The organism is Undibacterium sp. TJN25 (assembly GCF_049339885.1).
In the GTDB taxonomy this organism is placed as follows: domain Bacteria; phylum Pseudomonadota; class Gammaproteobacteria; order Burkholderiales; family Burkholderiaceae_D; genus Undibacterium.
In genome coordinates this window covers 1-55,335 of record NZ_JBMPPM010000019.1, presented here as the reverse complement: position 1 = coordinate 55,335, position 55,335 = coordinate 1, and the positions used below count along the sequence as shown (strand labels likewise).

At 58.5% G+C, this 55,335-nt stretch carries 45 protein-coding genes; 20 read left to right on the top strand and 25 right to left on the bottom strand.

The features are described from left to right. Both ACO0LO_RS28050 and mnmE read left to right on the top strand, forming a co-directional pair. On the top strand, positions 1–92 hold a 92-nt coding region (locus tag ACO0LO_RS28050), incomplete at its 5' end, for an IS3 family transposase (protein ID WP_422967035.1). Between the two features lie 155 nt (positions 93–247). Then, on the top strand, positions 248–1,648 hold the full coding sequence (gene mnmE, locus ACO0LO_RS28045) for a tRNA uridine-5-carboxymethylaminomethyl(34) synthesis GTPase MnmE (RefSeq protein ID WP_422969679.1): 1,401 nt from the start codon (positions 248–250) through the stop codon (positions 1,646–1,648). A gap of 77 nt (positions 1,649–1,725) precedes the next feature. Here the strand turns inward: mnmE and ACO0LO_RS28040 are convergent, their stop codons facing one another. The 4 genes from ACO0LO_RS28040 to ACO0LO_RS28025 form a co-directional block, all read right to left on the bottom strand. Further along, positions 1,726–2,826, bottom strand: a complete 1,101-nt coding sequence (locus tag ACO0LO_RS28040) for an alkene reductase (RefSeq protein ID WP_422969677.1) — start codon at positions 2,824–2,826, stop codon at positions 1,726–1,728. Positions 2,827–2,918: 92 nt separating this feature from the next. Further along, positions 2,919–3,566 (bottom strand): glutathione S-transferase family protein, encoded by a 648-nt coding sequence (locus tag ACO0LO_RS28035; RefSeq protein WP_422969675.1) that lies wholly within the window; start codon positions 3,564–3,566, stop codon positions 2,919–2,921. A 94-nt stretch (positions 3,567–3,660) separates the two neighbouring features. Beyond that, entirely contained in the window at positions 3,661–4,407 is a 747-nt protein-coding gene (locus tag ACO0LO_RS28030; protein ID WP_422969674.1) for an SDR family NAD(P)-dependent oxidoreductase, read from the bottom strand. 38 nt (positions 4,408–4,445) lie between these two features. Beyond that, the gene (locus ACO0LO_RS28025) at positions 4,446–5,192 is read right to left on the bottom strand and encodes an SDR family NAD(P)-dependent oxidoreductase (RefSeq protein ID WP_422969672.1); all 747 of its coding nucleotides are present in this window, start codon (positions 5,190–5,192) and stop codon (positions 4,446–4,448) included. A gap of 193 nt (positions 5,193–5,385) precedes the next feature. Here ACO0LO_RS28025 and ACO0LO_RS28020 point away from each other — a divergent pair, with 193 nt between their 5' ends. Continuing rightward, on the top strand, positions 5,386–6,303 hold the full coding sequence (locus ACO0LO_RS28020) for a LysR family transcriptional regulator (protein ID WP_422969670.1): 918 nt from the start codon (positions 5,386–5,388) through the stop codon (positions 6,301–6,303). A gap of 67 nt (positions 6,304–6,370) precedes the next feature. Here ACO0LO_RS28020 and ACO0LO_RS28015 read toward each other — a convergent pair whose 3' ends face one another. Further along, entirely contained in the window at positions 6,371–6,883 is a 513-nt protein-coding gene (locus ACO0LO_RS28015; RefSeq protein WP_422969668.1) for a GNAT family N-acetyltransferase, read from the bottom strand. A 50-nt stretch (positions 6,884–6,933) separates the two neighbouring features. Continuing rightward, positions 6,934–7,755, bottom strand: coding sequence for a DUF4349 domain-containing protein (locus tag ACO0LO_RS28010; protein WP_422969666.1), 822 nt, complete (start codon positions 7,753–7,755; stop codon positions 6,934–6,936). A gap of 225 nt (positions 7,756–7,980) precedes the next feature. On the opposite strand from ACO0LO_RS28010, the gene ACO0LO_RS28005 reads away from it, so the two are divergent. After that, complete coding sequence (locus ACO0LO_RS28005; protein WP_422969664.1) at positions 7,981–8,811, top strand: isocitrate lyase/PEP mutase family protein; 831 nt, start codon at positions 7,981–7,983, stop codon at positions 8,809–8,811. Between the two features lie 34 nt (positions 8,812–8,845). Here ACO0LO_RS28005 and ACO0LO_RS28000 read toward each other — a convergent pair whose 3' ends face one another. From ACO0LO_RS28000 to ACO0LO_RS27980, 5 genes are all read right to left on the bottom strand, one after another. Continuing rightward, the gene (locus ACO0LO_RS28000; RefSeq protein WP_422969662.1) at positions 8,846–9,838 is read right to left on the bottom strand and encodes an FHA domain-containing protein; all 993 of its coding nucleotides are present in this window, start codon (positions 9,836–9,838) and stop codon (positions 8,846–8,848) included. Further along, the gene (locus ACO0LO_RS27995) at positions 9,838–11,160 is read right to left on the bottom strand and encodes a S1 family peptidase (RefSeq protein WP_422969660.1); all 1,323 of its coding nucleotides are present in this window, start codon (positions 11,158–11,160) and stop codon (positions 9,838–9,840) included. The genes ACO0LO_RS28000 and ACO0LO_RS27995 overlap by 1 nt, the downstream gene beginning before the upstream one ends. 182 nt (positions 11,161–11,342) lie before the next feature. After that, positions 11,343–13,514, bottom strand: coding sequence for a M3 family metallopeptidase (locus ACO0LO_RS27990; protein ID WP_422969658.1), 2,172 nt, complete (start codon positions 13,512–13,514; stop codon positions 11,343–11,345). Between the two features lie 287 nt (positions 13,515–13,801). Further along, positions 13,802–14,965, bottom strand: coding sequence for a pyridoxal phosphate-dependent aminotransferase (locus tag ACO0LO_RS27985; RefSeq protein ID WP_422969657.1), 1,164 nt, complete (start codon positions 14,963–14,965; stop codon positions 13,802–13,804). A gap of 7 nt (positions 14,966–14,972) precedes the next feature. After that, entirely contained in the window at positions 14,973–15,101 is a 129-nt protein-coding gene (locus ACO0LO_RS27980; protein WP_422969655.1) for a hypothetical protein, read from the bottom strand. Between the two features lie 447 nt (positions 15,102–15,548). Between ACO0LO_RS27980 and ACO0LO_RS27975 the strand changes: the two genes are divergently transcribed. The 8 genes from ACO0LO_RS27975 (at position 15,549) to ACO0LO_RS27940 (ending at position 25,506) form a co-directional block, all read left to right on the top strand. Beyond that, complete coding sequence (locus ACO0LO_RS27975; protein WP_422969653.1) at positions 15,549–17,069, top strand: AlkA N-terminal domain-containing protein; 1,521 nt, start codon at positions 15,549–15,551, stop codon at positions 17,067–17,069. 16 nt (positions 17,070–17,085) lie between these two features. Further along, positions 17,086–17,571, top strand: a complete 486-nt coding sequence (locus ACO0LO_RS27970; protein ID WP_422969651.1) for a methylated-DNA--[protein]-cysteine S-methyltransferase — start codon at positions 17,086–17,088, stop codon at positions 17,569–17,571. 200 nt (positions 17,572–17,771) lie between these two features. Next, a complete protein-coding gene (locus ACO0LO_RS27965) occupies positions 17,772–18,335 on the top strand; it encodes a phasin family protein (protein ID WP_422969649.1) in 564 nt (187 codons plus the stop codon). Positions 18,336–18,582: 247 nt separating this feature from the next. Then, on the top strand, positions 18,583–19,758 hold the full coding sequence (locus tag ACO0LO_RS27960; protein WP_422969647.1) for an acetyl-CoA C-acetyltransferase: 1,176 nt from the start codon (positions 18,583–18,585) through the stop codon (positions 19,756–19,758). 203 nt (positions 19,759–19,961) lie between these two features. After that, positions 19,962–22,445 (top strand): prolyl oligopeptidase family serine peptidase, encoded by a 2,484-nt coding sequence (locus ACO0LO_RS27955; protein ID WP_422969645.1) that lies wholly within the window; start codon positions 19,962–19,964, stop codon positions 22,443–22,445. A gap of 284 nt (positions 22,446–22,729) precedes the next feature. After that, positions 22,730–23,152: a response regulator gene (locus tag ACO0LO_RS27950; protein ID WP_422969643.1), complete on the top strand. Its 423-nt coding sequence runs from the start codon at positions 22,730–22,732 to the stop codon at positions 23,150–23,152. Positions 23,153–23,287: 135 nt separating this feature from the next. Further along, positions 23,288–24,673 (top strand): sensor histidine kinase, encoded by a 1,386-nt coding sequence (locus tag ACO0LO_RS27945; protein WP_422969641.1) that lies wholly within the window; start codon positions 23,288–23,290, stop codon positions 24,671–24,673. A gap of 74 nt (positions 24,674–24,747) precedes the next feature. After that, positions 24,748–25,506 (top strand): LytR/AlgR family response regulator transcription factor, encoded by a 759-nt coding sequence (locus tag ACO0LO_RS27940; protein WP_422969639.1) that lies wholly within the window; start codon positions 24,748–24,750, stop codon positions 25,504–25,506. Between the two features lie 44 nt (positions 25,507–25,550). On the opposite strand, the gene ACO0LO_RS27935 is transcribed toward ACO0LO_RS27940, so the two are convergent. From ACO0LO_RS27935 to ACO0LO_RS27915, 5 genes are all read right to left on the bottom strand, one after another. Further along, a complete protein-coding gene (locus ACO0LO_RS27935; RefSeq protein WP_422969637.1) occupies positions 25,551–27,977 on the bottom strand; it encodes an EAL domain-containing protein in 2,427 nt (808 codons plus the stop codon). Beyond that, a complete protein-coding gene (locus ACO0LO_RS27930) occupies positions 27,974–29,272 on the bottom strand; it encodes an HD-GYP domain-containing protein (RefSeq protein WP_422969635.1) in 1,299 nt (432 codons plus the stop codon). The genes ACO0LO_RS27935 and ACO0LO_RS27930 overlap by 4 nt, the downstream gene beginning before the upstream one ends. Positions 29,273–29,535: 263 nt before the next feature. Beyond that, positions 29,536–33,279 carry a methionine synthase gene (gene metH / locus ACO0LO_RS27925; RefSeq protein WP_422969633.1) on the bottom strand — a complete coding sequence of 1,248 codons (3,744 nt, stop codon included), beginning with the start codon at positions 33,277–33,279 and terminating at the stop codon, positions 29,536–29,538. A gap of 334 nt (positions 33,280–33,613) precedes the next feature. Then, positions 33,614–34,579 carry a TerC family protein gene (locus ACO0LO_RS27920; RefSeq protein WP_422969631.1) on the bottom strand — a complete coding sequence of 322 codons (966 nt, stop codon included), beginning with the start codon at positions 34,577–34,579 and terminating at the stop codon, positions 33,614–33,616. Between the two features lie 64 nt (positions 34,580–34,643). Then, positions 34,644–35,324: a Bax inhibitor-1/YccA family protein gene (locus tag ACO0LO_RS27915; protein ID WP_422969681.1), complete on the bottom strand. Its 681-nt coding sequence runs from the start codon at positions 35,322–35,324 to the stop codon at positions 34,644–34,646. Positions 35,325–35,533: 209 nt separating this feature from the next. Between ACO0LO_RS27915 and nhaR the strand changes: the two genes are divergently transcribed. Further along, positions 35,534–36,448 carry a transcriptional activator NhaR gene (nhaR, locus tag ACO0LO_RS27910; RefSeq protein ID WP_422969629.1) on the top strand — a complete coding sequence of 305 codons (915 nt, stop codon included), beginning with the start codon at positions 35,534–35,536 and terminating at the stop codon, positions 36,446–36,448. Between the two features lie 16 nt (positions 36,449–36,464). Here the strand turns inward: nhaR and ACO0LO_RS27905 are convergent, their stop codons facing one another. The 6 genes from ACO0LO_RS27905 to ACO0LO_RS27880 all read right to left on the bottom strand — a co-directional run bounded on the left by ACO0LO_RS27905 (position 36,465) and on the right by ACO0LO_RS27880 (position 42,435). Then, positions 36,465–37,298 carry an alpha/beta fold hydrolase gene (locus ACO0LO_RS27905; protein ID WP_422969627.1) on the bottom strand — a complete coding sequence of 278 codons (834 nt, stop codon included), beginning with the start codon at positions 37,296–37,298 and terminating at the stop codon, positions 36,465–36,467. Between the two features lie 330 nt (positions 37,299–37,628). Beyond that, entirely contained in the window at positions 37,629–38,690 is a 1,062-nt protein-coding gene (locus ACO0LO_RS27900) for a branched-chain amino acid ABC transporter permease (protein WP_422969625.1), read from the bottom strand. Further along, positions 38,687–39,679 carry a branched-chain amino acid ABC transporter permease gene (locus tag ACO0LO_RS27895; RefSeq protein WP_422969624.1) on the bottom strand — a complete coding sequence of 331 codons (993 nt, stop codon included), beginning with the start codon at positions 39,677–39,679 and terminating at the stop codon, positions 38,687–38,689. Before ACO0LO_RS27895 ends, ACO0LO_RS27900 begins: the two co-directional genes overlap by 4 nt. After that, on the bottom strand, positions 39,679–40,401 hold the full coding sequence (locus ACO0LO_RS27890) for an ABC transporter ATP-binding protein (protein ID WP_422969622.1): 723 nt from the start codon (positions 40,399–40,401) through the stop codon (positions 39,679–39,681). Before ACO0LO_RS27890 ends, ACO0LO_RS27895 begins: the two co-directional genes overlap by 1 nt. Beyond that, positions 40,398–41,168 carry an ABC transporter ATP-binding protein gene (locus ACO0LO_RS27885; protein WP_422969620.1) on the bottom strand — a complete coding sequence of 257 codons (771 nt, stop codon included), beginning with the start codon at positions 41,166–41,168 and terminating at the stop codon, positions 40,398–40,400. The genes ACO0LO_RS27890 and ACO0LO_RS27885 overlap by 4 nt, the downstream gene beginning before the upstream one ends. Before the next feature lie 76 nt (positions 41,169–41,244). Beyond that, positions 41,245–42,435 carry a substrate-binding domain-containing protein gene (locus ACO0LO_RS27880; protein ID WP_422969618.1) on the bottom strand — a complete coding sequence of 397 codons (1,191 nt, stop codon included), beginning with the start codon at positions 42,433–42,435 and terminating at the stop codon, positions 41,245–41,247. 1 nt (position 42,436) lies between these two features. On the opposite strand from ACO0LO_RS27880, the gene ACO0LO_RS27875 reads away from it, so the two are divergent. Next, positions 42,437–42,637, top strand: a complete 201-nt coding sequence (locus ACO0LO_RS27875) for a hypothetical protein (protein WP_422969616.1) — start codon at positions 42,437–42,439, stop codon at positions 42,635–42,637. A gap of 161 nt (positions 42,638–42,798) precedes the next feature. Here ACO0LO_RS27875 and fmt read toward each other — a convergent pair whose 3' ends face one another. Continuing rightward, a complete protein-coding gene (fmt, locus tag ACO0LO_RS27870; RefSeq protein ID WP_422969614.1) occupies positions 42,799–43,761 on the bottom strand; it encodes a methionyl-tRNA formyltransferase in 963 nt (320 codons plus the stop codon). After that, complete coding sequence (gene def, locus ACO0LO_RS27865) at positions 43,761–44,288, bottom strand: peptide deformylase (RefSeq protein WP_422969612.1); 528 nt, start codon at positions 44,286–44,288, stop codon at positions 43,761–43,763. The genes fmt and def overlap by 1 nt, the downstream gene beginning before the upstream one ends. 270 nt (positions 44,289–44,558) lie before the next feature. Here def and ACO0LO_RS27860 point away from each other — a divergent pair, with 270 nt between their 5' ends. From ACO0LO_RS27860 to ACO0LO_RS27835, 6 genes are all read left to right on the top strand, one after another. Continuing rightward, complete coding sequence (locus ACO0LO_RS27860; protein WP_422969610.1) at positions 44,559–45,668, top strand: LysM peptidoglycan-binding domain-containing protein; 1,110 nt, start codon at positions 44,559–44,561, stop codon at positions 45,666–45,668. Positions 45,669–45,679: 11 nt separating this feature from the next. Continuing rightward, positions 45,680–46,792, top strand: coding sequence for a DNA-processing protein DprA (dprA, locus tag ACO0LO_RS27855; protein WP_422969608.1), 1,113 nt, complete (start codon positions 45,680–45,682; stop codon positions 46,790–46,792). Between the two features lie 234 nt (positions 46,793–47,026). Further along, entirely contained in the window at positions 47,027–47,503 is a 477-nt protein-coding gene (locus ACO0LO_RS27850; RefSeq protein ID WP_422969606.1) for a DUF494 family protein, read from the top strand. Positions 47,504–47,925: 422 nt separating this feature from the next. Next, entirely contained in the window at positions 47,926–50,583 is a 2,658-nt protein-coding gene (locus ACO0LO_RS27845) for a DNA topoisomerase III (protein WP_422969604.1), read from the top strand. A gap of 235 nt (positions 50,584–50,818) precedes the next feature. Further along, positions 50,819–53,434 (top strand): DUF1631 family protein, encoded by a 2,616-nt coding sequence (locus tag ACO0LO_RS27840; RefSeq protein ID WP_422969602.1) that lies wholly within the window; start codon positions 50,819–50,821, stop codon positions 53,432–53,434. A gap of 121 nt (positions 53,435–53,555) precedes the next feature. After that, positions 53,556–54,158 carry a DUF7482 domain-containing protein gene (locus ACO0LO_RS27835; RefSeq protein WP_422969600.1) on the top strand — a complete coding sequence of 201 codons (603 nt, stop codon included), beginning with the start codon at positions 53,556–53,558 and terminating at the stop codon, positions 54,156–54,158. A 21-nt stretch (positions 54,159–54,179) separates the two neighbouring features. Here ACO0LO_RS27835 and ACO0LO_RS27830 read toward each other — a convergent pair whose 3' ends face one another. Beyond that, the gene (locus ACO0LO_RS27830; protein ID WP_422969598.1) at positions 54,180–55,100 is read right to left on the bottom strand and encodes a cation diffusion facilitator family transporter; all 921 of its coding nucleotides are present in this window, start codon (positions 55,098–55,100) and stop codon (positions 54,180–54,182) included. Positions 55,101–55,335 lie beyond the last annotated feature (235 nt).

Here is a 55,335-nt window from a genome sequence, read left to right as displayed (position 1 = left end):
AGTACATTCACTACTACAATCACGACCGCATCAAGGCAAAACTAAAAGGGCTAAGTCCTGTGCAATACAGAACTCAGCCCTTAGCCACCTAGCTATTTAAACCGTCCAACTAATTGGGGTCAGTTCACTCGCATGGGCTTTTTTATTGGCGGCGCGCCTGTTTCCCGGCCGGCGTATGTGTCATTTGCGTCACACCCCTCAAGATATTTACTCACAGCCTGCGCGCAAGCCCAGCTAGAATTTGAACATGACTTACGATTCATCCCCGATTACCGCAATCGCCACTGCGCCTGGCCGCGGCGGCATAGGCGTGGTCCGCATTTCTGGAAAAAACCTCGGCACCGTCGTGCAGGCGCTGTTCGGCAGCCAGCAGTTCAAGCCGCGCCACGCGACCTATATCCCTTTTACGCAGGCAGATGGCAGCGTTATCGACCAGGGCATCGCCATCTATTTCAAGGCCCCGCATTCCTATACCGGCGAAGACGTACTGGAGCTACAGGGCCATGGCGGCCCGGTTGTCATGCAGATGCTGCTGAACCGTTGCCTGGAAGCGGGCAAGGAGTTCGGCCTGCGGCTGGCCGAGCCCGGCGAGTTTACCCAGCGCGCCTTCCTCAACGACAAGCTGGATCTGGCGCAGGCCGAGGCGGTCTCCGACCTGATCGAGGCCTCTACGGAAGCGGCGGCCAAGTCGGCGTCGCAATCGCTGTCCGGTGTGTTTTCCAAAGTGATCCACACCCTGGTTGAAAAGGTCGTGCACCTGCGCATGCTGGTGGAGGCGACGCTGGATTTCCCGGAGGAAGAAATCGATTTCCTGGAAAAATCCGATGCCCGCGGCCAGTTGGCGACGATACAGGCGGCATTGAAGCAAGTCTTCGAACAGGCAGCGCAGGGCGCACTATTGCGCGAAGGGCTGAATGTAGTGCTGGCCGGTCAGCCTAACGTCGGCAAATCCTCGCTGCTGAACGCATTGGCGGGCGACGATATCGCGATTGTGACGCCTATTGCCGGCACCACGCGCGACAAGGTCACCGAGACCATCCACATCGAAGGCATACCGCTCAACATCATCGACACCGCAGGCATACGCCACCACGCCGACGAGCATTTCGAGGCCGGCGGCGAAATCGATGTGGTGGAAGCCATAGGCATAGAGCGCACCTGGGCCGAGGTCGACAAGGCCGATGTCATCCTGCACCTGCTGGATGCCAGCCGCGGCCCCACGCGAGCAGACGAAACCATCATCGGCCGCTTTCCGGACAATGTGCCGGTCATCCGTATCTGGAACAAGATAGACCTGTCAGGCCACCATGCCAGCGTGGACCTGATGGAAGACGCCACCCACGTCTACCTGTCCGCGCAAGACCATGTCGGCATAGACCTGCTGCGCAAGGAGCTGCTGCGCATCGCCGGCTGGCAGCAAACCGGCGAATCGTTGTACCTGGCCCGGGAACGCCACCTGATTGCGCTGAAACATGCGCATGAGCACCTGGAAAACGCCGCGGAATACGCCGCGCAGAATGATCAGTCGCTGGACCTGTTCGCCGAAGAACTGCGGCTGACGCAAGACCGCCTGAACAGCATCACCGGTGAATTTACTTCGGACGATCTGCTGGGTGTGATCTTTTCGCGGTTTTGCATCGGCAAATAAAACCACGGCCGGGCAGATTCATGGAGGCATAGCTCCATTGAAATCTATCCGGTCGCGTGGTGTCGGAACAGACGCTGCTACGCACCCTGATGTTCTGGATAGTCGGTGTAGCCGCGATGGTCGCCGCCGTAGAAGGTACTACGGTCATAGGCATTGAGCGGCAGTCCCGACTCCAGCCGCTTCGGCAGATCCGGATTGGCGACAAAATGGCGGCCAAAGGCAACCATGTCCACATCTCCACGCGCAATGGCTGCGTGCGCGTCTTCCGCCTCAAAACCGCCCGCGGCGATGACCGGGCCGGTAAAGATCTTGCGTAGCCGTGCAGAGGCAACCGGCGCCTGACCTTCGGCCACGACTTCCGAACCATTGACGCGCGGTTCGATAATGTGGAGGTAGGCCAGGCCAAAGCGGTTGAGTGCGGAGGCCACATAGTCGAAAGTTGCCTGCGGATTGCTGTCGGACATGGACAGGAATTTGCCGCCGGGCGAAATGCGGACACCGACGCGATCACCGCCCCATACGGACGCAACGGCTTCGGTCACTTCCAGCAGCAGTCGCGCGCGATTCTCCACCGGGCCGCCGTAAGCATCGCTGCGCCGGTTGCTGCCGTCGTTCAGGAACTGGTCGAGCAGATAGCCATTGGCGCCGTGGACTTCTACACCATCGAAGCCGGCAGACCGGGCGCGTTCCGCGGCACGGCGGAAGGTTTCGACAATGCCTGGAATTTCATGCGTTTCCAGTGCGCGGCTCGGCGACGGCGTGACCCAGCCGTTGGCCGTGAAAGCGGCACCTTCAAATGGGATGGCAGAGGGTGCAACCGGGCTTTCACCGCCTGTCATGTCAACGTGCGATACGCGTCCCACATGCCACAGTTGTAAAAAAATGCGGCCGCCTTTGGCGTGCACGGCATCCGTGATACGGCGCCAGCCATCGACCTGCGCATCGCTGTAGATGCCGGGTGCGCCCAGATAACCGCGCCCGTTAAACGCCACCGCCGTGGCTTCGGTGATGATCAATCCTCCTGCGGAGGCGCGCTGGCGATAGTATTCCAGCATGAGCGCATTCGGCACATCACCGTCCTGGTCGGAACGCAGGCGCGTCAATGGAGCCATTACCACGCGGTGCGACAAGCTTGTCGCACCCAGTTTGATGGCATTGAATAAAGAAGTGTTTTTCATGAGAAGATCCCTGCAGGCCGTTACCGGCCTGTATAAAAGTAAAAGTGGAATGCGTTATTTCAGACTCCTTGCAGCGCCTGAAAAATGTTCGCTTATGCCTTGGCGCTGGGACGGGCAGCGATGCGGTCATACCAGCGCCTGAGCGCTGCGTGATCTTCCGGAATCGGCAGCTTCGCACCACCGGTGGCGAAATCGACTGTTACGAGTGCAGTAATATCTGCTGCCGAAAACTCTTCGCCTGCGATGAAAGGAACTTCTTCGAGACGCGCATTGATGTCGGTATAGAAGTTCTTGATGCGCAACAGGCTGCGTTCTGCCAGCGCCGGAATCTGCTCGTAGGCATGCGGCCCGGACAAGGCGCGTCCCTTCAACCCAGGCACGGTATTGCGTACCGCTTCCATCACTGCCGCGAAACCGTCGAGCTCGACACGGCGTTCCCACATGGCGATCAGGCCTTGTTCCGTGGCCGTCGAACCTAGCAAGGGCGTTGCAGCGTGAATTGATTCCAGGTAGCGGAAGATGGCCGGCACTTCGGCAATGGAGGTGCCGTCTTCCAGCACCAGCGCGGGAACTTGCAGGCGCGGGTTGATCGAGCGATAGGCGTCGGAGAATTGTTCCTTCGCGCCTAGGTCGACCGGAACGACCGTCACCTCCATGCCTTTCTCTGCAAGGAAGATGCGCACCCGGCGTGAATTAGGCGAGCCTGAGGATTGATACAGTTTGATGGTGTTGCTAGTCATGGTGAAACTCCTGATAGTTGGATAATGAGAAATGAATGGCTGATAGCGCGCTGCGTGGCGGCGGCATGCAGCTGCCGCACTGCAGCTTCCGGTATTACAGTTTCGAACCGCCGTCGACGCGCAAGGTGTCGCCGGTGATCCAGCGTGCCTGGTCGGATGCAAGAAAAGCGATGGCGGCGCCGATGTCGTCCGGTTGTGCCATGCGTTTCAGTGACTGCATGCCGAGCGTGGCATCGCGGCCGGCTTCAGTCTTCGCAAAACTGGACATGTCGGTTGGCACTACCCCTGGCGCAACCGCATTGACGCGGATGCCGCGTTCGCCCAGCGCCGTGGCGAAATGTTTGACCAGCGTGTCGATTGCGCCTTTGGTGGCGGCGTAGGCTGATAGAGTCCCTACCGATGCATGCGCCGCCAGCGATGACAGCAGGACGATGCTGCTTCCCGTGCACAGCGCAGGCAGCAATTGCTGCACAAGGAAAAACGGTGCACGTACGTTGACGGCAAACAGCCGGTCGAAATCTTCCACCGTGGTGTCCTGGATCGATGCCGCCGTGGCGATACCGGCGTTGGCCACCAGCACATCCAGGCGGCCGCCGATAATGGCGCGCACGCGCTGCGCCAACTGGTGCGGGCCATCTGGCTGACTCAAGTCGGCGGCGATCTTCTCCGCCTTGCCGCCGGTCCGGCGAATTTCATCGACGACGGCAGTGGCTTCCTGCTCGCCGCTGCTGTAATGCACAAGCACCTGCGCACCGGCTTTTGCCAGCGCCAGCGCTGCGGCCCGGCCGATGCCCCGGGATGCGCCGGTCACCAGTGCAGTCTTTCCTGTTAGCGTATTCATGTTGGAACTCCTTGATGGTTGCAGGGTTGGTTCGATGATTAGCCGGCAGTCTTGCCGCCGTCGACCGTGACAATCTGGCCGGTCACGAACGCGGCGCCTTCGGATGCCAGATACAGCACCGCGCCGGCGATGTCGGCGGGCTTGCCGACGCGGCCGAGAGGCACGCCTGCTGCAAGCGCAGCCTTGTTCTCAGGCGTTCCGGTAAAGCGGTCCAGCATGCCGGTATCGGTTGGTCCCGGGGCGACGGCATTGACGCGCACGCCGCTGGCGGCCACTTCCAGCGCAGCCGACTTGGTAATGCCCTCCACCGCATGCTTGCTGCCGGCATAGACCGACGCGTACGCGGCGCCTTCATGTCCGTAGGTGGAGGAAATGTTGATGATGCTGCCGCTTTTTTGTGCAGTCATGACGCGCAGTTCGTGCTTCAGGCTGAGCAGCGTACCCAGTACATTGGTGTCGAAGGTAGCGGCATAGCTGTCGGCAGTCTGGTCCATGATCAGCCCAGGCTGGCCTTCTGTGCCGGCATTATTCACCGCGACATCAAGGCGCCCGAAACGTGCCACGGTCTGGTCAACCAGGGTGCGAACATCGTCGTCGAGACGCACGTCAGCGCGGACGAAAAGAGCTTCGGCGCCGAGTTGACGCAGTTCCGCCTCCAGCGCCTTGCCTTCCGCGTCGCGGCGGCCGGAAACCACCAGATGCGCTCCATTTTTTGCGAATGCCAGTGCAGTAGCACGGCCGATACCGGTGAGTGCACCGGTGATGAGAACAACAGGATGAGTCATGATTTACTTCCTTCGAGGTATGTTTTTTAAACATGGGATACAGGTCCCATGACATCGGCAGGCATCTGGGTAATTCCCGAAATGCGTTGCTACAGGAAGCAATATAGGAACTTATGGCACAATAAAAAAAGACTTTATAAGCTGGTAGGCATACCTGAAAAGCATGGCTCGATGAAAATCACGGGAGAATGAAATGGAACTGCGGCATCTTCGCTACTTTATCGCCGTTGCCGAGACCGGCAGCCTGACCATTGCGGCCGAGCAGCGCTTGCATACGTCGCAGCCTTCCCTGAGCAGACAGATTCGTGACCTGGAAGAGCAAGTTGGCGCCGAATTATTTATTCGCAGCGCCAGGGGAGTAGAACTCACCGCGGCAGGCAAGGCTTTCCTGGATCATGCCAGGCTGGCCCTGACGCAGGTTGATGCCGCGATTGAAGCGGCGCGGCGGGCTGCCCAGCCGGCCAAGCAGAGGTTTGCTTTGGGATTTTTAACGGGGCAGGAAATGACCTGGCTCCCCAGGGCAATGAACATCCTGCGTGAAGAACTGCCGACCGTGGATATTACCGTCTCCAGCGACTATTCTCCCGATCTCGCGGAAGGGCTTGCGCGTGGCAAGCTCGATATCGCCTTCCTGCGCGCAGAGCCGGGTTTTGACTTGCTTTACCATGTCGTAAGCCGCGAGCCGCTGGTAGTGCTGATGCCCAGTGACCACCACCTTGCCTCGCATGAGAGCATCAGCGCGCAAGATCTCGTCGGGGAGAAGTTCATTGCGATGGCAAACAAGGCCAAGGTGCTGCGTGCCACCATTGACGACTACCTGCAACGTGAAGGCGTTGATATCGTGCCGACGCAGGGAGTGGATAATCCGGCGATGGTGATGTCGCTGGTTGCTTCCACCCGTGGCGTTACGCTGATCCCCTCCTATGTGGAAAACCTGATGCCCTGGTCTGTTGTCAGCCGCCCGCTTGCCGGCACGCCGCCGACCATCGACTTGTGTGTCGGCTACAGCAAGGCGAACATGTCGCCGGTTCTGAAGTTATTTGTTTCCCGGCTCAACCAGCTGGTCAGCGAAGAAACGACAGAGCACGCGCGTTCTGGAAATGCGCTTTGAACATGCACTTGAGCACCGGCCGTCGGCCGGAGGTCGGCATTCCCATCATGGTCCAGATGGGCCTCGCTTACAGGCCGCGCGAAAACATGTTCACATCCAGGCCTGGAATCAGGTCCATGCGCACCTGTTTTTCCACGATAAAGCCTAGTTTGCGCGCGACGTTAGCCGATCCCTCATTGTCCGGATGCACGAGGGCAATCAACTTGGTCAGGTTCAGCGTACGTGCAAATTCGATAGAGGCGATCCCTGCTTCCTGCGCCAGCCCCTTGCCCCAGAATTCAGGCAGCAGCCGGTAGCCCAGCTCCACTTCGGCAAACGGCGGCATGTATTTCAGGCCGCTGAAACCTATCAACTGGCCGGTTTCTTTCCACACGACGGCAAAACGGCCGAAACCGTATTTACGGTAGTCGGTGATCGACCCTTCCATCAGGCTGGCTCTTACCTCTTCGACCGAGCCCATAGGCTTGTTGCCGACATAGCGGATTACTTCGGGGATCACGCACAGCGGGTAATAGGCTTCGGCATCGTCGGCAGTAAATGCACGTAGCAGCAGGCGTTCGGTTTCTACGGTGATTTTCATATTTCCTTTTGCTTCAAATGTTTATCCGGCCCATACTGAGTCGGTATCTGTTATCTGAGTTTTACTTTGCCACGTCTCCAGCGGCCAATGCCCAGCAATAGCGGTATCAGCACGATACACCAGGGCAAAATATAGGCGAGAGCCGTAATCACGATGGAAATGCCCTCCGCCAGATGCCGGATAAATTTCTGACATGCTGACTTTACGGGCGACATCAATCCTTCTTCGTCTTCGGAATTGATACTGATTTCTATGCGCAGGACTTCAGTATTGACCCGTTCAGCCAGTTTCGCTGCATCGCTTTTTGCACTTTCCAGTTCGGATTGCACGCTAGCGATTTCCTTGGACAGCTTGATCAGGGTATCAAGGTCGGTACCGGGACGCGCGTTCAAGGTGTTTAGCCGGTTCTTATACTCCTCCAGCATGGCAAGACGCTTTTCATTGTCGACCATCGGCTGTGCCAGGTCCTCAGCCTTGGTGGACTGTTTGAGGATACGATTTCCAGATGACAAGGTCTTTTGCAGATTCCGGATACCTTCTGGCGTCGCCCTTAAGGTCAGGCGTGCCGTTACTGTGCTCCTAGCGTCATAACTTACACCGCTGCCTATTTGCGCGAGCAGTATGGTGCACCGGTGGCCCGTATCTGCAAGACATTGCGCCATTGTTTTCTCGTATAGCGCAGCAACTTTGGTTTCCTGCGTTTGCAGGCTCAGCTCATGTTCATAAGCGAGCGTACGTGGTCCGGCAGGCTTGCTCACTGAAGGGGGAGGTCGATTTTCCAATACCTGTGCGTTGCCCGCGCTTTTTTCATCTTTGGAGCTGCATCCACTGAGCAAAAGAGAAAAGGCCAACAGAAAAATAGGGAATCTCATCTAAGACTTGCCTTCGCCATGAAGTCGGATGATCATCATAGCTAATTTGCAATAAGTTGCAAGTAGATACGAATGCACAGGTATGTTGTTTCGCAGAATTATGGGGCTCGCATGCGAGCTCTGCCATCTAGCGGCGGGGCTGAAAATGGATGTCCGAAATCAGCCAGTCCGATGCAAAAGATGATGCGATGATGTACGCTATATTCTTCAATGAAAGGAAAATTCATGGAACACCACGCCGAAGCCGCCAACCAGGCAAACCGAGCCCACCAGTTTCACGCCTTGCATGCTCACGAAGGCACAGCACTGGTGCTACCGAATGTATGGGATGCCGTTAGTGCCAGGCTGATGCAGCGCTGCGGCGCGCAGGCGATCGCTACCACCAGTGGCGGTGTCTCCTGGGCGCACGGTTATGCGGACGGCGGCGCCTTGCCTATCGCAGCTTATCTGGCGACGGTGCGCGAGATCGTGCGGGTGGTGCAACTGCCGCTGTCGGTGGACCTGGAAGATGGTTATTCCGATGACGCTGCGGTTGTTGCCGCCAATGTGGCCGAGTTTATTGCAGCGGGCGCGGTCGGCATCAATATTGAAGACGGCGCTGCCGCGCCGGAACTGCTGATGGCGAAAATCGTGGCCATCCGCGAAAAATCAGCGGCCATGGGCCTGGACCTGTTCATCAATATCCGTACGGATGTGTATCTTCGCGGCTTGGTGGAAAAGGACAAGCTGGCGGCGGAGACGATACGGCGGGCAGAGTTTTATAAACGCGCGGGCGCCGACGGCCTGTTCGTGCCCGGCCTGGCGGACCTGGAAGTGTTGCGCAGCATTGCCGAGGTGGTCGGCATGCCTGTCAATGTGATGGCCGTGCCCGGGCTTGCCAGCGTGCAGCAACTGGCGGCGCATGGTGCGCGCCGTGTCAGCGCGGGGACAGCGCTGATGCAGGCAGTACTGGCTTCGACGGTGAAGCTGGCGAACGATATGCTGGTGGACGGCAGTGTGGAAGGCATGTTCGCCGGTAGCCTGGGCTACGGCGAAGTGAATGCCTTGTTTCCTTAGGCCGGCTCAGCCTTCTTTAGAAGCTTGTTTACCCTTATTCCGGCGCGTCCGCATCCTGATCGTCATGGCTGACAGTCTTGGTGCGGTCTGCGTCTACCTTGTCTTTCAGGCTTTTTGCTTCATTGATGAACTGGTCTACCGGCTTGTCTGCGCTGAGCCGTATCGCCGGCGGCAGGATCTGCGACATATACAGTTCGTCGCCGGCCTGGCCGTAACGCTGGAAGTTCATCATCAGCATCAGCCCGGAACCGAGCAACCCAAGGATGATGGCGGTGACGGCCACCCGGCGCGGATGGCGCGGGTTGATGGTGCCCAGGTGAAAATATACCATCGCCGCCGTGATGGCGATCATCACGTGGCTGCCGTAGCGGCTTAATTCTTCCAGCGACAGCGCATACGCCGCCGTGCCGCTGAACAGGCTCCATACTTCCATCGCCGCCATGCCGCAGCCGGTAATGAACAGGTGCCGGCCAAAGCGCGCATGGCCGCCGAACAGGCGGTTGGCAAATGCCCAGACGGCGCTCCAAACCAGCGCGCCGCTGAGCACGTAGGTAATCGCCATCAGGTAACGTATCGCCTCAAACTTGCTGACGTCGCCCAGCCAGGTGCTCAGCGCGGCCAGCAGCGCGATGATGGCCAGGCCGCTCAGCGCCGGCGGCCAGCCTTCCCAGCCGTGTATCGTGGTGTCGGCAAGTTCGTCCGCCACCTGGAAATCGGCCGCACGCACCCGCAGATTGGTATGGCCCAGCCGCACCACGGTATTGCCATTGATGCTGATCAGCGGCAGCCGCTTGCCCTGGTGCACGATACCGTTGTGGCTGCCAAGGTCGCGCATGTGCAGGCTGCCGTCTTCGCCCTGTTCCACGATGGCGTGGTGGGCAGCGGTGTGCGGGTCGTCCAGGATGAAATCATTGTCGTAGGCGCGGCCTATGCGGATCGGCAGCGCGCTTACCTGGTGGCGGTGCCGGACTTCGTCCTTCGATGCCAGCACTTCCACAAAAAACGGTGAGTTCATCGGTCCGTTCATCAGTTGCCTCCCTTGCTCAGGGATTCAAGGAAGATGCGTGATACGCGCAGGCCGTTGTCGTACGACACGCCCTTGGTCTCGATGCGGCTTTGCAGGCTCATCATGGACTGGTCGGCACTGGCCGTCAGCAGGATAAAGTCATACAGGCCGGTGAATTTGCGGTAAGCGCGCACGCATAATACGGCGCGCATCGGCAGCTTCTTGTTGCTGACGAACTGCTCGTTGCAAGCCGGGGCGGTGACTTGCGCATTCTTGTAGCTGCCGCTGACCTGGTTCTTGAAGGCATTGCTGACCAGCTCCGAAAAACGCAAAGAGTTCAGCTCGGTGCTACGGGTAAACGCATGCTGTATCGACACTTGCCCGGTTTGCAGCTGGCCGGAAACGAAAATGGCCGATTCGGTCTGGCAGCGCATTTCGTCCACCGTATAAGGAATATCCGGCTTGGCGTTGGACTGGCCCCAGCAGCGCACCTGGTCCGACTCGCGCACCGGCACGCGGTACGGCCCCAGGCTCTTCAGCGTTAGCGGGCTTTCCAGCAGCTTGTCGATGATCACCGCCTGGTGCGCCATCAACTGCTGGCCGACAATCAGGCTGAAATCCTTGGCCGGCCTGGTTTGCAGGCGTACTTTCGCCAGCAGTTCCTGCACATAGCGCACCGGCACCAGGAAGCTGACCAGTTCGCCATCCAGCCGTTTCGATACATTGACGCCGGCGACCTTGCCGTCCGTGGTCACGTTCGGTCCGCCGCTCATGCCGGCATTGATGGGGCCGGTAAACATCAGCTGGTCGTAAAAACCGCGTCGTATGATGCCGTTATACGAACCTTCCGAAATCGCGAAACCCAGGTCCAGCGGGTTACCCAGCGAATACAGGTACTGTCCCTGCGTCAGTTCCGGCAGCTGCTGTATCTGTTCCGGTACCTTGAAAAAGCCGGTGCCCGCGCGCCCCACCCTGACCACGGCCAGGTCGTGCAGCGCATCCACTGCCAGTAATTCGACCGGACCGCGCTGGTTGGCCGTATCGACGTATTCGCCGACATAGGTTTCCGGTTCCAGCGCGATTTGCGACATCACATGATAATTGGTGACGACCAGCTTGCTGTCGCCGACCAGGAAACCCGAGCCCACTGAAGCCTGCGTGCGGCCGTTTTTCAGCAGTACGCGTATCTGCAGCAAGTCGTTTTGCGCTGTCGAATACAGCTTTTGCGCGGAGGAGGACGGTGCAGGCAGGGGCAGCTGTTCCTGCGGCGGCGGGCCGGCGGCGAAAGCAGCGGCACAGGCCAGCAAGCCTGTTAGGACGACAGCCATACGGGAGAATGTCATTTGTTCTTCTTGGAAATAAGCTTGTCAAAGTATGAATAGCCTGCCTGCGGCTGTCCACCAATTTCTAATTTCAATTTAATATATTACCGATATCAATTTCTTGCAGGCAGACCCGGAAAATAAAAAAGCCACGAGTTACTCGTGGCTTTCGTGGCTTTTTATTCGCCGCTAAGGGAAAACGCTTATTTGCTGCCGTTCGCTGTCAGGCCGCGGCGCACCAGCAATGGCTGGATGATGGCGTCGCGACCGCGGAAATTGCGGAAGGCTTCCATTGCATCCATGCTGCCGCCCTTGGACAGCAGCTGCTGGCGGAACCAGTCGCCGTTCTTGCGAGACAGTCCGCCGTTTTCCTTGAACCACTCTACCGTGTCCGCATCCAGCACTTCCGCCCAGATATACGAGTAATAGCCTGCCGAATAGCCGCTGGCGAAGATGTGCGAGAAGTAGGTGCTGCGGTAGCGCGGCGGCACTGGCGCATAGTCGACACCGCTTTGTTTCAGCGCATTGGCTTCAAATTCCAGCGCATCGTCCGGGATCTGGCTGGTGCTTAGCTGGTGCCAGCGCTGGTCCAGCAGCGTTGCAGCCAGATATTCGGTGGTGGCGAAACCCTGGTTGAACTTGCCGGTAGCGGCTAGTTTGTCTACCAGCGCCTGCGGCATCGCTTCGCCGGTCTGGTAGTGCTTGGCGTAGTGCTGCAGGACTTCAGGCCAGACTGCCCACATTTCGTTGACTTGCGAAGGATATTCGACAAAGTCGCGCGGCACGCTGGTGCCGGAGAAGCGTGGGTAGCGCACATTGGAGAACATGCCGTGCAGCGCGTGGCCGAATTCATGGAAGGCGGTGCGCACTTCGTCCGGCGTCAGCAGCGTAGGCTGGCCTTCAGGCGGTTTGGGGATGTTCAGGTGGTTGGCGACGACGGGCTTGGTGCCGAACAGGAAGGACTGGTCCACATATTCGTTCATCCACGCGCCGCCTCGCTTGTTGTCGCGCGCATAAGCGTCGTACAAGAACAGCGCCAGCGGCTTGTTGTCGGCGTCGAACACCTCAAACACGCGCACGGTAGGGTTGTAGACCGGCAGGTCCTTGCGTTCCTTGAAGCTGATGCCGTACAGCTTGTTGGCCGCATAGAATACGCCGTTCTGTAGCACATTGTTCAGTTCGAAATACGGGCGTAGCTGCGATTCGTCGAAGCTGTATTTGGCCTTGCGCACCTGTTCTGCGTAGAAGGCCCAATCCCAGGCCGCCAGCTTGAAGCCGCCTTTTTTGCCGTCGATCAGCTTCTGCATGTCGGCCGCTTCTTTTTTCGCATTCGCTACCGCAGCAGGCGTGATCTCGGCCAGCATCTTGTTGACGGCGGTCGTGTTCTTGGCGGTATTGTCTTCCAGCGAGTAGGCGGCGTAGTTAGGATAGCCGAGCAGCTGGGCTTTTTCCGCGCGCAGTTTGGCCAGGCCTATCGCCACTTCGCGGTTATCGAATTCGCCGCCATGGCTATTGCGCTCTACCGATGCATCGTACAGGCGCTTGCGCAGTGCGCGGTTGGTCAGTGTGGTTTCATACGGCTGGCCGGTGGTATTCATCAGCGCGATGACATATTTACCTTGCAGGCCGCGTGCCTTGGCGGCGTCGGCTGCAGCGGTGATTTCATTGTCGCTGAGGCCTTTCAGTTCGGCCTTGGTGTCGACGATGACGGCAGAGGCATTGGTTTCCTTCAGCACGTTCTGGCTGAAGGTCGTGCCCAGGCTGGCCAGCTGCGCATTGATGGCTTTCAGCTTGGTCTTGTCGGCATCCGACAGTTTGGCGCCGGCGCGTACGAAATCGGTGTAGTAGCGGTCCAGCAGGCGGCGCGATTCGGCATCCAGCGCCAGGTTGGCACGCTGGTCGTACACGGCGCTGATACGCGCGAACAATTTGCTGTTGAGCCTGATTGCATCATTGTGCGCCGCCAGTTTTGGGGCCAGGTCGCGCGATATCGCCTCCATCGCCGGGTCGGTGTTGGCGCTGGTCAGGTTGAAGAACACGGCGGACACCTGGTGCAGCATGCGGCCGGCTTTTTCCATCGCCACAATGGTGTTGTCGAAGGTGGGCGCGGCGGTGTTGTCTGCAATCGCATTGATTTCCGATGTCTGGCGGCGCATGGCTTCGGTAAAGGCCGGCGCATAGTGTTCATCCTTGATCTTGTCGAAGGCCGGCATGCCGTAAGGCAGCGTACTCGGCGTCAGGAAAGGATTGGCAGTGCCGGCTTCCGCCGCCGCATTGGCGCCGGAGCCTGCGTTGTTGGTTTGTTGTGCGTCGGCGGCGATACTGGAATTCAGTGCGAGGCTCGTGCAGAGCATCATGAACAGGAGGCGTGACATGTGGTCTTCCCAAATTAAGTGAATGGATAGGCTTGCTTGCCCCGGCAGCGCCCGTCCGGCTTTTTTCTATTTCTGGCCGGGAGGATAAAAGCTGCCAAGTCGTGTGACAGGGATGTTACGGTCTTATGACTTGGTATTCTGCCATTTGATTCCTGAAATTGGGAAAATACCGGAAATTCGATACAGAACTGTAAAATTTGCAGGAAAGCCGCAATTTTGTATAGAAAAATTGGAAAAAGCCGGTATTTGATTCCGTGACGAACGATGCCGCCTTGCGGTGGAGAGTGTCAGCGCTGTTTCAGGAAAGCTTCCAGCCGGCTCGCGCCCAGTTCTAGCTTCTCCACCGAGCTGGCGAAGCACCAGCGCACATAGCCTTCGCCTTCCGGCCCGAAAGCGCTGCCCGGCGCCAGCCCCAGGCCGGCTTCGCGCACCAGCCGTTTGCATAATTGCAAGGTGTCGGTTTGCCCATCGACGCGGAAGAATAGGTACATCGCGCCCTTGGGGTTGGGTGTGGTAATGCCCGGCATCGTGTTCAGCCGCTGGTACAGGTAGTCGCGCGCGGTCTGGTAGCGGGCCAGCGTATGCTGCACGATTTCGTCGCCGCGCTCAATGGCGGTGATGCCGGCGCGCTGGATGAAGCCGGGCGCGCAAGAGGTGTTGTATTCGATCAGCTTGCCGAGGTCGGCCATGATGCTTTGCGGCGCAACGATCCATCCCAGGCGCCAGCCTGTCATCAGCCAGGCCTTGGAGAAGCTATTGGCCGAGATCAGCAAGTCTTCCGGTACGCTCAGGTCCAGGAAAGACGGCGCGCAGTTTTCGCCATAGACCAGCCTTTCGTAGACGTCGTCGGCCAGTATCCAGATGCCGTGCCGGCGGCAATGATCCAGCACCGCCTGCTGCTGTTCGCGCGGCATGACCCAGCCGGTCGGATTGTTCGGCGAATTGATGAATACGGCCTTGGTGCCCGGCGTCAGCGCGTCCAGCAACTGCTGCAGGTCCAGTTCCCAGGTCTGGCCGAATTGCAGCGGCACCTTGGTGACCTCGGCGCCGAGTATCTTCGGTATCTCCACCAGGTTGGGCCAGATCGGCGTCACCGCCACTACCCGGTCGCCGGGGTTCAGTATGGTTTGTGCAATCAGCATCAGTGCCGATACGCCGGCCGATGTGACGGCGATCCTTTCCGGTCCTATAGGCTGGTGCAGCTTGGACAGGTAGGTGGCGATGGTTGCGCGCAGCGCGGGGATGCCGTAGTTGTGCGTGTAAAAGGTATCGCCGGCGTCCAGGCCTTCCTTGGCGGCATCACGGATGAATTGTGGCGTGACTTCGTCAGGCTCGCCGAACCAGAATGGCAGAACGTTATCCAGGCCCATGCCGGCATTGGCGACTTCACGGATCTGGGAGGCGCCCAGCTGCTGGACGATGGATCTTGCTTGCGGGAGGTGCTGGGTCATTGTTCGTTTAGCAGAGGGAAAGGTTTTGGGCCAGGCTCAGGATCAGCGAGGGTTGCAGATAGGCAGCGGCGCTGGCCGCTGCAATGAGCGCCATTGCCAGGGCAAGCAGCAGTTTTTTGGGTTTGCTTGGGGGCATGGTGGGTTGGGTTTGGTTGTTGGATTTAGTTTAACGCAAAGTGGGGGGGATGGTGGGCTGGTGGATTGACCGGGCCAGTTTTGGGGCCTACGGTTTGATAACTCGATTACACTTCGTGGGTACTGGTCGGGGGTGGCCCGACAGCCACTTACTTTTTCTTGCTTCGCCAAGAAAAAGTAAGCAAAAAGAAGGCGACCGCAGACTTGCCCTTCGGTTGATGGCGCTGTGCGCCATCACATTTTGCTGCATCACAAAAAATGGGAAACAGACGAAACTCGCCTGCGGCTCAGACAACGTCTGTTTCTGATCCATTTTCTGTAATGCACAAAATGCTGCGTCCCCAGCGGATGAAGGTCAAAATCAACTGCAACGTCGCTTGTGGATTGCTGGAATTGCGATGTCCGAAAACGGCTAGACGGGGGCTTGGGCTGCGGGTATAACGTCGTCATGACTATTCCATTATCTGAAGCTTCCGATTCGGCTTCTCCGGTGTCCTTGCTGGATCCGGAGCATTGTTATCGTGCGCTGGTGGCGCGTGACAGCCGGTTTGACGGCGTGTTTTTTATTGGCGTGAAGACGACCGGCGTGTATTGCCGGCCGGTGTGTGCGGTGAAGACGGCGCGGGCTTCTTCCTGCACTTATTATTCCAGCGCGGCGGCAGCGGAAGCGGCGGGGTTTCGGCCTTGCCTGCGGTGCCGGCCTGAGCTGGCGCCTTATGCCTTGCAGCAGAACCTGGCGCATGCAGTGTGGCAGCGGATCACGGCGGGTGCGCTGAATGACGGCAATGTGGAGCGGCTGGCGGAGGAGATCGGCTTGTCGTCGCGGCAGTTGCGGCGGGTGTTGCTGCAGCATTTCGGTGTGACGCCGGTGGAGCTGGCGCAGACGCAGCGGCTATTGTTTGCGAAGAAGCTGTTGCAGGAGACCGTGCTGCCCATGACAGACGTGGCTTACGCGGCGGGGTTCGGTAGCGTGCGGCGTTTCAACGCCTTGTTTGCCGAGCGCTACAAGATGGCGCCGGGCTCAATACGGCGCGCTTCGGTGGCCGATAGCGAAGGTATCATCCTGCGGCTGGCTTACCGGCCGCCGTATGCATGGAACGAGGTGCTGAACTATCTGGCGGCGCGGGCCATGCCGGGGCTGGAGGCGGTGTTGGCCGGAAAATCGGCGCGCTCTTATGTGCGCAGCGTCGTGATAGGCGGCCGCGAGGGCTGGCTGCAGGTCAGGCATGTGCCGGAGCGTTTTCAGCTGAGCCTGCAGGTGGCGCCTGCACTGGCTCCGGTGCTGATGCCGCTGCTGGCCAGGGTGCGCGGCCTGTTCGACCTGGATGCCAATCCCACAGTGATGGAATCCTATCTGCAAACCGACGAACTGCTCGCGGCGCAGATACGGCGCACGCCGGGGTTGCGGGTGCCGGGTGCGTTTGATGCGTTTGAACTGGCGATACGGGCAATCCTGGGCCAGCAGGTCAGCGTCGCCGGTGCGTCCACGGTGGCCGGCAGGCTGGTGCGGCGTTTCGGGGCTGCCATAGAGACACCGTTCGCGGAGGTCAGCCACCATTTTCCCACGCCGGAGCTGCTGGCGCAGACTGCTGCGGAAGATATCGCGCAGATAGGGCTGACGAAAACGCGCGCGGCCACCATCCGCAACCTGGCGCAGTTTGCCGCCACAGGCGGCTTGCAGATGCCGGCCGGTATTTCGCTTGAAGACGCGGTGGCGCGGCTGAAAACGGTGGCAGGCGTCGGCGAATGGACGGCGCAATACATCGCACTGCGCGCCTTGCGTTTTGCGGATGCGTTTCCGGCGGGCGACCTGGCGTTGCAAAAAGCGGCCGCTGTCGCCCCGGAAACGCGGATGACGGAAAAGCAATTGCTGTCGCGCGCGCACCCTTGGTCGCCGTGGCGGTCCTACGCGGCGCTGCTGTTATGGCAGTCGCTGTCCAGCAAGGCAAGCAACCCTGATACAGAGTAGACGAAGCGAGGAGTATATGTTTTATACTAACTATGACAGCCCGGTGGGCAAGCTGCTGCTGGCGGCAACCGAACGCGGCCTGGCCGGCGTGTATTTTGAAAACCACCGGCACTTCAAGGGCAGCGATGGCTGGGTGCGGGATGACGGCAATGCGATATTGGCGGATGTGAAGCAGCAGCTGCAAGAATACTTTGCTGGCAGCCGCCGGCGATTCGAACTGCCGCTGGATATCTCCTCCGGCACGCCTTTCCAGCAGCAGGTGTGGCAGGCGCTGCTGGACATTCCGTTCGGCGCCACTGCCAGCTACGGCGAACTGGCGCGGCGCATTGGCAAGCCGGCGGCGGTGCGGGCCGTGGGTGCTGCCAACGGGCGCAATCCGGTATCCATTATTGTGCCCTGCCACCGCGTGATTGCCGGGTCGGGCGCGTTGACAGGGTATGCGGGTGGTCTGGTGAACAAGCAGGCCTTGCTGGAGTTGGAAGCGGGTGATCGGCTGATATAAATGAAAATTAAGAAAAACTTGCGTTAAAATCCGGTTAATTTCCCTAAAGAATGTAAATATGATCATTTATGCTGCAATGCACAAAAAGTGCTTGACGCAGATTCCGAACGGAGTAAAATAGAATTTGTTGCGGTGCACCATAAATGATTCACAGATGGACGTCGCTGCTTATTTATCTCTTTTAACTCTAAGGAAATACCATGTACACGACTCCAGAACAATTTATCGCCGCCACTAAAGCCAACCTGGAAAACCAGTTTGCATCCCTGACAGCCCTGAACAAAAAAGCATTCGAAGGCCTGGAACAGATCTTCGCACTGAATGTCAGCGCTGCCAAAGCCACTATCGAAGAATCCACGGCAACTGCCAAGCAATTGATCGGCGCTAAAGACCCACAAGAATTCCTGGCGCTGACCGCAGCCCAAGCCAAGCCAAGCGCTGAAAAAGCACTGGCCTATGGTCGCCACCTGGCAAGCATCACTACGACGACCCAGGCTGAATTCACAAAAGCAGTGGAAGCCCACATTGCTGAAACAAACAGCAAAGTTGTTGCGCTGATCGACGAAGTGACCAAAAACGCGCCAGCCGGTTCCGAACAGGCTGTGACAGCACTGAAATCTGTCATCGGCAATATCAACGCCGGTTACGAACAACTGAGCAAAACCAGCAAACAGGCTATCCAGACTCTGGAAGAAAACCTGGCAAATGCCACGCAGCAGTTCACACAAGCTGCTGAAAAAACAACGACACGCGCCAAGAAATAATCACGGAGCAGTGTACGCGCCGTAGTTCAGGCAAAAAATAAAGGATGGACCGCAAATGCGGTCCATTTTTTTTGCGTCGGGTTTTCTGTCTACGGCAGCAGCGTTCCGCGCCGCGAGTATAATCATGGAAGAAATTATGAAAATGACAGCAGGCAAGATTCACTGCAAGACTCATGTTTATATTGCCCGCATCGTTAGCCAATGACACCGACTCAGCCCGACTGAGCACCTAACCAGGAGAACCACTATGCAAGACGTAGTCATCGTTGCCGCTGGCCGTACAGCGGTAGGTAAATTTGGCGGCTCGCTCGCAAAAGTCGCCGCGTCCGACCTGGGCGCGCATGTGATCAAGGCCCTGCTGGCCAAGTCCGGCCTGAGCGGCGACCAGATCAATGAAGTAATCCTGGGCCAGGTGCTGACGGCGGGTGTAGGGCAGAATGCCGCGCGCCAGGCGTCGATACGCGCGGGTCTGCCGAACATGGTGCCCGCCTTCACGATCAACAAGGTCTGCGGCAGCGGCCTGAAAGCCACGCACCTGGCAAGCCAGTCCATACGCTGCGGCGATGCCGACATCATCATTGCCGGTGGCCAGGAAAATATGAGCGCATCGCCGCATGTGCTGAACGGTTCGCGCGAAGGCTTCCGCATGGGCGACACCAAGCTGGTGGACACAATGATCGTGGACGGATTGTGGGATGCATTCAACCAGTACCACATGGGCACCACTGCAGAAAACGTCGCCAAGAAATACGATGTGTCGCGCCAGGAGCAGGATGAGTTTGCGCTGGGTTCGCAGAACAAGGCCGAAGCCGCGCAAAAAGCCGGCAAGTTCAAGGATGAAATCATCCCGCTGGAAATTCCGCAAAAGAAGGGCACTGTCGTTTTCGATAGCGACGAATTCATCAAGCACGGCACCACGCTGGAATCGCTGTCGGCGCTACGTCCTGCATTTGCCAAGGACGGCACTGTCACCGCCGGTAACGCTTCCGGCCTGAATGACGGCGCCGCGGCTGTCATCATGATGTCGGCCCGCAAAGCCGAGGAACTGGGGCTGAAGCCGCTGGTCAGGATCAAGGCCTATTCGTCTGCCGGTGTTGACCCCAGCATCATGGGCATGGGACCCGTACCCGCTGCCCAGCTGTGCCTGCGTAAAGCCGGCTGGAACCACCAGGACCTGGACCTGATGGAGATCAATGAAGCTTTCGCCGCTCAGGCGATAGGCGTCAACAAGGAAATGGGCTGGGATACCAGCAAGATCAACGTCAATGGCGGCGCCATCGCGATTGGTCACCCTATCGGCGCATCCGGCTGCCGCATCCTGGTGACATTGATCCATGAAATGATACGCCGCGACGCCAAGCGCGGCCTGGCCAGCCTGTGCATAGGCGGCGGCATGGGTGTGGCGCTGGCGATAGAGCGCTAGCTCCCGCCGTCTGCTGGTTCGACGAAAAATCCTGGCGGAATGGCCGGGATTTTTTTTTGCGCTGGCTTTTATTTTGGTCCGGCAAGAATGTTGTGGACAGGGAAACAGCGCAAAAATATACTTCTTGCCATCATCTGACTAACCTGAATACCTGGCGCGCTTTGCGCTATCCAGCCGCCCACTTTTGACCTGGCAACTACACTATGTCCCGTTCACGCAAACTGATCGCCCCCATCGTCCTCGGAAGTACGCTGGCTGCAGGCAGCCCCGTTTTTGCCGCGTCCAGCAACGAGCCGGCAGGCAGCCCCGCTGTCAGCGGCTACCAGTTGCCGGTGCCGGAATTGCAGGCGCTGGTGGATGCGCCGCGCGCGCCGCAGTTCCGCCTGGGGCCCTTGCGTAAAGTCGCTTTACTGGTCAGCCAGCCTGGCTTGCCCGGCATTGCCGAAGTGGCGCAGCCGGAACTGAAACTGGCGGGTTTGCGCATCAACCCGCGGGTGCGCGCCTCCAGCCATTTCGACTTCGGCGACGGCATGAGCCTGCTGGACATTGCCAGCGGCAAGAGCCGCGCGGTCAGCGGCCTGCCGGCGAATCCGCGAATTGATAATGTCGCCTGGTCCGCCGACGAGCGCTGGGTTGCCTTCAGCCGCCGGGCCGATGACGGCGTGGAGTTATGGCTGCTGGATGTGGAAAAAGCAGTGGCGAAAAGGCTGATCAAGGAAAGGCTGAATGGGACGGTCAGCGCCGGCTTCAGCTGGCTGAGCGGCTCGCATGGCCTGCTCGTCAAGCTGACGCCTGCCAAGCAGCCTGCAATGCCGGTCGTATCAATCGTGCCGGCCGGCCCCAACATGCAGGAAACCAAAGGCGGCAAACTGACGCAGACCCGCACCTACCAGGACATGCTGAAGACCGCCGCCGATGCCGACATGCTGGACTGGCAGCTGCAAAGCCAGCTCGCTATCGTCAGCATCGCAGGAGAGGTGCGGCGCATAGGGCCGGTCGCAACGCTGATCGGCGTACAGGCATCGCCGGACGGCAAACTGATCCTGACAACGCAGATGCATCGCCCGTATTCCACGATACTGCCGGCACACCGCTTTCCGCAATTGGTGGAGGTGTGGGACATGCAGGGCCGCAAGCTGAAAACTATCGCAGAACGGCCGATGCAGGAGCGTCTGCCCGCCGGCAATGATGCGGTAGAGACCGGGCCGCGCGAATTCGGCTGGCGCAGCGACCAGCCAGCCACACTGTATTGGGCGGAAGCCCAGGCCGGCGGCGATCCCGAAGTGGACGCACCGGTGCATGACATGCTGTTCCAGCAGGCTGCGCCGTTCGATTCCGCGCCGCACAAGCTGCTGGATTTGGCCTGGCGCTATTCCAGCGTGCTGTGGGGGAATGACGGGCTGGCGCTGGTGACGGAAAGCTGGTGGAAGAGCCGCGATACCCGCACCTGGCGCATACGGCCAGGCCATGCTGACAGCAAGCCGGACCTGCTGTTTGCCCGCAAATCAGAAGACCAGTACGCCAATCCCGGTACGCCGTCTTTAAGCCTGAATGCCTATGGCCGCGCCGTGCTGCGTACCGCAGCCGACGGCAAGTCGCTGTTCTTTTCCGGCGCCGGCGCCAGCCCGGAAGGCGACCGCCCTTTTCTGGACCGTATGGATCTGGACAGCAAGCAGGCCACCCGTCTGTGGCGCTCGCAGGCGCCTTATTACGAGCAGGTTGCCGCGCTACTGGACGACAGCGGAACCAGCTTCATCACCGGCCGCGAATCGACGACGGAACCGACCAATTTCTATGTGCATACTCTCGGCAAGGACGAGCCGCGCGCGTTGACGCATTTTGCCGATCCGACGCCGCAGTTCAAGGGCGTGCAAAAACAGCTGATCCGCTACAAACGCGCGGACGGCCTGGACCTGACGGCGACGCTCTATCTGCCGCCCGGCTACGATCCGAAACGCGACGGCCCGCGGCCCATGCTGATGTGGGCCTATCCGCGCGAGTTCAAGACCGCCGGCGCGGCCGGCCAGGTCAAGGATTCGCCGTACAAGTTCAACCGCATCAGCTACTGGGGGCCGCATGTGATGCTGGCGCGCGGCTATACAGTGCTGGACGGTCCGGCAATGCCCATCATCGGCGAAGGCAAACAGGAGCCTAACGACACTTACCTGGAGCAACTGAAGATGGATGCGCAGGCGGCCGTGGATGAAGTGGTGCGCCTGGGCGTGGCCGACCGCCACCGCATTGCGATCGGCGGCCACAGCTACGGCGCCTTCATGACCGCCAACCTGCTGGCGCACACGCGGCTGTTCCGTGCCGGCATCGCGCGCTCCGGCGCTTACAACCGCACGCTGACGCCGTTCGGCTTCCAGTCTGAAGAACGCAATTTCTGGGAAGCGGCGGACGTGTACCAGGCGATGTCGCCGTTTAATTTTGCGCATCAGATCAAGGACCCGCTGCTCTTGATCCATGGCGAGCAGGACAGCAATTCCGGTACCTTCCCTATCCAGAGCGAGCGTATGTACCAGGCGCTGCAAGGCCTGGGCGCGGTGACCCGGCTGTCCACCCTGCCCAATGAAAGCCACGCCTACCGCGCGCGCGAATCCATCATGCACATGCTGTGGGAGGAAGACCGCTGGCTGGAACAGTTTGTGAAGAATGCCACACCAGAAACATCAGCCGCAAAATAGGTGCTGCTGCCTGCTCGGGCAACCAAAAAATTCGGACTGACAGCTTGCATTTGGGTCGCCAGGCAGAAATTTTCAATAAATAGTGTCAATTTGTGTCGCGCCTGCAGCGTACGGCGGCGCATGGCATTATTACTTATGTATCATTGAGCAAAAATAGTGCGGTGCAGCTGCCGGACCAGCCACTGACCGGAATGTCATTGTGAATTATTGTCATGCGGAAATAGTGCCGGACATTTTTCCTTTATCATCGCAATGGCAGGCCTTCGGTCTCTAAAGGTATATTTATGTTAAGAGTAGTCATCATGGACGGTAGCGCTGTCGCCCGCAATTTGCTGGGCTCGGTGCTGACCAATGGCGGACACGAAGTGGTCGGCGACAGCAATACCAGCCTGGCCAACCTGGCGCGCCTGGTGAAGCTGAAACCGCAGATCGTCTGCGTAGATATCGGCGAACTGAGCGAAGAAGGGCTGGCGTTGCTGGATGCGATCCGCGCGGCGCTGCCCAAGGTGCTGATGTTCCTGGTATCGAGCAAGATCGATGCGGAAACCATACAGGTCACGCAGGAAAAAGGCGTGCAGGGTTTTATCGTCAAGCCGTTCAATACGGTTGCCGTGCTGGCGACGATACGCAATACCATCCTGAAAATCGCCAAGCAGCAAACCAGGCCTGCCGATGACAATGGCAGCGGAGCCCAGGCCAGCGCCTGAGCTGCAAGTTTGATCCGGACCGGGGCTTATCCCGGTTTTCCGTGATTTGATCCACCGCTGCCGGGTTTCGTCGCATCCTTCCCCTATCCTTGCGGTATGCGCCACAATGGCGGCATTGATAGAGTATCGGGATGCATGATGAGCGCCGCCAACAAACCCAGTGTATTGATCCGACAAGACCAGCTGCTGCCGACCGAAGTGTCGATGCGCAGCAGTACCTGGTTCGACCGTTCTTCCAGTTATCCCATTTTTAGCGCAATTTGGTATCGCTATCGTCTGGTGTCGGCGGCGATCTCGCTGGTGCTGATGGAGCTGATCTTCCTGATGATAGGGTTTGCCTCCCGTGCACAGTGGAGGAATGTCGCCGTGCCCGCGGTGTCTATGGGCTTCGGCCTGGTATTTTTGCTGACTTCGGGGATAGGCCTGGCGGTGCTGGTGCGCAGGCAGGCCTGGCCGGTACGCAAGGAAGCGATAGGCCTGGTCAGCGCATTGCTGACAGGTTTGTTGCTGAGCTGGGGCAGCAGCAATGCCGCCGGCTACCTGACCAAACTGCTGGTGTATGGCGATGCGGCATCGGCCCTGACGATAGAATTGTCAGGCCAGATGCACGAAGTGCCGAAAATAGATCCGGCCGCGGCGCAGAAGGCGGGCAAGAAGCCAGCCCCAGGCAGTGCTGCTTCTATTGCCCCTGCGGTGTCCAAGGCTGCGGCTTCGGATGCCGAAGAAGGCGGGCAGGACGACCACGCCGATGCCAAGGCTATCAATACCTGGATGACGATTGCCACCTGGCTGGGAGTTGCGGCTTTTGTGTTGCGCTTTGGGGGCTGGATGGACTTGCTGGTTTTTTTTCGCCAGCGCCGCAGGCTGGAAGAAGTATTGCGCCGCCAGGAAATGGACAGGCTGAAGGCTGCACGCAACGAGGCCGAACTGCGCCTGTCGGTACTGGTGGCGCAAGTGGAGCCGCATTTCCTGTTCAATACGCTGGCCGGCGTACGTTCCGCCATCGTCACCGAACCGCAAAGGGCGACGGCCATCGTCGACCATCTGGTTGACTACCTGCGGGCCACGATCCCGCAGATGCGTAGCGACGGCGGCAGCGTGCAGGCCAGGCTGGGGCCGCAGCTGGAGGCGGCGCGTGCCTACCTGGCGCTGATGCAGGCGCGCATCCCGCGGCTGGAATATTCGGTGGACGCCGAGCCTGGCTTGCAAGATGCCGCAATGCCGCCGCTGATCCTGATTTCGCTGGTGGAAAACGCAGTCAAGCACGGCATAGAGCCCAAGATCGGTCCGGCCCGCATAGACGTCAAGGCGCGCCAGGTCAGCCTGGAGGGCGTGGACAGCCTGGAGCTCAGCGTCAGCGACGACGGCGTAGGTTTTGGCGGTACGACGTCCGGCAGCGGGCTCGGCTTGTCCAACATTCGGGAAAGGCTGGAGGCGCTGTACGGCAACCAGGCCAGCTTGACGCTGAAGGCTTTGCCGACAGGCGTCAGCGCCATCATCCTGTTGCCGCTGTCGATATAGGCAGCACGGGCAAGCCCCACATACCAGCCGGACAGCCGGTAAAAATATCACCTCTATTCAGGATGACACTTATCATGCCTACCGCCATCATTGCCGACGACGAAGATCTTCCGCGCGCCGAACTGCGCCGCATGCTGGCCGATGTCTGGCCCGAACTGCAGATACTGGCCGAGTGCGAACACGGCGCCGATGCGCTGGAAGCGATACAGCAGCATGCGCCGGATATCGCCTTCTTGGATATTCGCATGCCGGGGCTGAGCGGACTGGACGTTGCGCATGCGGTCAAGGGGCGCTGCCATGCGGTGTTTACTACGGCCTACGACAACCACGCGCTGGAAGCCTTTGCCGCCGGCGCCCTCGATTACCTGCTCAAGCCGGTGGCGCGGGAGCGGTTGCAGGAAGCCGTCGGTCGCCTGCGCGAGCGTATGTCCGCCAGCCGGGCTGCGCCCGATATCAGCCGTCTGATGAGTGAACTGGACAAGCGCCTGCGCGGCGGCGCAGCTGCGGAGAGAATACGCTGGATCAGCGCCAGTGTCGGCGATACGATCAAGATGTTCCCAATAGAGAAAATCCTGTTTTTTGCGTCGGATGAAAAATATACGCGTGTCGTCAGCACCGACGATGAGGCGCATGTGCGCAAGCCGTTGCGGGAATTGATCGATGGACTGGACCCGGACATGTTCTGGCAAATCCACCGCAGCGTGGTGGTGCGCGCCGATGCGATCACGAAGGCGCATCGGGACGAGCTGGGTAAGGTGACCGTGGAACTGCGCGGTTGCAATGAAAAACTGAAGGTAAGCCAGGCCTATGCCTGGCGCTTCCGTCCGATGTGAGCTTGCCGGCTGCATTCGCCAGCTATCGCCAGCTTAACGCTTGGCTACATGGATTGCAGCTTGCCTGCCGCTGCGTCGAACAGGTAATTGCGCTCGAATTCGTCCGGCGTCAATGCCGGCGAATACAGGAAGCCTTGCAGTTCATTGCAGCCAAGTTCTTGCAGGAAAGCGCGTTGTTCTTCTGTTTCCACCCCTTCCGCGATGACCTTCAGTTTCAGCGCATGCGCCAGACTGACGATGGCGGTGACAATGGCGACGTCGCTTTCATCGGCCGGCAGGTGCTGCACGAAAGAACGGTCTATCTTCAGCTTGCTGATCGGGAAGCGCTTCAGGTAGCTAAGGCTGGAATAACCGGTGCCGAAATCGTCAATCGCCAGGTTGACACCCAGCTGCGCCAGTGATTCCAGCACCCGCAAAGCTTCGTCCGCGTCCCTGATAAGGATGGATTCGGTCAGTTCCAGTTCTATGCGGTCTGGCGCCAGGCCGGCTTCCTGCAGCGCGGCGGCCAGGTTTTGCACAAAATCGGATTGCTGAAACTGCAGCGCGGAGACATTGATTGATACCCGCAGCACCTGCCTGCCCTGGTTCCATTTCGCCGCCTGGCGGATCGCCGTGGCCATGACCCAGTTGCCGATGGCGACGATAACGCCGGTTTCCTCGGCAATGGGGATGAACTGCGTCGGGCTGATCTCGCCCAGGTCCTTGTCGTTCCAGCGCAGCAGCGCTTCGGCGCCGAATACCTGGCCGCTGGCCAGGTCCACCAGCGGCTGGTAATGCAGGCGGAAACCGTCATGCTCCAGCGCCTGCCGCATTGCGTGGTCCAGCTTCATGCGCGACAGCAGGCCGATGTTCATCTGGCGCTGATAGAAGCGGAAATCGGAGCGGCCGCGTTCCTTCACGTGATACATCGCGCTGTCGGCATTCTTGATCAGGTCATCCATCGTCATGCCGTCAGCTGGATACAGCGCCACGCCTATGCTGCAGGTGACAGTAAAGCTCATGCCGTCCAGCGAGAACGGCACATTCAATTCTTCCAGCACCCGCCTGGCGCAAATTTCGGCGCCGGCAGCATCTGCCTGGTGCAGCAGCAGCACGAACTCGTCGCCGCCCAGCCGCGATGCGGTATCAACCTGGCGTATGCATTTTTTCAGGCGCTCGGTAACCTCGATCAGCACCCTGTCGCCGAAAGGATGGCCAAGCGAATCGTTGATCTGCTTGAAATGGTCGAGATCGATGAACAGCAGCGCAAACGTGCTGTTGCCGCGGCTGGCGACGCTGATGGATTGCTTGATCCTTTCGGCCAGCAGCAGCCGGTTCGGCAGGCCGGTCAGCGTGTCGGAAAAAGCCAGTTCCTCGATTTTCTGCTTGGCGGTGTGCGTCTCTGTCCTGTCCTTGAAGAAGCCGATGTAGTGCATGGTCTTGCCGTCTTCATCCTGCACCCGCACCAGCGAGATCATGCACAGGTAGGCATGGCCGTTCTTGCGGCGGTTCCACAGCTCGCCTTCCCAGAAACCCTTTATTTCCAGTTCTTCGAGCAAGGTCTCAACCTGGTTGTCGTTACTTTGCTCGGAAAAGAAATCGCGCGGCGTCTGGCCTATCATTTCCTGTTCGTTATAGCTGGTCAGGCGCTCGAAGCTGGGGTTGGTGGTGATGATCTTCTGTTCGCCGTCGGTGATGAAGATGGCATCGGTGCTGGATTCGAACACCTTGGCCGCCAGCTGCAGGCGGGCCTCGTCGGCCAGCCGCTGCGTGATGTCGCGATAGGAGTACACGCGGCCTATCGGACGCCCGCGCGCATACTGCGGCAGCGTCACGCGTTCCAGAATTTTGCCTGAGCGCAGCACCAGCACATCGGTGGCTTCCATCAGCGGCGAACGGGCGATCGTACCCAGGCGCTCCATATAATGGCCGGCATCCACCATGCACTTGTCCATCCACGAATAGATGGCGGCGTCGTCGCGCTGCGTCAGCAGGTCTTCGGGCAAGCCCCACAGTTTGGCGAACAGGTGGTTATAGCTGCGGATGGCACCGTCCAGGTCGGTCACGAGAATGCCGTCGGCGGTGGATTCCAGCGTTGCGCGCAGTTCGGCGATCAGCTTTTCCAGTTCGTTTTCCACCTGGCGCTGGCTGGTATGGTCGCGTATCGCAACGACGTAGACTGAATTGTCCAGCCCTACACGGACCAGCGATACGCGGCGTTCCACCTGTATCGTGCTGCCATCCTGGCGCTGCAGCAGGGTCTCGGAAAAAATATTGTCGGACAGGCCGGCAGCCACATCTTCCCAGAAGAACACGTCTTCCGGCGCCGCCGCCAGTTCGACCACCGCGGTGCCCATCAGCGAATCCGGCGGCAGCCGCAGCAGTGTATGCGCGGAACGGTTGGCGCCGAGTATGCGCAGCTGTATGGGGTCGACCAGCAGCACTGCTTCCAGCATGCCTTCTATCAGGGGCTGCCAGCGATGCGGTTTCATGGCGTGTCCCCGGATGGCGCCAGTTCACGGCTACGCTCAAAGAAATAGCACAGGCGCTTGCGCGGCGACAGGTAGTCATACGCCGCCTTGGGCAGCTGTATCGGTTTCAGGCTGCGGTGGATGCCGAGGTCGGCCTCGTTTTCCAGGTTGATGACCAGCGCATCGTCGCGCGGGATGTCAGGGTTATGGATCAAAACGCGCGGCTTGATCGGCCGCACCGAGTTGACCGACACGACCATCGCGTATCTTTCGTCTGTCAGCTGCACCACCGAACCCGGCGGGTAAATGCCCATCATGCGGATAAAGGCGGTCAGTGTGGGCAAGTGGAACTGGGATTTGAATTGTGTGAATATCTGCGACAGCGCCTCGTGCGGCGTGATAGCCGACGCGGGATTGCCGGGATTGCACAGATTGTCGTAGCGGTTGACCAGCGCGACGATCTTGCTGAGGGCAGACATTTTCTCGGCCCGGATCTGGCTCGGGTAGCCGCTGCCGTCTACATGTTCATGGTGCTGGCCGATCAGCAGCATTGCGTGCGCCGATAAACCCATCTTGCGGCCCAGCGTGACGCCATGCGCCACGTGAGCCTGGTACAGCTGGCGCTCGGCAAAGCTGAAGTGTTCGTCCAGCCAGCGTAGCCGGTCGGGCAATTCCATCTTGCCTATATCGTGCAGCAGCCCGCCCACGCCCAGTTCCAGCATTTCGGCTTTGCTGAGTTGCATCGCCTTGCCCAGCAACAGCGAGATGACGGTGACGTTGATGGAGTGCAGTGAGGTTTTTTCGCCCGCTTTTTCGGACAGCAGCCGTATGGCGGCTTCATCTTCGGTCAGGATTTCCTGCAAAAAGGACTGGATCAGGTTTTCCGCATGCTCGCGCGCTACCTGCGGTTGCGCGTGCACCGATTCCGTCACCATCTTGAAAGTCTGCGTGGCATTGCTGAACTGCTTTTCGCACGCCATCAGGCTGGCCTGCTGGCTTGCCAGCAGCTCACGCCGTTTGCGCGATTCTACGGCTTTGGGCGATTCTACTTCCGTCAGCACCGGCGGAGAGGCCGGCGTGCCTGCGCTAGCGGCGGCTTGTTCCGCCGCATCCGCTTGCGATTCCGGCGTGCTTTTTTCGGGGGAGTAGCGGATGCGCTCCAGGCCCAGCGAGCGTATGGTGGAGATTTGTTCGGGGCTGGTGATGGAAAAACTATTGACCGGAAAAGGGTGCTCCATCCAGCCTATATCGAGGTAAACAAACATCCCTACCCGAAGCTGGGACAGATCAACAAATTGTGGATAGCTATCAGTCATGGGGCCAATTTTTTGCCTGCTTTCGTGAAGCCGCGTGCCGACGTTTTACATACGTCCATATAGGCTTGCATTATTAGCATGCTAAATAGGAAAAATCCATCAATTTTGAAATTTGCTTACTTCGGACGTCAAATCCACGCCGCTCAACATAAAAAAGCAGGCCGTTTTTCCGTTTTTCACGAAAAATGGCCTGCTGGCTATTTTAATTGATAATAAGTGGCTGCCCGCCCAGACTTGTAAAGGATTGTTACACGGCAACCTGTTTACAGGTTGGGCGCTAGCCAGCGCTCCACATCTTCCTTGTTGACGCCGCGGCGTTGCGCCATGTCGCTGACCTGGTCGCCGCCTATCTTGCCGACGCTGAAGTACTTGGACGCAGGGTGGGCGAAATAGAAGCCGGATACCGCCGCGCCGGGGATCATCGCGAATGATTCGGTGATGTGCATATCGATTTCTTCACATTGCATGACCCGGAACATATCGGCCTTGACCGTATGTTCGGGGCAGGCCGGATAGCCGGGCGCCGGGCGTATGCCGGCGTAAGCTTCCTTGATCAGCGCTTCGTTGCTGAGGTTTTCATCGGTGGCATAACCCCACAAGTCCTTGCGCACCCTTTCATGCAGATGCTCGGCAAAGGCTTCGGCCAGCCTGTCGGCCAGTGACTTCAGCATGATGCTGCTGTAGTCGTCATGCGCGTCTTCGAAGCGCTTTTCGTATTTTTCTATGCCCAGGCCGGCGGTGACGGCGAACATGCCTATGTAGTCGGCCACGCCGGAAGACTTCGGCGCGATGAAATCCGACAGGCACTGGTTGGGCCGCGCGACGCCGTCGATGACCGGCTTTTCGGTTTGCTGGCGGGTGCCGTAGTAGGTAAACGCAACCTTGCTGCGGGTATCGTCCGTGTAGATTTCGATATCGTCGTCGTTGACGCTATTGGCCGGTAGCAGGGAAATGACACCGTTGGCGGTGAGCCAGCGGCCTTCTATGATCTTCTTCAGCATGGCCTGGCCTTCGGCGAAGACCTTGCTGGCGGCATCGCCGACGACCTCATCGGTGAGGATGGCGGGGTAAGGGCCTGCCAGATCCCAGGTCTGGAAGAACGGACCCCAGTCTATATACTGCGCGATGCCAGCCAGGTCGTAATTCTTGAAGATGCGGCGGCCGATGAACTTGGGCTTGACCGGGGCGAACTCCAGTCTTGCCTTGTTGGCACGCGCCGCCGCCAGGCTCAGCATCGGTATCGCCTTCTTGTTGGCATGCTGCACGCGGATGCGTTCATAGTCGATGGCCAGTTCTTCCACGTACTGCTCGCGCTGGTCCACGGTCAGCAGTGATTGCGCGACCGATACCGAGCGCGACGCATCTGGCACATAGACGACGGGGCCTTCATAGTTGGGCGCGATCTTGACCGCGGTGTGCGCGCGGCTGGTGGTGGCGCCGCCTATCAGCAGCGGGATCTTGAGCATGCGGAAGTGTGGATCGCGCTGCATTTCCTTGGCGACGTAAGCCATTTCTTCCAGCGAAGGCGTGATCAGGCCCGACAGGCCGATGATGTCCGCATTTTCCGCCTTGGCCTTGGCCAGGATTTCCGAGCAGGGCACCATCACGCCCATATTGACGACTTCAAAGTTATTACATTGCAGGACAACGGTGACGATGTTCTTGCCGATGTCGTGCACGTCGCCCTTGACGGTGGCGATGACGATCTTGCCCTTGGGCTTGTTGTCGCCGCTGCGCTTTTTCTCTTCTTCTATGTACGGCACCAGATGGGCCACCGCCTGTTTCATCACGCGGGCCGACTTGACCACCTGCGGCAGGAACATCTTGCCCTGGCCGAACAGGTCGCCGACGATGTTCATGCCCGCCATCAGCGGGCCTTCGATGACCTGGATGGGACGGCCGCCGTTGTCCATGATGGCAGCGCGCGCTTCTTCGGTGTCTTCGACGATCCATTGGGTGATGCCGTGCACCATCGCATGCGACAGGCGTTTTTCTACCGGTTCGCTGCGCCATTCCAGCGTGGCTTCTTCTTTTTTGCCGCCGGCCTTGAGCGTGGCGGCGAATTCGATCATGCGTTCCGTTGCGTCGTCACGGCGGTTCAGCACGACGTCTTCGACGCGCTCGCGCAGTTCCGGCGCCAGTTCGCTGTAGACGCCGACCATGCCTGCGTTGACGATGCCCATGGTCATGCCGGCCTGGATTGCGTGGTACAGGAATACGGTATGGATCGCTTCGCGCGCGGGATCGTTGCCGCGGAAGCTGAAGCTGACGTTGGACACGCCGCCGCTGATCTTTGCGCCCGGCAGGTTCTCATGTATCCAGCGGGTCGCATTGATGAAATCGACCGCGTAGTTGTTGTGTTCTTCGATGCCGGTGGCGATGGCAAAGATGTTTGGGTCAAAGATGATGTCTTCCGGGTCGAAATCCAGTTCCTTGATCAGCAGGTCGTACGCGCGCTTACAGATTTCCACCTTGCGCTCGTAGGTATCTGCCTGGCCCTTTTCATCGAAGGCCATGACGATTATCGCGGCGCCGTAGCGTTTGCATAGTGTCGCCTGGCGCAGGAATTCGGTTTCGCCTTCCTTCATCGAGATCGAATTGACGATGGCCTTGCCCTGCACGCATTTGAGGCCCGCTTCGATGACGCTCCATTTGGACGAGTCGATCATGATGGGAACGCGGGCGATATCCGGCTCGGAGGCGATCAGGTTCAGGAAGCGCGTCATCGCTGCCAGCGAATCCAGCATTGCCTCATCCATATTGATGTCGATCACCTGGGCGCCGTTTTCCACCTGCTGGCGGGCGACGGCGAGCGCTTCATCGTACTGTTCGTTCAGGATCAGGCGGGCAAAGGCTTTGGAGCCGGTGACGTTGGTGCGTTCGCCGACGTTGACGAACAGCGAATTGTGGTCAACGACAAACGGCTCCAGGCCCGACAGCTTCATGCTGGACGGCACTTCAGGCACCAGGCGTGGTGTGATGGGCCGTAGCAGGTCGGCAATCGCCTTGATATGTGCAGGCGTGGTGCCGCAGCAGCCGCCGGCGATATTGATGAAACCGCTTTCGGCAAATTCTTTCAGCAGCGACGAGGTATCGGCCGGCAATTCATCAAAGCCGGTGTCGCTCATCGGGTTGGGCAGACCGGCATTCGGATAGATGCAGACGAAGGTATCGGCGATCTTGGACAGTTCTTCCGCATACGGGCGCATCAGCGTCGCACCCAGCGCGCAGTTCAGGCCTATTGTCAGCGGGCGGGCATGGCGCACGGAGTTCCAGAAGGCCGGTACGGTCTGGCCGGACAGGATGCGGCCGGACGCGTCGGTCACGGTGCCGGAGATCATGATGGGCAGGCGCTTGCCGGTCTCTTCAAAATAGGTATCGATGGCGAATAGCGCGGCTTTGCAGTTCAGCGTATCGAAGATGGTTTCCACCAGCAGCACGTCGGCGCCGCCGTCCACCAGCCCTCGCGTTTGCTGCAGGTAGGCGGCAACCAGCTGGTCGAAGCTGACATTGCGCGCGGCAGGGTCATTGACGTCTGGCGAAATCGACGCCGTCTTGGGCGTAGGGCCCAGCGCGCCGGCGACGAAGCGCGGTTTGTCGGCACTGCTGTATTTGTCGCAGGCAGCCCGTGCGATTTTTGCGGACTCCAGGTTCATCTCGTAGGCGAGATGCGCCATGTGGTAATCGTCCTGCGCCACTGTGGTCGCGCCGAAGGTATTGGTCTCGATCAGGTCCGCGCCGGCAGCCAGGTATTGCTCATGGATTTCCTGGATGATGTCCGGGCGTGTCAGCGACAGCAGTTCATTATTGCCTTTGACGAACAGCTCCCTGCCGGGGCCGGTAAAGTCCTTGAAGCGCTCGCCGCGATAATCTTCCTCGCTCAGCTTGTACTGCTGGATCATCGTGCCCATCGCGCCGTCCAGGATCAGGATACGGCGCGCCAGCAGGTCGCGCAAATGGGCTTCGGTGGAAATTACGGCGGCAGGTACGTCGGCAAGGCTGTTCATTATTTCGCTCGTCAAACAAAAAACCCGATCGGCTTATGCAGGCGGATCGGGCGATGTCCTTTTAGCTGCATTTATTAAGCGCCCGCAATCTGAGTCTCAAATCGGCGCAACCAGCGGGCTGTTGTTTCCCGCTGGCGTAAATTATACGTCAAATCAAGGGCTTGGGTACGGAGGCCGGCAGGTTTGCCCGGATTTTGGGCGGCATTTTGGTCTGGAATGCAACAAAATAGACGCAGATAAAAGCACAAGCGGATAAAAAAAGGGCACATCACCGTAACGCTGGTAATGTGCCCTAAAGGGAACCGTTAATGTTTTATACAGTTTTAACCGAAGCCTAGTCGGTTTCTTTTCTCTCCGGCCGGGTAGCGATCAGGCTGGCGGCGATGGAACTTGCCAGGATGCCGCCGATGACCAGCAGTGAAATCGCAGTGGGAATGTGCAGCCATTGCACGACCAGCATCTTGACGCCGACGAACATCAATACAAACGCCAGGCCGAATTTCAGCAGGTGGAAGCGTTCTGCCATGTCCGCCAGCAGGAAGTACAGTGCGCGCAGGCCCATGATGGCGAAGATGTTGGAGGTGAATACGATGAAGGGATCGGTCGTGATCGCAAAGATCGCCGGTATCGAATCCACTGCGAAGATGACGTCCGATATCTCGATCAGGATCAGCACCAGCAGCAACGGCGTGAACAGGCGCTTGCCGCCTTCAACCACGCTGAATTTCTCGGCGCGGAAGCTGTCCGTGAAAGGCAGCAGCTTTTTGGACCAGCGCAGCACCGGATTGGCGTTCAGGTCCGGCTCTTTTTCTGCCGACACCAGCATGCGGAAGCCGGTCACCAGCAGGAATACGCCGAATAGGTAGAGCACCCAGGCAAACTGCGTCACCACCCAGACGCCGGCCAGGATCATTGCAATACGCATGACGATGGCGCCCAGCACGCCGTATAGCAGCACCTTGCGCTGGTATTGCAGCGGCACCGAGAAATGGCCGAAGATCAGCAGGAACACAAATACGTTGTCGACGGACAATGATTTCTCGATGACATAGCCTGCGAGGAATTCCATCGCCTTGGCATCTGCAACAGCCGCGCCTACCGTATCCTTCAGGTAGAGCCACAGGCCGAGGTCGAACAGCAACGCCAGGCTGACCCAGACGCCCGACCACAGCGCAGCCTCTTTCACGCCCACCTTGTGCGAGCGCGAGCCGCCGAGCGCAAATACGTCGAGCAGCAGCATTCCCAGCACAAAGGCGATAAAGACAGCCCACATCCAGGGCTGGGCGATGGTTTGTATCATTGTTGCTTCCGTAAGGTGCAAAGCGGTTTCCCGCCTTGCACCGTGTTAATGGTTCTAATAGTTCTTAATCTTCGCGGCTGACAAAGCCCAATAACTGCAGCAAGCTGATGAACAGGTTGAAGATCGTGATGTACAGGCTGACGGTGGCCATGATGTAGTTGGTCTCGCCGCCGCGGATGATATTGCTGGTTTCAAACAGGATCATGCCGGACATCAGCAAGACCATCACTGCAGAGATCGTCAGCGACAGCGCCGGAATCTGAAAGAAGATCGCACCCAGGCTGGCGACGAAAGCGACCAGTACGCCTATCATCAGGAAGCTGCCGAGGAAGCTGAAATCGCGCTTGCTGATCAGCGCATACGCCGACAGGCCCAGGAAGATCGCACCCGTCATGCCCATCGCGCCCATCACGATGCCGCTGCCGCCAGCCATGCCAAGGTAATGGCTGATGATGGGGCCGAGCGTATAGCCCATGAAGCCTGTCAGTGCGAAGACGAACGCCAGGCCGAGACCGCTGTTGCGGAATTTGGTCGTCAGGAACAGCAGGCCGAAGTAACCGACCAGTGTAATGATGATGCCCGGACCGGGCAAAGCCAGCGCAACGCTGGCAGCGGCCGTCAAAGCACTGAATAACAAGGTCATCGACAGCAGCATATAGGTGTTGCGCAGGACTTTATGGCCTTCGCTCGCACTGCTGTCCGTGTAGTCGACCGTCTGCGCATTGCGCAGGGCGGTACGATTCATATTTAATTTCATGCTTTTCTCCTGAAATGTTGAAAGGCGGCGGAGTGTTGCCTGCTGCTTGTTACCGTTTGCTGCCTTTCACCTTCCCAAAGAAGGTAGTATCAGTGTAGTGGCTGTCGATTCGCAATAAAAGTCGAATATAATTGATAAATACATCGTATAAAACGATGTATATTCTTAAGAGACGATGGATTTGGAACGGATTTGCCATGAGCAACTTGAATTACAAGCATTTGCACTATTTCTGGGTGGTGGCCAAGGCGGGCAGCATCGCGCGCGCCAGCGAACAATTGCACCTGACGCCGCAGACCATCAGCGGGCAGCTCAGCGTGTTTGAAGAAATCCAGGGTGAACAGCTGTTTGAGAAAAGCGGCCGCAACCTGGTGCTGACGGAAGCCGGGCGGCTGGTGCTCAGCTATGCGGAGGAAATTTTTGCGCTTGGGCAGGAGCTGGAAGAGGTCTTGCATCACCGGCCCACCGAGCGCACGGTGCAACTGCGGGTAGGGGTTTCCGACGCAGTGGCGAAGCCGGTGGCATACCGGCTGCTGGAGCCGGCGCTGAGCCTGCCGCAAACCTTGCGCATCAATTGCCGCGAAGGCAAGCTGGAGCATCTGCTGGCGGAACTGGCGGTGCACAAGCTGGATATCGTGATCACCGACAGCCCGATGCCGCCTACCGTTAACGTACGCGGCTTCAACCACTTGCTGGGCGAGTGCGGCATCAGCTTTTTTGCGACCGAGGCGCTGGCGCGGCAGTATGCGCCGGACTTCCCGGCCTGCCTGGATGCGGCGCCCCTGCTGCTGCCCGGCGAGGATTCCGCGCTACGCTCCAAGCTGATGCACTGGATCAATGCGCAGCAACTGCATCCGCGCATTGCCGGCGAGTTTGACGACAGTGCGCTGATGAGCGCATTCGGCCAGGCCGGCGCCGGGTTTTTTGCCGCGCCTTCGGCGATAACCGACATGGTGGTGCGGCAGTATGGCGTCGTGCAGGTGGGCAGTACGGAAGAAATACGCGAACAGTTTTATGCAATTTCAGTACAGCGCAAGCTGACCCATCCTGCGGTACTGGCAATCAGCCGCGCTGCGCAGCAGGACTTGTTTGGCGGCGACCGTTCAAGCTAAGTATCCGGCGTAAAAATCAGCGCAAAAAATCACTGACTACGGCGATCTGTTCCGGCACGTTCAGCGCCGGGGCGTGGCCGCAGCCTGCGACTGTCACCAGCGTTGCCTTCGGCCCGTGTTGCGTCATCTGCTGTGCCGTATCGGCCAGCAACAGGTCTGAATTTTCTCCACGCAGCACCAGCGTCTTGCATGTCAGGCTGTCGTATTCCTTCCAGCGCAGGTAGTCGTTTTCATGCTCGGTAAACTGCATCACCATCCTGGGGTCGTAATGCGGCGTGACCTTGCCGTCCGGCAGGCGGCGTACCGAGCTTTCCGCCAGGCGCCGCCATTGCTCGTCGCTGAGCCAGCCATACGGTGTATATACCTGCCGGAAGTAGTTTTCCAGTTCTGTGACCGTATCAAAGCTGGCCGGTGATCCGGCATAGCTGCGGATGCGGTTGATCGCGGCTTCGGCCAGTTGTGGACCGTTGTCGTTCAGTACCAGGTGGGTGATACGCTCCTTGAGCGGGCCGGCCGCAGCTACCATGCCGATGGCGCCGCCCATTGAGGTGTCTACCCAGCGCATGCTTTGTATCTTTAACTGATCGGCTAACTCCGTCATCAGCTTTGCGTAGAATTCCAGGCAATATTCTTTTTGCGGTTCCGGACTCCATTGCGACAGGCCGCGGCCCAGCATGTCGGGTGCGATGACGTGATAGTCGTTTGCCAGCACTTTGGCAAGATCGTCGAAGTCGCGGCTGGTTCTGGCCAGGCCGTGGCTGAGGATGACGGTAGGGTTTTGCGAGGAGCCCCATTGCAGGTAGTGGAGTTCTTTTTGGTGGATGGTGAGGTAGTGGGAGGTGGGGTGCATAGTCTTGGTGTTTTTTACGATTGCAGGCCGGGGGTGGCCCGGCGGCCACTTACCTTTTTTGCTTCGCCAAAAAAGGTAAGCCAAAAAAGGCGACCGTAGACTTGCCCTACGGGTGACGGCGCTTTGCGCCATCACATTTTGCGCATTACAAAAAATGGGAAACAGACGAAACTCGCCTGCGGCTCAGACAACGTCTGTTTCTGATCCATTTTTTGTAAAGCACAAAATGCTTCGTCCCCAGCGGATGAAGGTCAAAATCAACGGCAACGGCAACGGCAACGGCAACGGCAAATTCAAAACCAGATTGATGGTTTTTCGATGACGCTGCAATTATTTTCTTTGTTGTCGCAACTTGCCGACTATTCCCGTCGGTAAAAAGTATACCGACAATACAAACAGTACGCCCAGCCACAGTAGCCAGCGGTCGGGGTGGAAGAAGTTGGCGATTAGCGGGATGCCTTCCAGACCTCCGTGCAGTAATTTCATGCCGTCCTGCAGATAGTTTTGCGCGATGACGAATAGCGCTGCGCCTATGGCTGCCCCATACATGGACCCAATGCCGCCTATCACCACGATCAGTAGTATATCTATCATGATGTCGAAGCTGAGTACCGTGTCGGGGCCGACGTAGCGTAGCCAAATGGCGTAGAGTGCGCCGGCCAGGCAGGCCAGCAGGGCGGCGAGGCAGTTGCCTACGGTGCGGTAGGTGACGGGATTGAAGCCTATCGCGGCCACGCGGAAGTCGTTTTCGCGGATTGCCTGCAGTACGCGGCCGAAGGGGGAATTGACTATGCGCAGGCAGAACAGGACCAATGCGGTGCTGGCGAAGAAGACGATGTAGTAGGCCAGGATCTTGCCGTTCCAGTCCACGCTCAGCCAGGGCTCTTCCAGGAACTGGGTGCCGGGCGACAGCAGTGCGGGCAGGCTGAAGGTCAGGCCATCTTCGCCGCCGGTATAGTCGGAAAATTGCGAAGCCAGGATGACGAAGAAAGAGGCCAGCGCCAGCGACATCATTGCAAAGAAGATGGTTCTTACCCTGAGCGAAAGCAGGCCCAGCAGCAGCGCCAGCGCCAGGGCTACCAGCATTGCCGCGAGTATGCCCAGTGCCAGCGGAAGCCAGCCGGGTTCGAATCGCGACATCGCGATGCCAACGCCGTAGGCGCCGATACCGAAAAACATCGTATGCGCAAACGATACGATCCCGGTATAGCCCAGCAGCAGGTCATAGCTGGCGGCCAGTACGATAAAGACACAGATCTTGGCGGCGACATTCAGTGCACGGGTGCCAGGGAAAATGAAGGGCGTCAGCAGCAGGCCCAGCAGGACAAGGGCCAGCAGTGCTGTCAGCACGCGGCTGCCCGGCAGGTCGCCGGAGAAAAGTTTTCGTATCATCGAGACGCCACCGGAAACAGGCCCTGCGGCCGCCATAACAGGATCAGCACCATCAGCAGGATGTTGGCGCCCAGCGCGATCTTGGGTGCCAGAAAGCCGACGTAGTTGGCCATCAGCCCTACCAGCAGCGCGCCGGCGAAGCAGCCGCCCACTGAACCGAGGCCGCCTATGATGATGACGATAAAGATCAGCACCATCAGCTGCGCGCCCATCGTTGCGCTGACGGTTTCCTGGTACAGGCCCCATAACACGCCGCCCAGCCCGGCCAGCGCGGAACCGACGACGAAGACGCCGATGAACAGCCTGCGGATCTTGTAGCCCAGCGTTTCCACCATCTCCGGATTCTCCACGCCGGCGCGCACCAGCAGGCCTATCTTGCTGCGGTTCAGCACCAGCCACATGATGGCGAAGATCAGCAGGCCCAGCACCACGGCAATTACACGGAATTTTTCTATCGCGACGTCGCCGAAAATCCAGGCGCCGCGCAGGCTGGCAGGGCGAGGCAGCGCGATTTGCTCCGGCCCCCAGATTGCATGGATCAACTGTTCGGCAATGATCAGGCCACCGGTGGTGATCAGGATCTGCTTCAGGTGCTGCCCGTATACCGGCCTGATCATGATGCGTTCGAACGCCCAGCCCAGCAGGCCGGCGACCAATGCCGCCGCTGCCATCGCTATGCCGATGGCCAGCAGGTTCAGCGCTGCGTTCTCCGCCTGCATCCAGTCGGCCATGGGCAGCAGCACGCTGGTGGCAACGAAGGCGCCAATGGCGATGAATACGCCGTGACCGAAGTTCATCACATCCATCAGGCCGAATACCAGCGTCAGGCCGCTGGCCATGATGAAGATCATCATGCCCATTGCCAGGCCGGCTACTGTCAGCGTGATCCAGGTGGGCAGGTTGGGCACCAGGATCAGACCCGCCAGCATGACCAGCGGGATAACGAACTGCGGCAGTTTCTTGCCCAGGGTATTGTTCAGTATCTGCATCAATGCGCTCCCACGCTGAGGCCCAGCAATCTTTGCTGCAGTTCCGTATCGGCACTGAGCGCCGCCATGCTGCCGCTATGGATGACGCGTCCGGAATCCATCACCGCGACCATGTCGCCCAGTGCTTGTGCTACGGCCAGGTTCTGTTCCACCAGCAGTATCGTCGCGCCCTCTTTTTTCAGCTCACGCAGCGCGGCGATCATGCTGTTGACCATCACCGGCGCCAGTCCCTTGGACGGTTCATCGAACATATAGAGTGTGCGTTTTTCTATGATGGCGCGCGCGATGGCGACCATTTGCTTCTGTCCGCCGGATAATTTGCCGGCCGGCTTGTCCCAGAATTGTTTCAATGCCGGGAACAGGCCGAAGATCCATTCCAGCCTGCGGGTATCCATGGGGCCGGAGCGCGCTGCCAGCAGCATGTTCTCGCGCACGCTGAGGTCGCTGAAAATGCCCATGTTTTCCGGCACATAGCCTATGCCGCACAAGGCGATATCAGCAGTATTGATGCCTTTGATGGAGGCGCCATCCAGCGTCAGTTCGCCAGCGCTGGCCTGCCACAGGCCCATGATGGTACGCAGGGTTGTGCTTTTTCCGGCGCCGTTGCGTCCCAGCAGCATTGTCAGCTGGCCGCGCGCCACATCCAGGTCCACGCCTTGCAGGATGTGGTAGGGGCCGATATGGGTATGCACTGCTTGCAGTTTCAGCAGGACGTCGCTCATGCGGCCACCTCGTCGCTTGCCGCTACGCCCAGGTAGGCTTCCTGCACCACCTTCGATTGCATCACGGCGGCAGGTTCGCCGTCCGCCACCAGTTCGCCCTGGTTGAGCACGATGATGCGGTCGGCCAGCCTTTCGACGACATCCATCTTGTGTTCAACCAGCAGGATGGTCTTGTCGCGCTGCTGCTTGATGGTGGCGATCAGGTCCAGTATCACCGGTGCTTCGTCGTGGCTCATGCCGGCTGTCGGTTCGTCGAACATGAAAACATCCGGCTTCATCGCCAGCAGCAGGCCCACCTCCAGCTTGCGCTGGTCGCCGTGCGGCAGCTCCGCGGCAGGCGTATCGCGCCGGGATGTCAGTGCAATCTGCTCCAGTATCTGTTCCGCTTCTTCTATCAGCACGCGATGTGAAAACCAGGTGGAAAAAATCTGCACGCCGAGCTTGTGCCGCGCCTGTATCGCCAGTCGCACGTTTTCCAGCACCGACAACCGCGGGAACAGGTTGGTCAGCTGGAAGGCACGGCCCAGGCCGCGTTGCGCCCGGCTGGCGGCATTTTCGGAAGTCAGGTCTTGCCCGTGCAGTAGCACCTGGCCGCTGGTGATAGGCAATTGACCGGAGATCAGGTTGAAATACGTCGTTTTTCCGGCGCCGTTAGGGCCGACGATGGCTGTCAGCGTGCCGGGCGAAAATGCGCAGGATACCTGGTTGACGGCAACGTGACCGCCGAAATTGACGGTCAACGCGCGGGTTTCTAAAGAGGTGCTCAAGTGGTCGCCGATGAGTGAAATGGACGATGTGCCTCCCCTCCGGACTGCGAGGCGGGAGGCAAGTCGGAAAAGCGTGTCAGCGCTTGTTCTTGATAGGGATGTTCATATCCTCTATCTTCAGCTCGCGCACCAGTTCCGGCACCCCCCAAGGGAAGGCAGGGTCCACCTTGATCTTGAAGTGGTACATCGATTGCAGCGCCTGGTGATCTTCCTTGCGGAAGACCATTTTCCCCTTGGGCGTCTGGAATTCCATGCCTTCCATGGTCTTGATCAGGTTGTCGGTGCTCAGGTTGTTGCCGGCCTTGGTCAATGCTTCCACTGCCGCTATGCCGGCAGCCATGCCGCCTGCAGTAAAGAAATCAGGCGGCGCCTTGTAGGTTTTGTAGTGATTGGCGACCAGCCATTCGTTGACCGGGTTTTTAGGGATGCCGAAGTAGTAATAAGTCGCGCCTTCCATGCCCGGGAAGTTCTTGTACGCAGCCATTGCCGGCAGGATGTTGCCGCCGGTGGCAATCTCGATGCCGTAGCGTTTCAGGTCCAGGTCGGCAATCTTGAAGGGATTGCCGGCGCCCGCCCAGATGACGAAGATGATCTTGCGGCCCGGCTTGTCCTTGAGGGCATCGATTAGGTGCTGTGCCCCGGCGGTAAAGTCGGTGGTAGTAGTCGGCAGGTATTCTTCATGCACGAGTTTGGCGCCCTTGCCGGACAGGGCTTGTTTGAATGCCTTGACGCCATCCTTACCAAATGCGTAGTCCTGGGCCAGCGTGGCGATGGTGACGCCGGGCTTGTCGAGCGCAACCGCATTGGAGATCGCATCCTGCGAGGAATTGCGGCCGGTGCGGAAAATATAGCGGTTCCATTTTTCGCCGGTGATGGAGTCGGCAACTGCGGGTTCGACGATCAGTATCTTCTTGTATTCCTCGGCGACGGGCAGCATCGCCAGCGCCACGCCGGATGAGGTGGGGCCGATGGCCAAGTCCACCTTGTCGTCGCCATAGGCCTGCGCCAGCAAGGATTTGCCGACGTCGGGCTTGCCCTGGCTGTCTTTTTCTATCAGCACGATCTTGTTGCCGTTCACCATCATCGTGCCCTTGGTCGCATAGTCCAGCCCCATCATCAGGCCGATCTGGGTTTGCTTTGCGTAGGCTTCAAGCGCGCCGGTCTTGTCATAGACATGTGCAATCTTGATGTCTTTGGCAGCGGCGGGCTGGCTGAATGCCGCGATGGAAATGACGGCGGCAATTGCGGTAAGGGCAAAGCGTTTCATTATGTCTCCTGATAATGAGTACTTCTATTCGTCTGATAAAGGGATACAAGGATACAAGGATACAAAAGGAATACACAGGGCAGGAGAGAACATCGCCATGAGCGGCGATGATGGAAAATGCACGCGCGCGACGTATGATGCCGCCCTGCGCGATATTTTCTTCGGGCGGATGTGCTGCCCAGTCTCCAATATTTATTTTTAATTATGTAGTGCAGTTTTCGATACTATATTTGTCAACTAGACAGCACAATACAGTAGAACTACTGGGGTGCAAATGGTATTTGCGGAAGAAAAAAGAGACGGATGGCGCGCCGTCCCTGTAACGGGACGGCGGCTGGAGAGGCTAAGGCAGCTACTTTGCGGCTATTTTGTGAATTGCAGCCCGGCTTCGATAGGAAAGCCTTTGAGGAATTCCGCCACCGGCAGGCGCTTGCCTCCGGGTTTTTGCAACTCGATCAGCTTCAGCACACCGCTGCCGCAGGCAACCAGTACGCCGTCTTGCGGCGTGGCGGCCAATACCTGGCCGCGGGTGTAGCTGCCGGCCTGCAGGTCGGCAGCTTCGGCGTGCCAGATCTTGATGGCGCTGCCTGCGTAGCTGGCGTGGGCGCCGGGGAAAGGGTTGAAGGCACGTATCTTCCGGGCGATGAGCTCTGCGGGTTCGCTGAAATCCAGCGCCGCTTCTTCCTTGCTGATCTTGGAGGCATAGGTCACGCCTTCCTGCGGTTGCGGCGTGGAGTCCAACTCGCCCTGTTGCAGCTTGCGCAGGGCATCCACGATCATGCGGCCGCCCATGGCGGCGAGCGTGTCATGCAGACTGCCTGTGGTGTCGCTGCCGGTGATGGTGATTTTCTCCATGCTGAGCATGGGGCCGGTATCCAGGCCTTCTTCCATTTGCATGATGGTGATGCCGGTTTCGGTGTCGCCGGCTTCTACCGCCCTGTGTATCGGGGCGGCGCCGCGCCAGCGCGGCAGCAGCGAACCGTGGATATTGATGCAGCCCAGGCGCGGGATATCCAGCACCGAACGCGGCAGTATGAGGCCATAAGCCGCAACCACCATGACGTCATGGGGGGTGGCGTGTAGCAAGGCATGCGCATCCTTGGCGATATCGGGATATTTGCCATCCAGCCGCAGCGATACGGGCTGGGCGACAGGGATGTTGTGCTGCAGAGCGAACTGCTTGACGGCAGATGCATGCATCTGCATGCCGCGCCCGGCAGGACGATCCGGCTGGGTCATTACCAGCGGAATTTCAAAACCGGCCTGGTGCAGTGCTTGCAGTGCGACGGCGGCAAATTCCGGTGTGCCGGCAAAGATGACTTTCATCAGCGTACACGCTGCTTGCTGCGGTTTTCTTCGCGTTCTTCTTTCAGCATCTTGGTCTTGATACGGTTGCGCTTCAGCGGCGACAGGTACTCGACGAAGACCTTGCCTTTCAGGTGATCCATCTCATGCTGTATACAAACGGCCAGCAGGCCGTCGGCATGCACTTCAAAAGATTTACCATCTAGGTCCAGCGCCTTTACCTTCACCTCGGCGGGCCGTTCCACACCGTCATAGACGCCGGGCACCGACAGGCAGCCTTCATCGTAAATCCTGGTCTCTTCGCTGGCCCAGACGATCTCGGGATTGATGAACACGCGCAGGTCGCTGTTGGTGTCCGAGGTATCGATGACGATCAGCTGTTCATGGACGTCGACCTGGGATGCGGCAAGGCCGACTCCGGGAGCTTCATACATGGTTTCCGCCATATCGGCGGCCAGTTTTTTCAGGCGTCCGTCAAAAACGGTGACCGGCTTGGCAACTTTATGTAAGCGTGGATCGGGATAACGGAGGATATTTAATATAGACATAAGACATTTCGCAACAACGGATCAGTACAACAAAGCGTTTTTTCTTGCTAGTTCAAGGATTTGTGGGCAGAATTTGATTCAATTTGGCAAGTTTTGCAGGCGCAGGCCTTATCATTTCAGCATCTTTTCGTATGCAGTAGCAGCATTCCATGCATGATAATGTGAATGCAGGCTCTCCGGTACAAAACTGCGGCATGCTCACGCTATGGTATAAGCTGCACATAATTCACCCTGACAGCACCACGACGTACCACGCATCGGACAATATACATGAAAAAGTTTAGCACAATCGCTCTGGTCCTCGCATTTGCCTTTCCGGCGCTGGGCGCTATGCCGGCATTCGCGCAGGATGCTTCAGGTGCTTCGGGCAATCCCGGCAGGACCGCCGGCGGCAAATGCAGTTTCCGGCCGGATGCGCCGGACAAGCATGTTGTGGTCAGGGGAGATACGCTGTGGGGCATCTCCGGAAAATTCCTGGCCAATCCTTGGTGCTGGCCTGAAGTATGGGGCATGAACCGTGAAGAAATCCGCAACCCTCACTGGATCTATCCCGGACAGATCGTGTATTTCGACCGCGTCAATGGCCGCCTGCGCCTGGGCCAGGTCGTCACTGGCGGTGAACCATCCGGCACGACCAGGCTGTCGCCGCAATTGCGCACGCAGGGTCTGGCTGGCGACGCCATTCCGGCGATCCCGTCTAACCTGATCGAGCCTTTCCTGTCGCAGCCGCTGATCATTGAAGAAAATGACTTGCTCACTGCGCCGCGCATCGTGGCGACGCAGGAGGGACGCGTGGTGCTGGCCAAGAATGACAAGGCCTATGTGCGCGGCGACCTGAGAGGCGGCACTTCGTTCCAGGTATTCCGTCCCGGCGTGGCACTGAAAGATCCGGAAACCAAGAAGGTCATCGGCTTTGAAGCGGTGTTTCTGGGAACGGTCAAGTTGGACCGCGTCGCTAAAAGCGCCGACAGCGTCGATACCTTTACGGTTGTCAGCGCCAAGGAGGAGATGACGGTCGGCGACCGGCTGGTGCCTATTCCCCCGACACCGATACTGAATTATGTGCCGCATCCGCCCGAGCAGGCGGTGTCTGCGCGGGTAGTGGCTGTGTATGGCGGCGTGGGCCAGGGCGGGCAAAACAATATTATCAGCATCAACCGCGGCGCGAGCAGCGGTCTGAATCTCGGTACCGTGCTGGAGCTGGGCCGCTTCGGTGAAACGGTGCCGGACCCTACCGACAACAAGAAACCTATCAAGCTGCCTGATGAAAAATACGGCACGCTGTTTATTTTCCGCGTGTTCCAGAATATCTCCTATGGACTGGTCATGCAGGTGACCAATACCGTGCAGATTGGCGATATCGTGGCATCGCCTGAATAGCCTGCGCCGCAGTGCTTGCATCGGAGAACGGCAATACAGCTGAGCTGGCAGACTGGATACGCCTGGAGCAGACTCCGGGTGTAGGCCAGGAGACTGCCCGCAAGCTGCTGGCGGCATTCGGCTTGCCCGCCCAGATATTTGCCGCCGGCTTCACTGCCCTGCGCTCGGTGGTGCCGGACAGGATAGCGCTGCCGCTCAGCGAACCCATCACCCCGCAGATACAGGCGCAGATCGCAAGGACGCTGGACTGGTGCGCGCAGCCCGGCAACCAGGCGCTGACGCTGGCCGATGCCGGCTACCCGCCCGCTTTGCTGAATATTCCTGATCCGCCCGTCATCCTGTACGTCAAAGGCCGCGCGGCGTTGCTGGAAGCGGCGTCCATTGCCGTGGTGGGCAGCCGCAATGCAACGGTCCAGGGCGTAGGCAATGCCGAGAAATTTTCCGAATCGCTGAGCAAGGGCGGCTGGACCATCGTCTCCGGCCTTGCCGTCGGCATAGACGCGGCAGCCCACCATGGCGGCCTGCGCGGGCCTGGTTCGACGGTCGCCGTGATCGGCACCGGCGCCGACATCGTCTATCCCGCACGCAACCGCGCACTGGCACACCTGATTGCTGAAGGGGGCTGCATCGTAAGTGAGTACCCGCTAGGCATGCCGGCGATTGCTGCTAACTTTCCGCGCCGCAACCGCATTATCTCCGGTCTGGCCAAAGGTGTTCTTGTGGTGGAGGCGGCGGCCCAGTCCGGCTCGCTGATTACCGCCCGCATGGCCGCCGAACAGGGGCGGGAGGTGTTTGCGATACCGGGGTCGATCCATTCGCCGCTGGCCAAGGGCTGCCACCTGCTGATCAAGCAGGGCGCCAAGCTGGTGGAGTCGGCGCAGGATATCCTGGATGAATTGCTGGCGGGGCCGGCGTTGCCTGTCCGGAAACCGCCCGCCCAACTTGCGCTGGTGGAGAGCGATCATCCGCTGCTTGCGTTGATGGGGTATGATCCGGCCCACATTGATACGCTGGCGCTACGATCAGGGCTGGATATCGCGGAATTGAATACGCAATTACTGAACCTGGAGCTGGACGGCATAATCGAGCACTTGCCGGGTGCTAACTACAGGCGAATCGCATAGTTGGAGCAGATCTCTCCGCAGTCGTGCGGTATGTAAAGCGTGCGTTGTAACATATTGTATTGCCTGTGTGGCCGATGCATTCGCGCAGTAAGATGGCAGGGCAAAGTTCGTCGCTTATTCCATCTTTAAGGGATGTAAATATGGACAGAATAGCGCTCTAATCGGAAGTATTTTCCTTAACGGCAAGCTCCCTTGGGGCTTGTTTCAAAACGCCCTTGGGGATACAGTGACAGTATGTTTGATATTCTTGTATACCTCTACGAAACGTATTACCGTCCAGACGCTTGTCCGGACGCAGAAGCCTTAGCCAAAAAATTGTCGGCGGTCGGTTTTGAGGAGGATGAAATCTCCGAAGCGCTGGACTGGTTGACTGTATTGGCGGACAACACCAACGGCCTGGCCGCAAAATTGCCTGAAGCAGCTCCATTTTCTACCGGATTCCGTGTCTACGCCCAACAGGAAATTGCCATCCTTGGCGCGCCTGCAATGGGTTTTATTCAGTTTCTGGAATCGGCGGGATTGCTTAATCCGCAACAACGCGAGATTGTCATTGAGCGCTCGCTCGCCATCAACGAATCCCCTGTTCCATTGGATAAGGTCAAAGTGATTGTGCTGATGATGCTGTGGAGCCAGGGCAAAGAACCCGACATGCTGATGTTTGACGAATTGCTGCTGTCAGACGACGAAAGCGAACCCCGGCTGTTGCATTAACGCAACTTGGCGAAACGGCCCCTGTTGCAATGCCGGTGACTACCCCCACGTGTTTTGTGTCCTTGGCTCCGGCAATCATTCCTTGTATGTAACATTTCATTGCCGACAGCCTTTAAAAGGCCTGTAAACGTGGCAAAAAGCACATGCCGATTGCGAATTTCCGGTTAACGCGTTTATCATCCCCGCTAAATTTCCCTATTTAGGGTAGTCTTACGCTTATTTTGGGCTGTCAGTCCATTTTGTTGTTTTTAAGATACTTGTCGTTGTCTAAAATAATGAAGCGCCACAAAGGCGTGCTCTCTATTTGATAAATTGGCAATCAATAACAACGTGGTGATTAAAACAGTCATCATAAGCATTGACTCAGCAACAATAAAAACAAGCCGGCAGTTTTGCTAAAGAACCAATCGAGATCTCACACTATGACCAAAACCCTCATCATCGCCGAGAAGCCCTCCGTCGCCAATGATATAGCGAAGACCCTGGGCGGCTTTACCAAGCACGATGAGTATTTCGAGTCCGACGAATACGTCCTGTCATCCGCCGTCGGCCATTTGCTGGAAATCGCGGTGCCGGAAGAATATGACGTCAAGCGCGGCAAGTGGACATTCACCCATCTGCCGATGATTCCGCCGCATTTTGCGCTGAACCCGATCGCCAAGACCGAGTCCAGGCTGAAGGTGCTGAACAAGCTGATCAAGCGCAAGGACGTGTCCGCGCTGATCAACGCATGTGATGCGGGCCGCGAAGGTGAGCTGATTTTCCGCCTGATTGCGCAGCATGCGAAGGCGAAGCAGCCGGTCAGCCGCCTGTGGCTGCAGTCGATGACGCCGGGTGCGATACGCGACGGCTTCAAGCACCTGCGTACCGACGATGAAATGCTGCCGCTGGCCGATGCGGCCCGCTGCCGTTCCGAAGCCGACTGGCTGATCGGCATCAATGGCACCCGCGCGATGACGGCGTTCAACTCCAAGGAAGGCGGTTTTTACCTGACCACCGTGGGCCGCGTGCAGACGCCGACCCTGTCCATCGTCGTGGAGCGTGAAGAAAAGATCAAGAGCTTCGTCTCCCGCGATTTTTGGGAAGTGCGCGCGGAATTCGTCTGCGCGGCCGGTATCTATGAAGGCCGCTGGCTGGACCACCAGTTCAAGAAGGATGAGTTCGACCCCGAAAGGCGCGCCGAACGCCTGTGGAGCAAGGCTGCGGCCGAGTCCATCGTATCGGCCTGCCGGGGCAAGCTGGGCAATGTCACCGAAGAGTCCAAGCCGGCCACGCAAATGGCGCCTGCGCTGTTCGACCTGACCAGCCTGCAGCGCGAAGCCAACTCGCGCTTCGGGTTTTCTGCCAAGAACACGCTGGGACTGGCGCAAGCCTTGTATGAAAAGCACAAGGTGCTGACTTATCCGCGTACCGATTCCCGCCATCTGCCGGAAGACTACCTGAGCACGGTCAACGACACGCTGGAAGCAGTGTCCGAGAACAATAACTACCACCAGTTCGCCAAGCAGATCCTGAAAAGCAACTGGGTCAAGCCGAACAAGCGTATTTTCGACAACACCAAGATCAGTGATCACTTTGCGATCATCCCGACTACGCAAGTGCCGAAGAACCTGTCCGAGCCTGAGCAAAAGCTGTATGACCTGGTAACGCGCCGCTTTATGTCAGTGTTTTTCCCGGCCGCAGAATTCCAGGTGACCACGCGGATTACCGAAGTGTCCGGCCATCAGTTCAAGACCGAAGGCAAGGTCATGACCAATCCGGGCTGGCTGGCGATCTACGGCAAGGAAGTGCAGGATGAAAAAGATCCTGAAAACAAGGGCAACTTGGTGGCGGTCGCCAAGGGCGAAAAAGTAAAGACGGAATCTATCGTCGCAAACGGCCTGGTGACCAAACCGCCTGCACGCTATTCGGAGGCGACGCTGTTGTCCGCCATGGAAGGCGCCGGCAAGCTGGTCGACGATGAAGACCTGCGCGAAGCGATGGCCGGCAAGGGGCTGGGCACGCCGGCAACGCGCGCCGCGATCATCGAAGGCCTGCTGAACGAGAAATACCTGCTGCGCGAAGGCCGCGAACTGATGCCTACCGCCAAAGCCTTCCAGCTGATGACGCTGTTGCGCGGCCTGGGCGTGGATGAACTGACCTCACCCGAGTTGACCGGCGAATGGGAATACAAGCTGTCGCAAATGGAACGCGGCAAGATCAGCCGTGAAGAATTCATGCGCGAAATTGCACAGATGACGCAGATCATCGTCAAACGCGCCAAGGAATACAACAACGATACGATCCCCGGCGATTATGCAACGCTGAAAACGCCCTGCCCTAATTGTGGTGGCGTGGTGAAGGAAAACTATCGCCGCTTTGCCTGCACCAAATGTGAATTCTCAATGAGCAAGACGCCGGGCAGCCGCCAGTTTGAAGTGGCCGAGGTTGAAGAATTGCTGAACAAGCGCGAGATCGGTCCTTTGCAAGGTTTCCGCTCCAAGATGGGCCGGCCTTTTGCGGCGATATTGAAAATCGTGCCGGATGCCGACAACAGCAATATGAAGCTGGAGTTTGATTTCGGCCAGAGCCAGGATGAGGGCGAGGACGGTGAAGGCGTCGATTTCACCGGCCACACCGCATTGGGGCCTTGCCCAAAATGCGGCAACGGCGTCTACGAGATGGCCTTGTCTTACGTGTGCGAGAAATCCGTTTCCAAGCCCAAGACCTGCGATTTCCGCAGTGGACGCATCATCCTGCAGCAGGAAATCTTACCGGAGCAGATGTCCAAGTTGCTCAACGAAGGCAAGACAGATCTGCTGCCGGGCTTTGTTTCGCAACGCACACGCCGTCCGTTCAAGGCGTTTTTAGTACGCGGCAAGGATGGCAAGGTCAGTTTCGAATTTGAGGAGCGCAAGGCCAAGGCGCCAGCCAAAGGCAAGGCTGCCGCGGCGGAACCTGAAACCGAAGAAGAAAAAACGGCCAAAAAACCGGCCGCGCGTGCGACTGCCGTAAAAGCGGTAAAGGCGCCTGCAAAAACTGCCGCCGCCAAAAAGCCCGCCGCCAAAAAACCGGCAGCCAAAAAGAAAGCGGCAGCCTGAGTCGGGTACAGCGAAGGCCGGTGGTATAGGCCTTCGCTGCAACTTTGCTGGCAAAAGCCCGGGCATTTCGTTTATAGTTTACAGATATTCCATATTGGGAGCTGTTGTTACATTGGTCTGGCCGGAAGTTGCGGCCTATCGTCGCCGACGACACTGCCGTTTGGTCAATGCGGTAAGGCCGGCGCAAAAAGCGCTTCAGTAAGCCTCATGTCGCCAGAAAGCGATAAGGATCAACATGGATTTGAATCAGTTGTTGGCGACCACGCGCGCTGAATTCCTCCGGACATTTGTGGACGCGGTCAATAACTCCCTTCCGCATGCAATTGAGGGCTTGTATACGAAAGCGGACCAGAGCCGCTCCTCCATCGAGCAGGGTTGGGTACTGACTGCCCGCAGCGTATTGCGGGTCAGGCAGGAACAGCTGGTGCAGCAGATGCGCAAGGAAATGGAGCATCTGCTAAACCGCAGTTTCCAGACTACCTATAACAACTTTCGTCCCACCGTCGCCTTCCAGAGCGACACGCTGGCGCTGATCGAGTCTTCCGTGATGGAGGATGAACTCCGCATTAACCAGATCACCCAGAATTTCCGTAATGAAGCAGAAGAGCAATTACGCGATCTGAATATCCGCATCGCGTTGCTATTTGAGCAGGACTCGATCAACGAGAGGGAAAACCCTTTCCGCCCCTACCTTTTTTCACGCTGCATTGCCAAATCCGTGGAAAGCCTGGAACAAAGCGAAGCTTTGAATGCGATTCTGGTGGCGCAACTGGCGGAAGTGCTGGCGCCTCACATGGTGGATATCTACAACAGCGTAAACTCGCAGCTGGCTAAGCATGGCATTGCTGCACAATTGCAGCTGAAGATAAAGAAATCCCCTACCCAGCCGGGCGTTTCTGCACCGTACCAGGCGGATGAGGTGCTGGCCGACGACATCGTTGCCGGGGCGGCAGCTGCAATGCCGGGCATGCGCGGCAGCGGCGGCGGCGCCGGATACGGCGGAGCGGCAGACGGACAAGGGGCCGCAGGACAATATGAAATTGGCGGCAAACAATACGATATAGATTCGCGTGTGCTGTCGTCGGATACGCCCAAGGGCAGGGTGGATCAGTTGCTGGATTCGGTGCGCGTGATGGCGGGCGGCATCGTCGGCTCTCTGCCTGGGCGCGCCGCGTCGGCGGAGGCAGGGGCGGATGCGGGAGTGAGCTCCCCCGTCGCAGGTGAAGCGCATGCGTCCGGCAAGTCGGGCTGGCTGGGTAGCGGCCAGGTGGTCGGCGACGTACTGCGCAGGTTTTTCTCGGATGGCGCCGCGAGCTGGCAATCCAAGGTAGCAAACCACCTCAGCGACAGCGCGTCCCTGGGCGACTCTCCGTTTCCAAATTCGCAGCTGAACTATGACGGCGGCCTGACCGCATCTACGACGCAACGGGCAGACACCGTGCTGACAGGCTCGGTGCGCCAGTTGCAAAACTCGCATACGCCGGCGACAGAGCAAATGCTGGACCAGCATGGTGAGGTACGTAACCTCATCCTGGAACGGCGTTCGCAGCTCAATAGCGAAGCCAAGAGCATTGACGAGCAGATGACGATCGATATCGTCGCGATGCTGTTCGAATTCATCCTGCGCGATACGCAAGTGCCGGCTGAAGTGCGGGCCCAGTTGGGCCGGCTGCAATTCCTGGTGCTGAAGATGGCGCTGCGTGACCCCACACTGCTGACACAGAAGGGACATCCGGTACGCTTGCTGGTGAATCGCATCGGTTCGATCTCGCTGGGCTTGAAGCAGCTGGACCCCGGCGGCACGCAGCTGACCAAGGAGATCGTCAGGATAGTCGCCACGCTGCTGGATGACGAGACTGAGGATTCGGCAATGTTCGCCAAGGCACTAGACGAACTGGATGCGTTTATCGCTCATGAATTACGCGCCCGCAATAATGTGGAAAGCACCGTGCAGGCGGTGGAGCAGGCGCAGAATCGTACTTTGCGCTTTGCCCACACCACCGCGCAAATGGCGCAGGCGCTGGCTGACCTGACCATTGATCCTTATCTGCAGGGCTTCCTGCAAAATGACTGGGTGCATGCGATTGAGCACGCTGACCGCAGCGATGCCAAGCGCGCCCGCCGCTTCCGCCTGCTAGTGCCTGACCTGTTATGGAGTATCGTGCCGAAACTGACGGCGGATGAGCGCAGCCAGCTGTTTGCCTTGCTGCCCATCATCCTGAATACGTTGCGCGAAGGGCTGGGGCTGATGGGCTGGGATTCCGCCCGGCAGCAGGGTTTGCTGAACTGGCTGGTGGATGCGCACACCAGCGCATTGAAGGCAACGCCGAATGCGCGGACATCACCGCCCCTGCCTGTGATACATACGCATTTCAGCAAGTTCATCGATAACCCGGAGGCAAGCACAGGACTGGCGCTTGCTCCGGACAGCGCAGAGAACCGCCAATTCCTGGATGATGCAATCAAGGAAATGAATATCGAGGTGCAGTGGATAGACCGGATACTGGAAGATGACCAGGAACTGGCGGCTGACGCACCCGAAAAGGACGATGCGGCAAGCCGGGAGGCGGACGAGGCGACTGTCATGCAAAGGTTGCAAAACGGCGTTGCGCTGGAGATCAACCTCGGCGGCAAGCCCGGCCTGGGCCGCCTCAGCTGGGTGGATCCGCAGTTGTCCAGTCTGGTTCTGACCTTGGATGGGCAGTCAGCGCCATCCATGGTCAGCGTGCAGATGTTCCGCCGCCTGATCGACCATGGCCGTGTGCGCTTCCTGGAAGCTGAGCCGCTGTTTGAGCGCGCGGTGCAGTCGCTGCTGCAATCTGCCGATAGCATGAATTCTGCCGCGCAGTGATTTATTGATGTAAGGAAACCGCGTGCTTGGGCGACTGATTCACTTCAGCCTCGGCAAATCCTGTTGTTGCCGGCTTTGGCGCGGCACTGCCGATGAGCAGAGGGCATTGCAGAGGATAAACATGCGCAGACAAAATCAATACCACAACATTTTTGCGGCAAATATTCTGTTAAGCGCCTCCATCTTCACGTGCGGCGCGGTATATGCGCAGGCACCCGCTGCACCGGCACCGGCATTGAAGCTGGATGAGAATACGGTGGCAACCATAGAGCTGCCTTTGCTGGCGGGCTGGTACCAGGGCAATCTGGTTCACTATATTTCCACCGATATGTCGGACCGGGACATGGCGCAGCAGACTGCCACCAATTACGTGCCCCGCCTGAAGCATGCGTTGCGTGCACCGGTGCCGGGCCAGCCTTCAGCAGTAGACCGTGTATATAAATTCCCCAATTTCAACCAGGGCAGCGTGTTCCCGTCCGCACCCCAGCCGGCAGGCTATGCCAGCACCAGCGCAGAATATACGCCTTTATGGGTGGTCTATATGGTGAGCTGGCTGCCGGGAACCAAACCCCGGGTACTGCGCTCGGAGGAGGAGGTACTGGATGCGGAAGAGAAAAAGCTGGTGAGCATACAGGCGACCGATATCGTCGTGAACTGCCCTATTCTGTTTGCCGTGAAAGACGGCAAGCTGCAAGAGTTCACTATACATATCCAGAAACCCTGAGCCTGCCGCCGGTCGGCAGGTTTAGTCCTTGCCGGCTTCAATATCTGGCTCAAAGAAGCACCATTTAGCCTGGGGCCAGGTTTGCTGTATGCTTTCCTCGACCTCGTTGATCGCATGCACCAGCGCCAGGTCGGATTCCTGGCGGCGCATCTTGGCCTGGACTGCCACCATCAACTGTTCACCCCATTGCAGCGTAATCAAGTTGATCACTGATTCCACGTGCGGGTGCGCCTCTATATGCGCCTTGATTGCATCGTTGACTTCCGGTGCGGCAGATTCTCCGGTGATCATGGCTTTGACTTCGCGCGTAACGAAGAAGGCTACGATCATCAGCAATATACCCACGACGATGGAACCTACGGCATCCCAGACCGGGTTGCCGGTGACCACGGCCAGCACGACGGCCGTAAAAGCGACTGCCAGGCCTGCCAGCGCCGCAATATCTTCGCCGGCGACGACCATCAGTTCCGACTGGCGGGTTTCACGGAACCACCTGATGAAAGACTTGCCCTGGGAAATTTTGTTGATTTCTTTCATCGCACCGTAGAGCGAGAAAGCCTCCAGCGTGACTGAAATGCCCAGCACGGCCAGCGCGACCAGCGGGTTTTTCAGGGGTTCAGTATGTTTCAGCCTTTCTACGCCCTCCATTACCGAGAATGCGCCGCCCAGGAAAAACAGCAGCAAAGCGACCATCATTGCCCAGAAATAGACGACGCGGCCATAGCCCATAGGGTGGGAAGCGCTTGGCGGGCGTTTGGCTTCTTTCAGGCCCAGCAGCAGGAATACCTGGTTGACGCAGTCCGCCAGCGAATGGATGGCCTCTGCCAGCATGGCGCCGGAACCGGTAAATGCAGCTGCGCCGAACTTTGCCACAGCAATGCCGCCATTGGCGCCGAGAGCATAAAAGATAGCCTTGGTAGAGCCTTCATTATTGGATGACATGGGTATCTAGATATAAGTGAGAAGTCAGCGGATAAGGTAAGGGATAAACATAACGGCTTCTTCACAATCTTGCAATAAATCTAATCAGTGAAAATAGTTTATAAAAAAGCTTGCCAAGTTTGGATGAGGCTTGCTATAGTTCGGCTCCCGTCGAGGCAAGCAGCAAATAACGCGAAAGGGACAGCGGGAAGTTGGGCTGTTTTTGAGCGGGATGAGTGGGCAAGTGAAGACGGAA

Coding starts and splice junctions, on each gene's coding strand:
- ACO0LO_RS28015 (WP_422969668.1), bottom strand. CDS start 6,883: ATGAAAATCACCGTAGAAACCGAACGCCTGCTGCTACGTGCATTTACT.
- ACO0LO_RS28040 (WP_422969677.1), bottom strand. CDS start 2,826: ATGAAAAACACTTCTTTATTCAATGCCATCAAACTGGGTGCGACAAGC.
- ACO0LO_RS27955 (WP_422969645.1), top strand. CDS start 19,962: ATGTCCCGTTCACGCAAACTGATCGCCCCCATCGTCCTCGGAAGTACG.
- ACO0LO_RS27985 (WP_422969657.1), bottom strand. CDS start 14,965: ATGACCCAGCACCTCCCGCAAGCAAGATCCATCGTCCAGCAGCTGGGC.
- ACO0LO_RS28020 (WP_422969670.1), top strand. CDS start 5,386: ATGGAACTGCGGCATCTTCGCTACTTTATCGCCGTTGCCGAGACCGGC.
- ACO0LO_RS28025 (WP_422969672.1), bottom strand. CDS start 5,192: ATGACTCATCCTGTTGTTCTCATCACCGGTGCACTCACCGGTATCGGC.
- ACO0LO_RS27965 (WP_422969649.1), top strand. CDS start 17,772: ATGTACACGACTCCAGAACAATTTATCGCCGCCACTAAAGCCAACCTG.
- ACO0LO_RS28005 (WP_422969664.1), top strand. CDS start 7,981: ATGGAACACCACGCCGAAGCCGCCAACCAGGCAAACCGAGCCCACCAG.
- ACO0LO_RS27900 (WP_422969625.1), bottom strand. CDS start 38,690: ATGATACGAAAACTTTTCTCCGGCGACCTGCCGGGCAGCCGCGTGCTG.
- ACO0LO_RS27950 (WP_422969643.1), top strand. CDS start 22,730: ATGTTAAGAGTAGTCATCATGGACGGTAGCGCTGTCGCCCGCAATTTG.
- ACO0LO_RS27945 (WP_422969641.1), top strand. CDS start 23,288: ATGATGAGCGCCGCCAACAAACCCAGTGTATTGATCCGACAAGACCAG.
- ACO0LO_RS27930 (WP_422969635.1), bottom strand. CDS start 29,272: ATGACTGATAGCTATCCACAATTTGTTGATCTGTCCCAGCTTCGGGTA.
- ACO0LO_RS27980 (WP_422969655.1), bottom strand. CDS start 15,101: ATGCCCCCAAGCAAACCCAAAAAACTGCTGCTTGCCCTGGCAATGGCG.
- ACO0LO_RS28035 (WP_422969675.1), bottom strand. CDS start 3,566: ATGACTAGCAACACCATCAAACTGTATCAATCCTCAGGCTCGCCTAAT.
- ACO0LO_RS27990 (WP_422969658.1), bottom strand. CDS start 13,514: ATGTCACGCCTCCTGTTCATGATGCTCTGCACGAGCCTCGCACTGAAT.
- ACO0LO_RS27830 (WP_422969598.1), bottom strand. CDS start 55,100: ATGTCATCCAATAATGAAGGCTCTACCAAGGCTATCTTTTATGCTCTC.
- def (WP_422969612.1), bottom strand. CDS start 44,288: ATGTCTATATTAAATATCCTCCGTTATCCCGATCCACGCTTACATAAA.
- ACO0LO_RS27895 (WP_422969624.1), bottom strand. CDS start 39,679: ATGCAGATACTGAACAATACCCTGGGCAAGAAACTGCCGCAGTTCGTT.
- fmt (WP_422969614.1), bottom strand. CDS start 43,761: ATGAAAGTCATCTTTGCCGGCACACCGGAATTTGCCGCCGTCGCACTG.
- mnmE (WP_422969679.1), top strand. CDS start 248: ATGACTTACGATTCATCCCCGATTACCGCAATCGCCACTGCGCCTGGC.
- ACO0LO_RS27995 (WP_422969660.1), bottom strand. CDS start 11,160: ATGACATTCTCCCGTATGGCTGTCGTCCTAACAGGCTTGCTGGCCTGT.
- ACO0LO_RS27845 (WP_422969604.1), top strand. CDS start 47,926: ATGACCAAAACCCTCATCATCGCCGAGAAGCCCTCCGTCGCCAATGAT.
- ACO0LO_RS27940 (WP_422969639.1), top strand. CDS start 24,748: ATGCCTACCGCCATCATTGCCGACGACGAAGATCTTCCGCGCGCCGAA.
- ACO0LO_RS28000 (WP_422969662.1), bottom strand. CDS start 9,838: ATGAACGGACCGATGAACTCACCGTTTTTTGTGGAAGTGCTGGCATCG.
- ACO0LO_RS27975 (WP_422969653.1), top strand. CDS start 15,549: ATGACTATTCCATTATCTGAAGCTTCCGATTCGGCTTCTCCGGTGTCC.
- ACO0LO_RS27960 (WP_422969647.1), top strand. CDS start 18,583: ATGCAAGACGTAGTCATCGTTGCCGCTGGCCGTACAGCGGTAGGTAAA.
- ACO0LO_RS27915 (WP_422969681.1), bottom strand. CDS start 35,324: ATGAATCGTACCGCCCTGCGCAATGCGCAGACGGTCGACTACACGGAC.
- ACO0LO_RS27970 (WP_422969651.1), top strand. CDS start 17,086: ATGTTTTATACTAACTATGACAGCCCGGTGGGCAAGCTGCTGCTGGCG.
- ACO0LO_RS27920 (WP_422969631.1), bottom strand. CDS start 34,579: ATGATACAAACCATCGCCCAGCCCTGGATGTGGGCTGTCTTTATCGCC.
- ACO0LO_RS27840 (WP_422969602.1), top strand. CDS start 50,819: ATGGATTTGAATCAGTTGTTGGCGACCACGCGCGCTGAATTCCTCCGG.
- ACO0LO_RS27905 (WP_422969627.1), bottom strand. CDS start 37,298: ATGCACCCCACCTCCCACTACCTCACCATCCACCAAAAAGAACTCCAC.
- ACO0LO_RS27860 (WP_422969610.1), top strand. CDS start 44,559: ATGAAAAAGTTTAGCACAATCGCTCTGGTCCTCGCATTTGCCTTTCCG.
- ACO0LO_RS28010 (WP_422969666.1), bottom strand. CDS start 7,755: ATGAGATTCCCTATTTTTCTGTTGGCCTTTTCTCTTTTGCTCAGTGGA.
- ACO0LO_RS27890 (WP_422969622.1), bottom strand. CDS start 40,401: ATGAGCGACGTCCTGCTGAAACTGCAAGCAGTGCATACCCATATCGGC.
- nhaR (WP_422969629.1), top strand. CDS start 35,534: ATGAGCAACTTGAATTACAAGCATTTGCACTATTTCTGGGTGGTGGCC.
- ACO0LO_RS27935 (WP_422969637.1), bottom strand. CDS start 27,977: ATGAAACCGCATCGCTGGCAGCCCCTGATAGAAGGCATGCTGGAAGCA.
- ACO0LO_RS28030 (WP_422969674.1), bottom strand. CDS start 4,407: ATGAATACGCTAACAGGAAAGACTGCACTGGTGACCGGCGCATCCCGG.
- ACO0LO_RS27875 (WP_422969616.1), top strand. CDS start 42,437: ATGTCTCCTGATAATGAGTACTTCTATTCGTCTGATAAAGGGATACAA.
- ACO0LO_RS27835 (WP_422969600.1), top strand. CDS start 53,556: ATGCGCAGACAAAATCAATACCACAACATTTTTGCGGCAAATATTCTG.
- ACO0LO_RS27850 (WP_422969606.1), top strand. CDS start 47,027: ATGTTTGATATTCTTGTATACCTCTACGAAACGTATTACCGTCCAGAC.
- ACO0LO_RS27880 (WP_422969618.1), bottom strand. CDS start 42,435: ATGAAACGCTTTGCCCTTACCGCAATTGCCGCCGTCATTTCCATCGCG.
- metH (WP_422969633.1), bottom strand. CDS start 33,279: ATGAACAGCCTTGCCGACGTACCTGCCGCCGTAATTTCCACCGAAGCC.